Origin of the sequence: Klebsiella sp. 10982 (assembly GCF_048589245.1) — a bacterium.
In the GTDB taxonomy this organism is placed as follows: Bacteria; Pseudomonadota; Gammaproteobacteria; order Enterobacterales; family Enterobacteriaceae; genus Klebsiella; species Klebsiella quasivariicola.
Window position 1 is genome coordinate 1 of sequence record NZ_JBMAXV010000017.1, and the last position, 57123, is coordinate 57123.

Below are 57123 nucleotides of genomic sequence, written 5' to 3' on the forward strand. Positions count from 1 at the left end.
TAGCATAAGCAGGGTAAATCCCCGGCTGGCCGCTGGCACCTTGCTCGTGCTGCCAGGTGGCACAGAATCCCAGGCCCGGCAAGCAAAGGCGCCGCCGGGCATGTCAGGCATTACACGGCAGGGATATTGCGGCCGTAGTAAATCTCGCGCATCTCTTTCCACAGCAGGTCGGTAATGACCTTGCGCTCTTCGACGGTTAACTCTTCCGGTCGGGTATGGAACATATAGTGCTTAAGGTCGAATTCCTTGAGCAACATTTTGGTATGGAAGATATTTTCCTGATAAACGTTGACGTCGACCATGTCATACAGCGACTTCATGTCGTCAGACATAAAGTTCTGAATCGAATTAATTTCATGATCGATAAAATGCTTCATCCCGTTGATATCGCGGGTAAAGCCGCGCACGCGGTAGTCAATAGTGACAATGTCTGATTCCAGCTGGTGGATCAGATAGTTCAGCGCTTTGAGCGGTGAAATGACGCCGCAGGTTGACACTTCGATATCGGCGCGGAAAGTACACAGCCCGCCTTCCGGATGGCTCTCCGGGTAGGTATGCACGCAGATATGGCTCTTATCGAGATGGGCAACCACGGTTTCCGGTAGCGGGCCGGGGTGTTCGGTCTGGTCAATCAGCTTAGGATCGACAGGTTCTTCGCTGACCAGAATGGTCACGCTGGCGCCCTGGGGCTCATAATCCTGGCGGGCGATATTCAGGATATTGGCGCCAATAATAGAACAGGTTTCTGTCAGGATCTCCGTCAGGCGATTGGCATTATAGAGTTCGTCGATATAGGCGATGTAGCCGTCGCGCTCTTCGGCCGTTTTGGCGTAACAGATATCGTAGATACAAAAACTCAGGCTTTTGGTCAGGTTGTTAAAGCCGTGCAGCTTCAATTTTTTCAATTTAGTTCACCCCCTTACTTCGCGTCACGGTGCGGACAGAGCATCATGCAGATATTGTGGTAAGGCGAAGGCCGCCGTATGTATTGCCGGATTGTAATAACGGCAGGTCAGGTTGGCTTTGTGAAAACGCGCCTGAATGATTTCACTGGAGAGATGACGTAGCGCTTCGTTGTCGCTTGCCCAGGCAAAGGTCATGATCCCGCCGTAATAGGTTGGAATTGCCGCCTGGTAGAAGCTGACGTCGCGAAAATAGTGGCTCAGCTTGCGATGGCTACCTACCGCTTCATCCTGTTGCAGGAAGCAGACACCGTTCTGCGCAACGAAGATGCCTCCCGGGTTCAGGCAGCGTTTGCAGCCTTCATAAAAAGCTGAAGTGAAGAGACTTTCGCCCGGACCGATAGGGTCGGTGCAGTCAGAAATGATCACGTCAAACGTTTGCGTTGTCTGGTTAACAAAATTGACGCCATCATCAATCACCAGCGTAAAACGCGGATCATCATAGGCGCCGGCGCTATGGTTGGGCAGGTACTGGCGGCAGAATGAGACTACCCCAGCGTCAATTTCCACCATGGTGATGGTTTCGATGCTATGGTGACGAGAGACTTCGCGCAGCATCGCGCCGTCACCGCCGCCAATGATCAGCACATGCTTCGCGTTGCCGTGAGCCAGCAGCGGCACGTGGGTCATCATTTCGTGGTAGATGAACTCATCGCGTTCGGTGGTTTGTACGACGCCATCCAGCGCCATCACCCGGCCAAAAGCGCGGTTGTCAAAGATGATTAGATCCTGATGATCGGTTTTTTCGTGGTACAGCACGTTATCAACGCTAAAGTACTGACCAAAATGGTCATGCAGCGTTTCATGCCACTGTGGGTAATCGGCCACGATGAGGCTCCTCCTTCGTTAACATCTGTTACACCCGTAAAACGAGTGCAACATCATAGACAACTATAGATGAGGATGCACGGCGGTTATTGCAGCAATGCGGCAGGGATAACGCCACCGCCCGGAGAGGGCGGTGGGCGCGGAACTATTTCGCCGGTGCAGGTTGCGTATCCACTATTCGTACGGAATAGACCATCGTGGCGCCAGGCGGGATTTTCGGCGGTAGTCCTTTACTGCCATAGGCTTTGTCGGGCGGTACGACCAGCGTAATGGAACCGTGGTTCTGCAGACGTTGCAGCGGTCCGCGAAACACCGGCGGATAGGCATCCAGCTTCTGGGTGAGCGCCTGATCTTTCGCTTCCATATCGTTGATCACTGTCCCATCCGTCAGCATCTCTTTGATCACCACGGTGACTATGTCGTTGCCGCTTATTTTACCTTTACCCAGGTAATCGACACGACTGTAGACGCCCTCTTTGAAGACCACATCTTTTTTGCGCGCAAACGCCTGTTGATATTTTTTGCCCGCGCTGATGTTTTTCTGTTCGATTTTATTCAGGTTCTGGAACACCTGCTGCGAAATGTCAAACAGCGCTTTGTTCCGCTCCTGTTCTCCGAGGCGAAGCTGCCCGCTAAAGGCATCTTCGATACCCTGCAGCACCAGTCCGGCATCGACGATAATTCCCTGTGTGCGGCGGGTGGTGAGGACGTTAAGGGCCTCGGTGCCCATTGAGGCGCCGATGGCATAAGCCTGCTGCTCGCCCGAGGCGTTGAGTTTGGCGCTGGCAGTCTTGCTACCCGCGATTTTAGGCTGCACCGACAGCTGGGTTTTCAGCAACTGGATTTCGTCTTCTTTCATCCTTAGCTGGGCGTTGTCTTTGTCCGCCTGCAGGCGGTAGGCCGCAACAACCGCCGCCATCTCCGGAGGTTCGCTCTTTGTGGCCGCGGCGGTGGTATCGTGGCCAGGTGGCGTTTTTTCCGCAGCGGCGAGCCGGGTGGAGAGGGACTGCTTATCGGCCTTAAGTGCGGTGACCTGATCGAGGGCGTCCTGTTTGGCTTTTTCCGCAGCGGCCAGTTGGGCGGTGAGAGACTGCTTATCGGCATCAAGCGCTTTGACTTTATCGAGAGCCGCCTGCTGTGCTTTTTCCACTGAGGCCAGCTGGGTGGCCTGCGGCTGTTTGTCGGCCTGAAGCGCTTTGGCCTGCTCGAGAGCAGTCTGTTTGGCTTTTTCCGCGGCTGCCAACCGGCTGGCGAGCGACTGCTTGTCGGCATCAAGGGCTTTGGCATGCTCGAGCGCGGTCTGCTGCGCTTTTTCCGCGGCGGCCAGTTGAGTCATGAGCGACTGCTTGTCAGTATCGAGAGCTTTAGCCTGGTTAAGGGCTATCTGCTGGACTTTTTCCGCGGTGGCCAGCCGGGTGATAAGCGACTGCTTGTCAGTATCGAGGGCTTTGGCCTGGTTAAGGGCGGTCTGCTGTGCTTTTTCCGCGGCGGCCAGTCGGGTGGTCAGCGTTTGCTTATCCGTATTCAGCGTAGTGAGGCTCGCGCTGAGCCGCTGATTTTCAGTTTCGGCGTTTTGAAGCTGCGAGGTGAGTTGCTGAATCTGTTTAAGCGCGGCAGTCTGGCTTTGCTGCAGATTATTATTCTGGGCAACGCTCCCTTTTTTTATCAACGCCTCATTTTCCGCGGTCGCGGCGGCTAACGCTTTCTGCAATTGTTTTATTTTATTATTCAATTCCGCGTGGTCATTCGCGGTGGATGTTTCTGCTGACGGCGTGGCGGTAAGCTCTTTTTTTAATTGCTGAATAGTTTTATCTTTTTGCGCAATCGTTGCCTGCTGACTGATGATTTTTTTTTGCAACTGTGCGGTGTTGGTCGCATTTTTTTTATTATCCGCGTTAGGACGATCCCCTGCCGTTTGCTTTACGGTGTCAGTATCGTTTTTTTCTTGCGTCTGAGTTTGCTGCTGCGCGTAGTCGAGGAAGGCCGGCGCGGCGCCGGCGTAAAATGAGGGTAAAAGCGCCAGCGCCGCGGCGAGCATCAGCAGAGGTGCTTTTGGGGTCAGCGTGGCGGTTCTGTTCATGGTTGTTTGCTTTCACCACGCTGTACCAGGCTATCGATCAGCGTTTTTTGGATATCGGAGCACAGCTTGATAGATTTGAACTGATACATGGAGTCAATGCCCATCCGGGTTGGATCGGCCACTTTCTCGCGCACCTTGTTATATTGTGACGCCGCGCGCACCAGAGCATTGAACTCGTTGCTGAGTTTAGTTGCCTGCTGTGGGTTCACCTCTTTAAGCGAATCCAGCGCCTGACGGCAGGACTCAATACGCTCCTGTTCGCTGGCAGCGCGCTCCTGCTCAGCCTGTTGTTGCGACGTTAGCGGCGTGGTAATCGGCTTTACCTGCTGGCGAGATGAGGTATTGCTACAGCCCACTAATAAAAGTGCGGTAAGCGGGATAATACGAAGAGTCGGCGAGATATTCACAATTTCAGTCCATGAAGTAGGTATATTTTCACCGGATTCTAGAAGGGTGTTTTTTATTTTGCAATATATGAATAATGATATTTTATTAGTTTTTTAGTAATTCATTATTAGTAGGGGTTTAATTTATTTGGTGGATTGATATGTTTGAAGGGGAATAAGATTTATTTATATACAATAATAAATATAACTATTCGAGTGAGATAAAGGAAATGGTAAAGGCGCGGAGCGTCGCCGCCCGCGCAAGGCATTATTTAACGTAAGCCAACAGGCTGAGTGAATCGCGGGCCAGCGCTTTGCATTTTTTCGCCGTCGGAATGTTAATGCCGCTGAGATCGCGATAGCTGTCTTCGCCAAGCGCTTTCATGTTGTAGCTGTCATAGTTGCTGAGGTCCCACTGGTTCTGTTGAGCAAAGAACACCAGTGCGCGACGGATCTGCGTGTTGGGCAGGTTCTGGTAGCCACAGTCGTTTTTCAGAAACACAAAAACCGCGGTTAAATCAGCCATATCTTCCGCTTCTGATTCGCTGAGCGCGTAGCTGTTGGCGGAGAGAGCAAGCAGGCTGCCGAGTACCATTGTTCTGAAAAGCGTCTTCATTTTTTCTACCATTAGATCACCGACGCTTCAAATTAGCATACTTCTTTACACAGCGCCGATCTTTATTCTTACTCTTCTGCTTGACCTTCCCGTTACGGTAGGGTTTAAGCTCAAATATTCGCCCGCAGAATAAAAGGATGTGAATATGCAACGTCGAGACTTCCTCAAACTGACCGCCGCGGTCGGCATGGCCAGCGCATTGCCGTTATGGAGCCGGGCGGTCTTTGCCGCCAGTAGCCCGGCTCTGCCGATACCGTCGCTGTTAGCCGCCGATGCGCGCAACCGCATCGCGCTCAGGATCCAGGCGGGCAAAACGCGGTTTGGCGCCCTGAATGCCACTACCTGGGGCTACAACGGGTCGCTGCTGGGCCCTGCGCTGCAGTTGACGCAGGGGAAGACCGTCACGGTGGATATTACTAACCAGCTGGCGGAAGAGACCACGCTGCACTGGCATGGTCTGGAGGTACCGGGCGAGGTCGACGGGGGGCCACAGGGGGTTATCGCGCCGGGCGCCACCCGCACGGTAAGCTTCACGCCAACGCAGCGGGCGGCGACCTGCTGGTTTCATCCGCATCAGCATGGGAGCACCGGCCGGCAGGTGGCGATGGGGCTGGCCGGCCTGGTGCTGATCGAGGATGAAGAGAGCGGGCGCCTGCTGCTGCCTAAGCAGTGGGGGATCGATGATGTGCCGGTGATCGTCCAGGATAAGAAGTTCACCGCCGCCGGCGAGATCGACTATCAGCTGGATGTGATGAGCGCCGCCGTCGGCTGGTTTGGCGATACGCTACTGACCAATGGGGCCCTCTATCCCGAACATGCCGCGCCGCGCGGCTGGCTACGCCTGCGTTTGTTAAACGGCTGCAATGCCCGTTCCCTTAATTTTGCGACCAGCGATAAGCGGCCGCTGTACGTGGTGGCCAGCGACGGCGGTCTGTTGGCCGAGCCGGTGAAGGTCGATGAATTGCCGGTATTAATGGGGGAACGCTTTGAGGTGCTGGTGGACACCAGCGACGGAAAACCTTTTGATCTGGTGACCCTGCCGGTGAGCCAGATGGGCATGGCCATTGCGCCTTTTGATAAACCGCAGCCGGTGCTGCGCATCCAGCCGCTGGTCATTCCTGCCTCCGGCAAGCTGCTGGATACCCTGGCCGCTCTGCCGGCGTTACCGTCCCTGACGGGGCTGTCGCAGCGTCAACTCCAGCTGTCGATGGATCCGATGCTCGACAGAATGGGCATGCAGGCGCTGATGGAGAAGTATGGCGACCAGGCGATGGCGGGAATGGACCACGGCATGATGGGCCATGGCGGGACGGGCGGCATGGGGAATATGCACCACGGCGACATGAGTAACATGAACCACGGGGCCGGCATGGGGCATGGCATGTCATCAGGAAAGGGCTTTGATTTCCATAACGCCAACCGCATCAACGGCAAAGCCTTCGACATGAATGTGCCGATGTTTGCCGCCGCCAGAGGGCAGTATGAGCGCTGGGTGATTTCGGGTAAGGGCGACATGATGCTGCATCCGTTTCATATCCACGGCACCCAGTTCCGTATCCTCAGCGAGAACGGTAAGCCGCCTGCGGCGCATCGTAGCGGCTGGAAAGACACCGTCCGCGTGGAAGGTGAAATTAGTGAAGTGTTAGTGAAGTTTGATCATCCGGCACCGAAGGAGTTTGCCTATATGGCCCACTGCCATCTGCTGGAGCATGAAGACACTGGCATGATGTTGGGATTCACGGTTTAGGGCGGTACGGCGCGAAAGCGTGGGGAGCTGGGATAACCCAAAAAAACGGCAACTTTCGTTGCCGTTTTGCGTTTTATTTCGCGTCATCCGGTAGCGCATAGGCGACGATGTAATCGCCCATTTTAGTACCGAACGAACCGTGACCGCCGGCAGAGATGACAACATACTGTTTGCCATTCACTTCGTAAGTCATCGGCGTCGCCTGACCGCCAGCTGGCAGACGGGCTTCCCATAGTTTCTCACCATTGCTCATATTGTACGCGCGCAGGTAATTATCCGCGGTCGCGCCAATGAACAGAACGTTACCGGCCGTGGAGATCGGCCCGCCCAGCATTGGCATACCCATAGTGAACGGCAGCTTAACCGGCATCGGGAACGGCAGACTATCCTGCGGCGTACCGATACGTTTTTTCCATACCACTTCATTGGTTTTCAGATCCAGCGCGGAGATATAGCCCCATGCCGGCTGTTTGCACGGCAGGCCAAACGGCGACAGGAACGGGTTCAGGGTCACGCCGTACGGGACACCGTACTGCGGCTGCACGCCGGACTCGGTGCCAGAGCCTTTCGCATCTTTCGGTGGCTCCATCGGGTTACCCGGGCCGCGCGGGATCAGTTTAGAGACGAACGGCAGCGCCATCGGGTTGGCAATAGCCACCTGACGGTTCGGATCGACGGAAATACCGCCCCATTCAAACATCCCCAGGTTACCCGGGAAGACGAGGGTGCCCTGCTCGGACGGCGGGGTGAAGATACCTTCATAACGCAATTGATGGAAAATCACCCGGCACACCAGCTGGTCGAACATGGTGGCGCCCCACATGTCCGCCCCGGTGAGATCTTTCTTCGGACGGAAGCTCAGATCGGAGAAGGGCTGGGTTTTGGTGACGTAATCCCCTTTGGCAGCACCCTGCGGAACCGGTTTTTCCGGCGCCGGCACTACCAGCTCGCCGTTACGGCGATCCAGTACGAAGATGTTACCGGTTTTCGCCGGAGCATAAATGACCGGCACGGTTTTGCCGTTGACCTCAATGTCAGCCAGCGTCGGCTGGGAAGGCATGTCCATATCCCACAGATCGTGGTGGACGGTCTGGTAGCTCCAGGCCAGTTTACCGGTGGTGGCGTTCAGCGCCACAATCGAGCTGGCGTAGCGCTCTTGCTCCGGCGTGCGGTTGCCGCCCCAGATATCCGGGGTGGTCACGCCCATCGGCAGATAGACCAGATCCAGCTTCGCGTCGTAGGCGGCAGGCGCCCAGGAGTTCGGTGAGTTGAGCGTGAAGTGGTGCTCATCGCTCGGGATGGCGTTCGGGTCTTTCGCACCCGGATCGAAGGCCCACAAGAGTTTACCGGTATTCACATCAAAGCCGCGGATCACGCCTGACGGCTCACGGGTTGAGAAGTTATCGGTGACCGCGCCGGCAATCACGATGGTCTTATCGGTGATAATCGGTGGGGAAGTGGGTTCATACATGCCCGGCGTGGTGACCGGCATGTTGGTCTGCAGGTTGAGAATACCTTTGTTGGCAAAGGTTTCGCACAGCTTACCGTTGTCAGCATTCACCGCGAACAGGCGGCCATCGTTCACCGGCAGAATAATGCGGCGCGGACAGTCGGCCACGACGTCGGCAGGCGCGTTGTCCGCTTTCGCTTCGTGATAAGAGACCCCGCGGCAGGTAACGTGCTGGAACGACGGATCGGCGTTCAGCTGCGGGTCAAAATGCCACTTCTCTTTACCGGTCGCCGCGTCGAGGGCGAACAGACGCTGGTGGGCGGTACACAGGAAGAGCGTGTCGCCGACTTTAATCGGCGTCACTTCGTTAGTGATTTCACCCGGATCGTTTGGCAGCTTCAGGTCGCCGGTGCGGAACACCCAGGCTTCCTTCAGATTCTTCACGTTCTCAGCGTTAATCTGCTTCAGCGGGGAGAAGCGCTGGCCTTCCTGGTTACGTCCATAGGCCGGCCAGTCGCCGTCGGCGACGGTGGAGATGGGTGCAGCCGGGGTGGCGTCGGCGCTCAGGGTGCCGTTGACTTCCTGCGGGTCGTTAAAGCCGGCCCAGGTCAGCATGCCGCCGCTAATCAGCAGGGCGACGACCAGGGCACCTACGGCGCCAGCGGAAGGGATAGGCAGGCGGCGCCAGACAAAGGGCAGGATCAACCAGATACCAAAGAAGACGAGGATGTCGCTACGCGGCGTCAGCGCCCAGAAGTCGAAGCCGACTTCCCAGACGCCCCAGATCATCGTCGCCAGCAGCAGCGCGGCGTATAGCCACAGCGCAGCGCGTTTGCCGCGGAACAGCATTACGGTCACGCCCAGCATCACCAGACCAGCGATAGGGTAGTACCAGGAGCCGCCAAGCACGACCAGCCATGCTCCGCCGATTAAAAGATAGAGGCCGCAGAACGCTGCAAATAGCGCAGTCAGCGTCACCAGGAGCCTTGATTGTTGAGACTTTGTTTCAGCCATAGAAAGTTACTCATGTGTTTGTTAATTTTTTAACTGCAATTAATTATAGGTTTTAACAAGTGTGATCGGAATCACAAAATGGGCTTTATTAATCCCTGCACCGAAGATTTCTTTTTGCTGGTATACTGGATGGCTTGCCGGTCATCGTCGGGGCGAAAGCAGCGGCTTTGATGATTTATATTTAGAATCAAATGGTTAGTCTTATGAAACATACTGTAGAAGTGATGATCCCGGAATCCGAGATCAAAGCGCGTATCGCGGAACTGGGTCGTCAAATCAACGAACACTATCAGGACAGCGGCAGCGAAATGGTGCTGGTGGGGCTGCTGCGCGGCTCATTTATGTTCATGGCCGACCTGTGCCGTGAAGTGCAGGTGCCGCATGAAGTCGATTTTATGACCGCCTCCAGCTACGGCAGCGGCATGTCCACCACTCGTGATGTGAAAATCCTTAAAGATCTGGATGAAGACATCCGTGGTAAAGACGTTCTGATCGTGGAAGACATCATCGACTCCGGCAATACCCTGTCTAAAGTTCGCGAAATCCTCAGCCTGCGCGAGCCGAAATCGCTGGCTATTTGTACGCTGCTGGATAAACCGAGCCGCCGTGAAGTGAATGTCCCGGTTGAATTTGTCGGTTTCGCCATTCCGGATGAGTTCGTCGTGGGCTACGGTATCGACTACGCTCAGCGTTACCGCCATCTGCCGTATATCGGCAAAGTCACCCTGCTGGACGAGTAAGGGGAAATCCACCCTGGACAGCGCGCGCCGCGCTCTCCAGGGTGGATAAGCCTGAAGGCTATTTGTGGTTGATGTGCTTGATCTTGAGGTTGGAGATGCCGTGGCGATAGCGCTGTTCGAGGGTTTCCCGACTCACGGCGGTGACATCCAGATCGCGCAGCAGTCCGTCATGAATGCCGTAAGCCCAGCCGTGAATGGTGACCTTCTGTCCGCGCTTCCACGCCGATTGCATAATCGTCGAATGTCCCAGGTTGTACACCTGCTCCATCACGTTCAGTTCACACAGGGTATCCAGACGGCGCTCCTCCGGCATTTCACCCAGCAGCGAGCTGTGCTTAAACCAGATATCGCGGATGTGCAGGAGCCAGTTGTCGATGAGTCCCAGCTCCGGGTTCTCCACTGCCGCCTGCACGCCGCCGCAGCCGTAGTGGCCGCAGATAATAATGTGCTCGACTTCGAGGACATCGACGGCATACTGCACCACCGACAGACAGTTCAGGTCGGTGTGGATCACCAGATTCGCCACGTTACGATGGACAAACAGTTCGCCAGGCTCCAGGCCGGTGAGTCGCTCAGCCGGAACACGGCTGTCAGAACAGCCAATCCACAGAAAGCGTGGTTTCTGCGCCTGCGACAGTTTTTCGAAAAAGCCGGGGTCCTCTTCCACCAGCATTTTTGACCATAGTGCATTGTTGCTGATGAGTGTATCTATATCATTCATGGACGTTTACGGCCTGTAACCAAGTAAGTGCGTTGCGCTAATATAGGGTAAGCTCACCTTTTTTAAAACCATCTTAACCCGTGATACTTCAGGCTAGTGGTACGCTGGCCGCGCCAGCGCCCGTATAGCGCGAAACGTGCGTTAGACGGGTAAATACGTGTCACGACTCGAGAAGAGATATTTAATGACCATTGCTCTGGAATTAAAACAGCTCAAAAAAACCTACCCCGGCGGAGTTCAGGCGCTGCGGGGAATCGACCTGCAGGTCGAAGCGGGGGATTTTTATGCCCTGCTGGGCCCGAACGGGGCCGGAAAATCCACGACGATCGGCATCATCAGCTCGCTGGTGAACAAAACCTCTGGTCAGGTCAATGTCTTTGGCTACGATCTGGAGAAAGACGTCGTCAACGCCAAGCGTCAGCTTGGCCTGGTACCGCAGGAGTTTAACTTTAACCCCTTCGAGACTGTGCAGCAGATCGTTGTTAACCAGGCGGGCTACTACGGCGTTGAGCGTAAAGAAGCCATCGCTCGCAGCGAAAAATACTTAAAACAGCTCGATCTGTGGGAAAAACGCAACGAACGCGCGCGGATGCTCTCGGGCGGGATGAAGCGCCGGCTGATGATCGCCCGCGCGTTAATGCATGAGCCGAAGCTACTGATCCTCGATGAGCCTACCGCTGGCGTGGATATTGAACTGCGTCGCTCCATGTGGGGCTTTCTCAAGGATCTCAACGATCGCGGCACCACCATTATCCTGACCACCCACTATCTCGAAGAGGCGGAAATGCTGTGTCGCAACATCGGCATCATCCAGCATGGGACGCTGGTGGAAAACACGTCGATGAAAGCGCTGCTGTCAAAGCTGAAGTCTGAGACCTTTATTCTCGATCTCGCGCCAAAAAGCCCGGTACCGAAGCTCGAAGGCTACCAGTACCAGCTGGTCGATACGTCGACGCTGGAAGTGGAGGTCCTGCGCGAGCAGGGGATTAACAGCGTCTTTGCCCAACTGAGCGCTCAGGGGGTACAGGTATTGAGTATGCGTAACAAAGCCAACCGTCTGGAAGAGCTGTTTGTCACGCTGGTGCATGAGCGAAAAGGAGAGTCAGCATGATGCAGCTTTATTGGGTCGCGCTGAAAAGCATCTGGACCAAAGAGATCCACCGTTTTATGCGCATCTGGGTGCAGACGCTGGTGCCGCCGGTGATCACCATGACCCTGTACTTCGTCATTTTTGGCAACCTGATCGGCTCGCGTATCGGCGAAATGTATGGTTTTACCTATATGCAGTTTATCGTCCCGGGCCTGATCATGATGGCGGTGATCACTAACGCTTACGCCAACGTCGCCTCGTCGTTCTTCAGCGCCAAGTTTCAGCGCAATATTGAAGAGCTGCTGGTGGCGCCAGTGCCGACGCATGTGATTATCGCCGGCTACGTGGGCGGCGGGGTGGCGCGTGGGCTGTGCGTGGGTATCCTGGTGACCGCCGTCTCGCTGTTCTTCGTGCCGTTCCAGGTTCACTCATGGCTGTTTGTCGCCCTGACGCTGATCCTTACCGCGGTGCTGTTCTCGCTGGCCGGCCTGCTGAACGCCGTGTTTGCCAAGACCTTCGATGACATCAGCCTGATCCCGACCTTTGTGCTGACGCCGCTGACCTACCTCGGCGGGGTGTTCTACTCGCTGACGCTGCTGCCGCCCTTCTGGCAGGGGCTGTCGCATCTGAACCCCATCGTCTACATGATCAGCGGTTTCCGCTTCGGCTTCCTCGGGATTAACGATGTCCCGCTGGTGACGACCTTTGCGGTGCTGGTGGTCTTCATTGTCGCCTTCTATCTGCTCTGCTGGTCGTTAATTCAGCGCGGCCGCGGCCTGCGTAGCTGATACGGCTCACGGTTAGCGCTTCCCGAGGCAAACAGGTGGGGCGCTAACCGCTTATCTTTGACCGTCATCACCGATACGTCACCTTCCCCTTGCTACATTATTAGCTGGCTAAGGAGGGAAACATGCTCGGTTGGGTCATTACCTGTCACGATGAACTGGCGCAGGAGATGCTGGATCGTCTTGAACAAAAGTTTGGACCGCTGGCCCAGTGCCGGGCGGTCAATTACTGGCGCAATCTCAGCAGCAATATGTTGAGCCGGATGATGTGCGATGCGCTACATGCCACCGACTCCGGGGATGGGGTCATTTTCCTCACCGACAAAACCGGTGCGGCGCCTTATCGGGCCGCCGCGCTGATGAGTCACAAGCATACCCACTGTGAAGTCATCTCCGGCATCAGCTATTCATTACTTGAACGAATGTATCTGCTGCGAGGCACGTTAAGCAGCGACGCGTTTCGCCAGACTATCGTCAGCGCGGGTGGGCCGCTGGTGAGCAGCCTGTGGCATCAACAGCAGAAAAATCCCCCGTTCCGGCTGCGCCACGATACCTTCGGAAATTAAGCATCGGCATTGATGCCGCTTTTGTTACAATAGCGGCCGTTGATGGTTGACCGGTTCGATGCGCATGCTTGCCCGAATTTTTACTCTGCTTCTTTTACTGACCTCGCTCAGCGCCTCTGCCAGCCTGCTTAGCCAGCAGGGCAAGCCTGTACGCTATATGCAAACCACCGAAGATGCGGTTATCTGGGCGCAGGTGGGGAACCATGTCATAAGCGTCGGCAATGTGCGTGCCGGGCAGATCCTCGCGGTCGTCCCGACGGCGGCTGACTATTATGAATTTCGTTTCGGTTTCGGCACCGGATTTATTGATAAAGGCCATCTCGAGCCGGTACAGGGTAAGCAGCGGGTGGAGGACCGTTTAGGGGATCTCAATAAGCCGTTGAGTAACCAGAATTTACTCACCTGGAAAGACACTCCGCTCTATGACGCACCCTCGGTAAGCAGCGCGCCGTTCGGCACGCTGGCCACGAATCTGCGCTATCCGATCCTCAGCAAGCTGAAGGACCGGCTTAATCAGACCTGGTTTCAGATCCGCATTGGCGACCGGCTGGCGTGGGTCAGCAGTCTGGATGCGCAGGAAGATAATGGCATTCCCGTGCTGACCTATCACCATATTCTGCGCGACGAAGAGAACACCCGGTTTCGTCATACGTCGACCACCACCTCGGTACGCGCCTTCAATAACCAGATGACCTGGCTGCGCGATCAGGGCTACACCACGCTGACCCTGTACCAGCTCGAAGGCTATGTGCGCAATAAAATCAATCTCCCGGCGCGGGCGGTGGCGATCACTTTCGATGATGGTCTGAAATCGGTAAACCGCTACGCCTATCCGGTGCTGAAACAGTACGGCTTCCACGCCACCGCCTTTATTATCTCCTCGCGCATTAAGCGCTATCCGCAAAAATGGGATCCGAAATCGCTGCAGTTTATGAGCATTTCCGAGCTACGCCAGATTCAGGACGTCTTTGATATTCAGTCGCATACCCATTTTCTGCATCGGGTGGACGCCTACCGGCGACCGATCTTATTCAGCCGTAATTACCACAATATTCTGTTTGATTTTGCCCGCTCGCGTCGGGCGCTGGGCCAGTTTAATCCGCACGTTCTTTACCTTTCCTACCCCTTCGGCGGCTATAACGCCACCGCGGTACAGGCGGCGAATGACGCCGGGTTTCATATGGCGGTAACGACGGTGCGGGGGAAGGTGAAGCCGGGGGATAATCCGTTTCTGCTGAAGCGCTTATATATTTTACGCACGGATTCGCTGGAGACGATGTCGCGGCTGATCAGTAATCAGCCGCAGGGGTAATACCAGCGCTGTGCCTGAGCACAGCGCCGCGGCCATCAGGCGACCTGTACCGGAATGGCTTTCGCCTGGCGTTTCATTTCGTTATCGCCTTCGAAGTAGGCGATGTTAGGCTGCCAGTTACGCGCTTCTTCATCCGACATCGTAACGAAGCTGGCGATGATCAAAATATCGCCGACGCTGGCGCAGTGTGCGGCGGCACCGTTAACGGAGATGATCCGGGAGCCCCGCTCGGCGGCAATGGCGTAGGTGGAGAAACGGTTGCCGTTGGTGACGTTCCAGAGATGAATGGTTTCATTCTCCAGAATACCGGCCGCATCCAGGAAGTCCTGGTCAATGGCGCAAGAACCTTCATAGTGCAGGTCCGCCTGCGTGACTTTTACGCGGTGGAGCTTGCCCTGCAGCATATTACGCATCATAACTTCTACCCTTCAACCTTAATGTAGCAGTGCGGACACGGCGCCCGCCCTGAGAAAAGCCCGGGCAGTATTGCCCGATATTTACCCGCTGTCTACTGAGCGAGCGTGACGATCTGGTTGTCGATCAGGCGGGCCTGACCCAGCCAGGCGGCCATCAGGATCACCGCACGCTGGCTGGCATCGGTCAGCTCAAGCAGGGTGTCGGCATCGCGGATCTGAATGTCGTCGGCGCGGAAGCCTTTTTCATTCAGCTCTTGTTCAGCGATAGCGATAATCTCGTCGAGTTGGCGATCGCCGGCGGCCAGTTTTTCCGCCACCGCGCTTAGCACCTTATACAGACCCGGGGCGATTTTGCGCTGGTCAGCGGTCAGGTAGCCATTGCGCGAACTCAGCGCCAGGCCATCTTTCGCGCGGACGATCGGTACGCCGATGATCTCGATATCGTAGCCCATGTCGGCGACCATTTTGCGGATCAGCGCCAGCTGCTGGAAGTCTTTCTCGCCGAAGCAGGCAACGTCAGGCTGGACCAGGTTGAACAACTTACTGACGATGGTCGATACGCCGCGGAAATGGCCCGGGCGGCTGGCGCCTTCGAGCATGGTGGACAGTCCCGGAACGTCGACATAAGTCTGGCCCTCGGTGCCCTGAGGGTAAACTTCCGCCGGCGTCGGCGCGAAGACAAAATCGACATGACGCTTGTTCAGCTTTTCGCAATCATCCTGCAGGGTGCGCGGGTAGCGCGCCAGGTCATCGACGCGGTCAAACTGCATCGGATTGACGAAAATACTGACCACCACCACGTCCGCGCTGGCTTTGGCTTCATCAACCAGTTTCATATGACCATCATGCAGGTTGCCCATTGTCGGAACCAGCGCAATACGCTTACCTTCCTGACGCAAACGGCGGATATGCTGACGCAGCAGCAGCACGGATTCAATAATCAGCACAACAAGACTCCTTAATGGAAACTGTGTTCTTCGCCCGGATAGACCCCGGATTCGACTTCGGCAATATACTGCCGCACCGCGGCGCGGATGTCGCCCGCTTCGGCAAGGAAATTCTTGGCAAATTTCGGAATGTGGCCGCCGGTAATGCCGAAAGCATCATGCATTACGAGGATTTGCCCGTCGGTAACGTTGCCTGCGCCGATGCCGATCACCGGAATGGTCAGGGCTTCGGTGATGCGCTTCGCCAGTTCGACCGGCACGCACTCCAGCACCAGCAGCTGCGCCCCAGCCGCCTCCAGCGCTAACGCGTCTTCAAACAGAGTTTGCGCCGCATCGCCGCGGCCCTGCACTTTATACCCGCCGAATACGTTCACCGACTGCGGCGTCAGGCCAAGATGGCCGCAAACCGGTACCGCGCGTTCCGCCAGCATCTTCACGGTGTCGGCGAGCCAGGCGCCGCCCTCGAGTTTGACCATATTGGCGCCAGCGCGCATGACGATGGCGGCGTTTTCAAAGGTCTGCTCGGGGGTGGCGTAGGCCATGAACGGCAGGTCGGCAAGCAGCAGACTGTTCGGCGCGCCGCGGCGGACGGCGCGGGTGTGATAGGCGATATCTTCCACGGTAACCGGCAGGGTGGAGTCGTGACCCTGCACCGTCATTCCCAGCGAGTCGCCCACCAGCAGTACATTGATGCCTTCATCGGCGAACAGCTTCGCGAAGCTGTGGTCGTAGGCGGTAATGGTGGCAAAGCGCTTCTTTTCCTGTTTGCATTTCTGCAGCAGGGCAATGGTGGTCGGTTTCATAACATTTCCTGATGATGAAAGTCATATTAACCGGCATTCTAACAGCAGCATTCAGAGGGGCAATGATTTTGGGCAACCGATTACGACGATCGCCGCAAATGCTAAAAAAGGCGAGGGGATTACCAGCTGGCGGGCTTTTCCGCGCCGAGATTATCCAGCACGGCGCGCAGCGCCAGGCCGTCAGGAAAACGGAGGTCAGGAGCGATCTCAAACAGCGGCCAGAGCATAAAGCCGCGGTTTTTCATATCGTAGTGCGGAACGGTCAGGCGCTCGCTGTTGATGACCGCGTCGCCAAACAGCATGATGTCGAGGTCGAGCGTACGCGGCCCCCAGCGTTCGGCTTTACGCACTCGTCCCTGCTGCAGCTCGATGCGCTGAGTGTGATCGAGCAGCGCGTCAGGGGTCAGCGTAGTGTCCAGCGCAACGGCAGCGTTGAGATAGTCCGGCTGATCCTGCGGGCCCAGCGGCGGCGTGCGGTAGAACGAAGAGACGTTTACCACGCGGCTGTGCGGAATATCGCCAAGCGCGTGGATAGCCGCTTGTACCTGCTCCAGGGGAGAAGCAAGGTTACTGCCAAGGGCGATATAGACCAGGGTCATGCGTTACCCTGGCGCGGCGCGCGCTTGCGCGGACGACGGTGGCGACGGCGCGGCGCCGGATCGTCCCCGAGGTCGTTGAGCATATCTTTTTGCGCCGGCGGCGCGGCGACCTGGAATTCGCCCCACCATTTGGTCAGGCGCTGCAGTTCGTGGTTGTTCTCGGCGCCTGCGCGCAGCTCCAGCAGGTCATAGGCGGCGCGGAATTTCGGATGCTCCATCAGCTTCCAGGCGCGTTTGCCCTGGCGACGGGACATGCGCAGCTGCAGCTGCCAGATATCACGAATAAGGGTGGTGATGCGCTTAGGGATCGCCAGCGTGCGGCAGGCTTCATCCAGCACATCGTTCATCGCCAGGGCAAAGGCGTCGTAGTACGCCAGACCGCTCTCCTGGGCGATTTTCTGCGCCGTTTCCAGCAGCGGATACCAGAACATCACTGCGAAGAGGAAAGCCGGGTTGACGCGCATGTCGTTATGAATGCGGGTATCGGTATTCTTCAGCACCTGGCTGATGATCCGCTCCATCGGGCTGTCGCCGCGCTCGGTAAAGTAGCGGGTGATGGTTGGGAACAGCGGCTGGAACAGGTTGTATTCCCGCAGCAGCATGTAGGTCTGGTAGCCATACCCGGCCTGCAGCAGCTTGAGCACCTCCTCGAACAGACGTGCCGGTGGCACGTCGTGGAGCAGGGCGGCCAGGCGCGGCAGCGGTTCAGCCGTTTCCGGGCTGATGGTCATATTCAGCTTGGCGGCAAAGCGCACGGCGCGCAGCATCCGCACCGGATCCTCACGATAACGGGTTTCCGGATTGCCGATCAGGCGGATCACGCCATCCTGCAGGTCCTTCATACCGCCGACGTAGTCGCGGACGGTAAAGTCCGCCACGCTGTAATAGAGGCTGTTGATGGTGAAGTCGCGACGCTGGGCATCTTCCTCGATCGAGCCGAAGATGTTATCGCGCAGCAGCATGCCGTTCTGGCCCCGCTGGGAGGTGACGCGATCGGTGGTGTGCCCTTCGTGATGGCCACGGAAGGTGGCGACCTCAATAATTTCCGGCCCGAACATGACATGCGCCAGGCGGAAACGTCGCCCAACCAGACGGCAGTTGCGGAACAGCTTGCGTACCTGATCCGGCGTGGCGTTGGTGGTGACGTCAAAATCTTTTGGCTTTTTGCCAAGCAGCAGGTCGCGGACGCCGCCGCCGACCAGCCAGGATTCGTAGCCCGCCTTGTTGAGGCGGTACATGACCTTGAGGGCGTTTTCACTGATATCTTTGCGGGAAATAGCATGCTGCTCACGCGGGATCACCGTCATAGGCGTTGGTTCGACGGCGGCTTCTGCCTCGCGCTCCTCACGGCTTAGCACCTTACGGCAAAAATTAGCGACTCGGGTAAAAATGGTGCACCTCGTAGTGTCAGACGGACTTCAGATCAACTGTACAGTGTAAAAATAGCGGCTAATCATAGCTCAGCGGGAGCCATTTGAGAATGCTCGATTTTCGCCGGCTGCCAGTTGGCGACGGCCTGGGCGAGTAAATCGTCGATGCTCAGGGCCTGCCACTCCCCGGGGATTGCCTGATTCAGAAAGCGGAGCGCCCGGACGATTTCGGGGCGTGGATCGCCTTCCGGCAGCGCCGGCGCGTGGTTTTGTTTAGAGAGTTTATTCCCGTCAGCATTGAGAGCCAGCGGCAGATGGAGATAGTCCGGGGCCTGCCAGCCAAAATGCTGATACAGCGAAATCTGCCGCACCGTCGGCTCAATCAGATCGGCGCCGCGAACGATCTCGGTGATCCCCTGGAAGTGGTCATCGACCACCACCGCCAGATTATAGGCAAACAGCCCGTCGCGACGGTGGATAATAAAATCCTCCCGCGCCAGCGGCTCATTGGCGACGAGCGTGCCGCGCAGGCGGTCGCTAAACTGCAGCACCGGGCGAGTCTGGCGCAGGCGCAGCGCGGCGTTTTCCGCCCCCAGCCCAAGGTCGCGGCAGTGACCATCGTAAATCCCGCCGACGGCGTGGATCCGCGCACGGGTGCAGGTGCAGTAGTAGCTCAGCCCCTGCTCGCCCAGCCACGCCAGCGCCTCGCGGTAGGCCTCGTGCCGTTGCGACTGCCAGAGCACGTCGCCATCCCAGTGCAGGCCATAGTGGTCAAGTTGGCGCAGGATGGTATCGGCGGCCCCGGGGACTTCGCGCGGTGGATCGATATCTTCAATACGAACACGCCAGATACCCTGGTTCGCGCGGGCTTGCAGGTAGCTGCCGAGCGCGGCAATCAGAGAGCCGAAGTGGAGTTCACCGGAGGGGGAGGGAGCAAAGCGCCCTATATAGTGTGAGTCAGTCATGGTACGGACAACAGAACCAGGCGGGAGAGACTCCCGCCAGAGAGTGAGGCAGCAGGGGATTAGCCCGCCATCTGTTTTTCGCGAATTTCCGCCAGGGTTTTGCAGTCAATGCACAGATCCGCTGTCGGACGCGCTTCCAGACGGCGAATGCCGATCTCCACGCCGCAGGATTCGCAGTAGCCGAAGTCTTCGTCTTCAACTTTTTTCAGCGTTTTCTCGATCTTTTTGATCAGTTTACGTTCGCGGTCGCGGTTACGCAGTTCCAGGCTGAACTCTTCTTCCTGGGCGGCACGGTCTACCGGGTCCGGGAAGTTAGCTGCTTCATCCTGCATGTGCGATACGGTGCGATCCACTTCATCCCTGAGTTGATTACGCCATGCTTCAAGAATACGCTTGAAGTGCGCCAGCTGGGCTTCGTTCATATACTCTTCGCCCGGTTTCTCTTGGTACGGCTCCACCCCAGCGATGGCGAGAATACTCAGGGACGATGTTTTACGGTTTTGCCCTTCTTGCATGTTGCTTCTCCTTAACACGCACTATCGATCCCCATGTGGGGGAAAATCAGGCCGCTATAAATAGCAGATGCTTTTCCGGATAGCAATTATCTAAACGTTACACTTGACAACCCTGTGAAGAAAAGCGTATTCGCGCTTGCGACCCGAACACTATTTAGCCACTTATTTACCGGGGTTTAACACCACGGCGATCGGCTTATTCAGAGTCATCCTCGTCGTAGAAAGTTCCGCTTTCCAGGCGAGAATTTCCACCCCCTTGTCCTGGGCTTCTGTTAACAGCTGTGCGTATCTGGCATCAATATGATGCGCGGGAGAAAAACGGTCAATTGCCGAATGCAGGATGGCAAATAAAATCACCGCGCGGTCGCCATTCGCCGCGACGGCCATCAGCTCCCGCAGGTGCTTCTGGCCGCGCGTGGTCACTGCATCGGGGAAATAACCGTATTCTTTCTCCGCCAACGTAACCGATTTCACTTCAATATAGCAGTTTTGTCGGTCATCTGCCTGTAACATAATATCGATACGGCTATTTTCTTCGCCATATTTCACTTCGCTTTTCAGCTGGTTATAGCCTGAAAGTTCAGGAATTATCCCGGCAGAAATCGCCTCTTTCGCCAGCGAATTTGCGCGCAGCGTATTGACGCAAATAATCGCGCCTTGCTGCGTTTCAGTTAATTCCCAGGTGTGGGCATATTTGCGCTTCGCATTGGCCGAGGTGGAATACCAGACGGTGTCGCCCGGGGCGGCGCAACCGGTCATTGCCCCGGTATTCGGGCAGTGGAGCGTCAGCTCGCGACCATCGGGGGTGACCACGTCAGCAAGAAATCGTTTGTAACGTTTAAGCAAAATGGCGGGCTGCAACGGCGGATCAAACTGCATCAACTTTCCTTATCAAACGGATAACGTTCCAGCGCCGTGTAGCGCGTGCGCCCGCGGCTAAAGCTGGACTCAAACAGCACGAACTCGTTCACCGGAAACGTCCAGCGAAAGCCGGGAGCCGGGATCGGCACCGCCTGGCGGGCGTCGCGCCACAGGGTAATATGCGGGTGAAACGGCTGCGGGCTCTGGTAGCAGCCGCTGCGCGCCGCCTGAGCGCGCAGCATGCTGGCGAGCTGCAGCAGGCCGCGCGGCGGCTGACGGGTTCCGAGCCACACCACCCGCGAGCGCAGCCACTGTCCGGCATCGTCCAGCGTCAGGGTAAAGCCCGGCTGACGCAGGCGGCCGGCAAGGGCGGCCAGCGCCCGCTGTTTTTCCGCGCTCACCTCGCCGAGAAACGCCAGCGTCAGATGAAGATTATCCGCCGCGATGGGCCTGCCGGCATCTTCGGGGAAGTGCGTTGCCCGCCACTGGACAATCTGCTTCTGGACGACAGACGGCAGTTCAAGCGCAAAAAACAGCCTTTTCGGCTCAGACATGATAGAGACTCGGTAATGAATTAGGGGGATGCTACAATGCGAGCCCCTGAATGTTAACCCCCGGAGCCTTTTGTGTCCTCATTGCCGGTTGCCGCTGTCCTCCCAGAACTGTTATCCGCCCTGCAGCATGCGCCGCAGGTTTTGCTCAATGCGCCGACCGGCGCCGGGAAATCGACCTGGCTGCCGCTGCAGATCCTCGCCGAGGGCCACATCGCGGGACGCATTATCCTGCTGGAGCCGAGGCGCCTGGCGGCGCGTAATGTCGCGCAGCGGCTGGCTGAATTACTTGGCGAAAAGGCGGGGGAGACCGTGGGTTACCGCATGCGCGCCGAAACCTGCGTCGGGCCGCAGACCCGCCTGGAGGTGGTTACGGAGGGGATCCTGACGCGCATGATCCAGCGCGATCCAGAGCTGGCGGGCGTGGGGCTGGTGATCCTCGATGAGTTTCACGAGCGCAGCCTGCAGGCGGATCTGGCCCTGGCCCTGCTGCTCGACGTCCAGCAGGGGTTACGTGACGATCTCAAGCTGCTGATTATGTCGGCGACCCTCGATAACGATCGCCTGCAGCGTCTGCTGCCTGACGCGCCGGTGGTGGTCTCGGAGGGGCGCGCTTATCCGGTGGAGCGTCGCTTCAGCCCGCTCTCCGCGCACCAGCGTTTTGATGAGGCGGTGGCGGTCGCGGCGGCGGATCTCCTGCGGCAGGAACCGGGGTCGATGCTGCTGTTTCTGCCCGGCGTCGGCGAGATCCAGCGCGTTCAGGAACAGCTGACGGAGCGCGTGGCGGAGGATGTCATTCTCTGCCCGCTGTATGGCGCGTTGCCCTTAAGCGAGCAGCGCAAAGCGATCCTTCCGGCGCCAGCCGGAAAGCGCAAAGTGGTGCTGGCCACCAACATTGCCGAGACCAGTCTGACCATCGAGGGGATCCGCCTGGTGGTCGACAGCGCCCAGGAGCGGGTCGCCCGCTTCGACCCGCGCACCGGGCTGACCCGGCTGGTGACGCAGCGCATCAGCCAGGCATCAATGACGCAGCGCGCCGGGCGCGCCGGACGCCTCTCCCCGGGGATCTGCCTGCATTTGCTCGGCAAAGAACAGGCCGAACGGGCGGCGGCGCAGAGCGAACCGGAGATCCTGCACAGCGATCTGTCGGCGCTGCTGCTGGAGCTGCTGCAGTGGGGCTGCCACGATCCGGCCGCCCTGGCCTGGCTGGATCAACCGCCGGCGGTCAACCTGGCCGCTGCGCGCCGCCTGCTGGAGGCGCTGTCGGCGCTGGACGGCGAGCGGCTGTCGGCGTTTGGCCGCAAAATGGCGACCCTTGGCAACGAGCCGCGGCTGGCGGCGATCCTCGAGGAGCCGCCGCGCGGCGGGCTGGTGGATCTGGGCGCTGTCTTTTCCCGCCAGCAGGCCAACTGGCAGCAGCGGGCGCAGCAGCTGATGAAGCGTCTGGCCCGCCGCGGCGGCCAGCCCGATGCCGGAGAAATGGCGGCGCTGCTGGCGTCGGCCTTCGCCGATCGCATCGCTCGTCGCCGCGGCCAGGAGGGGCGCTACCAGCTGGCGAACGGCATGGGCGCGATGCTGGACGCCGACGACGCGCTCGGCCGCCACGAGTGGCTGATCGCTCCGCTGCTGCTGCAGGGCAGCGCCTCGCCGGATGCCCGCATGCTGCTGGCTCTGCCGGTGGATATCGGCGAGCTGATCGCCGCCCGTCCCGAGCTGGCGCAGCGTTCCGACACGGTGGAGTGGGATGAGGCCCAGGGTACCCTGAAAGCCTGGCGGCGGACGGTAATAGGCCAGCTGGTGATCAAGACCCAGCCGCTGGCGAAGCCCTCTGAGGCGGAGCTGCATCAGGCGATGCTCAACGGTATTCGTGAGAAAGGCCTCGGGGTGCTTAACTGGACGCCAGAGGCCGAGCAGCTGCGCCTGCGGCTGCACTGCGCGGCGCAGTGGCTGCCGGAAGAGGCATGGCCCGCGGTGGATGACGCTTCGCTACTGGCTTCGCTGGAGGCATGGCTGTTGCCGCAGATGAACGGCGTCCATTCCCTGCGGGCGCTGAAGGCGCTGGATCTGCGTCAGGCGCTCCAGGACTGGCTGCCGTGGCCGCTGCGCCAGAAGCTGGATCGCGAGCTGCCGACGCACTATACCGTGCCGACCGGCAGTCGTCTGGCGATCCGCTACCATGCGGAAAACCCGCCGGCGCTGGCGGTGCGTATGCAGGAGATGTTCGGCGAAGCCACGAACCCGGTGATCGCCGAGGGGCGAGTGCCGCTGGTGCTGGAGCTGCTGTCGCCCGCCCAGCGTCCACTGCAGATCACCCGCGACCTGAGCGCCTTCTGGCAGGGGAGCTACCGTGAGGTGCAGAAAGAGATGAAGGGACGCTACCCGAAACACGTCTGGCCGGACGATCCGGCCAACACCGCCCCGACCCGCCGTAGCAAAAAATATTCGTAGCCGCCGCTGCCGGGCGGTATCCTGCCCGGCCAGTCGGCTCGTAAACGCTAGACCATCTGCTGCCAGAGAAAAGTGCCCCCTCCCGCCAGCGCCAGCCAGGGGCCAAAGGCCAGCGGCTGCTGTAGCGACTGCCGGGTCCACAGGCGTTGCAGCAGGGTCCATACCAGCCCGCTGGCCGAAGCGAGCAACAGCACCTGCGGCAGAACCTGCCAGCCGCACCAGGCGCCCAGCGCCGCCAGCAGCTTAAAATCGCCATAGCCCAGCGCCTCTTTCCCGGTCAGCAGGCGGAACAGCCAGTACACCGACCACAGCGCCAGATAACCGGCCATCGCCCCGGCGACCGCCTCCGGCAGGGCAATGTACACCTCGTTAAGATTGAACAGCAGCCCGGCCCACAGCAGGGGCAGCGTCAGACGGTCGGGCAGCAGCTGGGTCCGGGCGTCAATCCGCGCCAGTATCAGCAGGAACGAGAGTAGCACCAGCCCGCCCGCCAGCGGCAGGCCCGGCGCGAGCAATGCCCCGGCGAGCATAAACAACAGGCCGGTGGCCAGCTCGGTCAGCGGATAGCTCCACGCGATGCTCGCCTGACAGCAGCGGGCGCGACGGCCCAGCCAGAAGAAGCTGAGCAGCGGGATATTGTCCCGCCAGGCGATCGGCTGGCGGCACTGCGGGCAGGATGATCCCGGGGTGCTGAGGGTTATCCGCTCATCGTCCGCGGTCTGGGTCAGCATGCGCGGCAGACGATAGATCACCACATTGTAAAAGCTGCCCAGCGCCAGACCGAACAGCAGCAGGAAGCCATACCAGACAAGGGGGAAGTGCAGCGATAATGCGGCTAATGTCGTCATTTTTGCTCCTGGTGTAACCATTTTCCCTGTAGCTGCCACGGCGTCGGGCCCGGGGCGTTATTCCCTGTCGGGCGCGTGACCAGCAGTGCCAGCAGCGGCGGCATCCCCTGCCGGGGCTGCAGCGTACCGCGAAACAGATAGCGGCCATCGGGCGACAGGGTTCCCTGGCCGCTGAGGCTCAGCTGATGAGAGTCCTGACGGAGGGTCAGCGCCACGGCGCCGTCTGCCGTGCAGCGGAAGGTGCCATTAACCTGAGCCAGCTCCAGGCTGCCGACCGGGGAGTGCAGTCGGGCCTGCCGCCACAGCGCGCCACCGGCGGTAATTTGCCGACAGCGCCCGTCACTGAACCGCCCTTCGGTGAGGGTGAAGGTGACTTCCCCATCCGCGCTGACCGGCATCGTTGGCATCAACCAGCGGCTGAGCAGGCTGGCGGGAGCGGTGAGCCGCCCCTCCTGCAGGCTCAGTTCGCGCAGGCCCCACAGCCGGGCCTGGCCTTCCACCCCGCGCGGATCGCTGAGCGCGATCTGCCAGCCAGCCAGGGTCAGCGACCACGCCAGTCGTTCAAGCCGTTCGCCATGCCAGTAGATCGGCTGCGCCTCGCCGCGCCAGACGCTGCCGCTGAGGTGGCCCACCTGAACGCCGGGCGGCAGCATGGGGGTCAGCAGGCGCGCCGGAGCCGTGGCGGCGAGCCACAACAGATAGAGCACCAGCAGCAGTCCACCGGCGATCGCTTTAGCTTTCATCGTCGCGCTCCAGCAGCAGATGGTTGACCGTGACCCAGCCGGGCCGCGACGGCTGCCCGGTCACGGACAGCGAAACCGCGTTGACGCCGCGCATCGCCGGGGCGTCCAGCCAGTCGATCAGCGCCTGGAAGGTACAGGGCTGGAGGGTGACCTGCAGACGTTTTCCCTGCGGCTGCAGGCGGACGACGGCCAGCCCGTGGCTCGCCGCCTCGCGCATCACCAGCGCGGTGAGGGCCTCTTTTGCCGCAGGCGTGGGCTGCTGGCTGAGCTGCTGCAGGCGCGGAGCCTGCTCCGTCATCCAGCGCAGGCTGGCCTGTTCTTTCACCAGGGTTTGCCGCCACTGCGCCTCGCGGGCTCGCCAGGGCTGCCACAGTCCATACCAGAGGGCGCAGACCACCAGCAGCCCCGCGAGGCACAGCAGCAGGCGCTGCTCGGACGGTGTGCGCTGCCGCCACCAGATAAGCAGATTAGCCATCGATTTCCTCCAGCGTCAGTTGTCCTTCAATGCCATCCGGTTTCGTGATCATGTCGCCCGGCCGGACGCGAAACCGCGGCTGCGCCCGCTGGGTAAACTGCTCCAGCGCCCGGGAAGAGACCGCGGCGATTTCCAGCTGCAGACGGTTGCCCGCGGCATCCCAGCTCAGCGCCCGCAGACGGATCCCTGGCGTGTCGCTGAGGATGTTTTGCAAGGCGCTGAGGCGATCGACAAGGGGGGCGTGATGCGCCTGACGGGCCAGAGCCTGCAGGTGCTGCTGCATCTGCAGTCGCGGATTAATTACCTTTTTCTCCGCCGGAAACCAGTGGCGATAGAAGGCCCGGCTGGCCTGCTGCGCCGCCTCGGCCTGGCGCGCCAGATCGAGATGGTCCAGCACGCTGTTTGTCCCCACCAGCAGCGCCAGAGCCAGCGCAGCATACCGCGCCGGACGCCAGCTCGCCTGCGCCAGCCGCCGCCGCCGGAGAGCGAACTCCCCCTGCAGCAGACTGAGCTTCAGCGCCGCCGGATGGCGTGCGGCAAGGGTCAGCAATGTCTGCGCAGGTTGCGCCCGCCAGACGCCCGGCGCTTCGGGCGGCGGTGAATAGCTGTCGATGACTGGTTCTTCCGCCTCGCTCTGCAGCAGCTCCGCCAGCCAGGGACTTTCCGCCGCCATGCCGCTCCATGGCTGGTGGCGGATCAGCCACTGCTCGTCCGCCTGCACCGCGCTCCACGCCGGCGGATGCCAGGGCAGGGCCAGCACGTCGGGCGTCAACGCCAGGAGCCTTAAGGAGAGCGACTCGCAGCGGGCCAGCCAGTCGTGCATTTTTTGCCGCTGTACGGCGACGATCTCACACTGGGCCTGCTGGCGGTGGAGCAGAGCAAAATGAGTGGCTTCGACATCGTCGGCCAGTTGCTCTTCCAGCAGAAACGGGGCGACCTGCAGCGGCGGTTTACGCAGGCCCGCTGGCAGGGTGAGCGAGTGAAACGCGCAGTCGCTGGCCGGGATCAGCACCCAGGCAGGGTAATGCGCCGCCAGCGCCGGGAAAGGGCTGGCGTCGTCAGCCGGCCACCGGCCGCTGGCCTCGTGGTGCGGCTCGCCGGGGGCAAAGAGTTGCCAGTGCAGCGGCGCCTGCGTAGCGGCGAGGCGCACGATCAGCATGGCCTGGGGAGAAGCGTTAATCTTATTCATCGACCACCATAGAGAGTCCATATCGCCGCTGGACGACGGTAAAGGTGCGCCCCGATTGTTGCAGGACGCTGTGCAGCTGAAAGCGGAGATTGCCGGTCACCACGGTAAAGGCGGCGATAAAGCGTGTGCTGTGCACCGTCAGCCAGGGACGGGCAAGCGTGGTATCGGTTTTCTGCAGCGTCGGCTGCGCGAGAAAGGCGGCGACGCTGCTCCACCCGGTTCGCGGGCGGTTGTGCAGCAGCTGTTGCGCCTCCTGCAGCGTCAGATCGCCGGGAAAGAGGGCCACCAGCAGGGCAGCCTGGGAGGGGCGCAGGGTGTTGATATTGACCTGCAGCGCGTCATCCGGCTGGACGCAGACGAAGGGGAGCAGGCGCTGGTAGAGCGCGGCGTCCATACCGGCCAGCAGGCGCAGCTCACTGACATCCTGCATCGGCTGGTTGGCGGCGAGATAGCCCGGGGTTTGCGCCATATAGACCTCGTCCTCCGCCCCGTTCAGCCGCGGCAGGCCGTCGCTGTCCGTCCAGTCACCGAGGGCGGCGGCGATCTGGCTGGCGCGCAGCGGCGGCTCGCCGAGCAGCGTCAGCAGCCGGACGAAGACGTCGGTCGGGTAGGGCGTTCCGTCGCCAGCCTCGTCCGCGCGATGGTCAATGGCATTGAGGTTGAAGCAGGCGTGCCCGTCGCGGATCGTCGCGCGGATTTCGCCATCGTCGAGGGTAAAACGGCGCCCCTCCTGCGCCCAGCTTTGCGCCAGGTTCGTTTGACTGGGTGAGTCCAGCGCATCGCGTTGCAGCAGCGCGGCGGCCATATTTTCCGCCGCCAGGGCGTACCATCTGGCCTGCAAATTATCGAGGGTCACGGCGGTATGCTGATACATGACCGCGGTGCGCTCGGTCATGGCGCTGGCGAGGATCATCATCAGGGCTAGGATGAACAGCACCATCAGGAGCGCGACGCCGCGTTGCCGATTTTTCACTGGCTGCCTCCCGGGGTGAGTAAAAACAGGCGGGTTATCTCCCCGCTTTTCGCCAGCGTCAGGGTGATCTCCAGCCCCTGGGGCAGCGTCTGCGAGCGGTCCCAGGTCTCCTGCCAGCGCCCGTCGGCGTAAAACCGCAGGCGAAACGCCGTCACCTCGCGCAGCAGCACCCGGACCGTCGGCTGGCTGCCGGTCAGCGGATCCTGTTGATCGAAGCTCAGCCGTTCAAGCTGCTGCTGGCGCAGACGGTAGCTGACGTTCTGGATCTCCGAGCGCGGCAGGATCCCCAGCGGGTTTGGCCAGCCGCTGCGGCTGAAGGCCAGCCCCCAGTCGTCGCTCTGCAACTGGAAACGTCCGGCGAAGAAAAGCGTGTCGCTGTTTCTGGCGCGACGGGGAATGATGTGCGTGACATCGTCGGCGATCTGGCGAAAGGCGCGCTGGAGGGCGGCGATCTGCTGGCTCTTCTCGCGGGTCAGGCCATCGGCGCGGATGACGTTCTGCAGCACCATCACGGCGGCGGCGCTAAGGACGGCGAGGATAGCCAGCGCCAGCAGCGTTTCAATCAGGGTGAAACCGCGCATTTTCGTTATCATGGCGGCGTCACCCAGGTGCGCAGGGTCGCCAGCGGCGCGGGATCGCTTTTTTGCCGTCGGACCTCCACGTCCAGCGCCCGCAATTGCGGCAGCGCGGTTTCCACCCCTTGCCAGCGAACGAACCAGCGCGTCCCGGCGGCCTCCACGGTGGTTTCGGACCAGCTAAGAGCAGGCCAGCGTTTCTCCAGCCGCAGCTGCACCAGCTGATTATCCGCCAGCCAGCTGGCGAGGATTTTTTCTTCCATACGCCCAAGCTGGCGCGTTTGCTGCAGGGTGGACTGCATCACTGCCAGGCCGGCGAGGGCGAAAATCACCAGCGCGACCATTACTTCGATAAGCGTCATCCCGGCCTCACGTTTCATGGCTGCTCCCGCGCCGCCAGCGGCTGGCTGTCGCCCTGGGCGTCGACGTTGATGCCCGTCGCGGCGTCAATCCGCAGCTGAAACGGCGTGACTTCGCCGCCGGGAAAGATGATCACGTCGGGCTGCTCGCCCGGATCCCACGCCTGGCCATCGGGAAAGCGCAGCGTCAGCCTGGCCCGCGGGAGGCTTTCCGCTGTGGCGACGCGCCCGGCCTGCAGCGGCAGCCACTGCGCGTTGCCCCAGCGGTCGTCGGCCGCCGCCGGAGCGCCTTCATCGGCAGGCTGCAGGCGCATAAACTGCCAGCGGTCAGGGTGGATGACGATCCCGAAAAGCTGGCCGGTTTGCTGCCCGCGCTCGCGGACAAAATCCAGCTGCGCCTGAAAGCGCGCCAGGATCTGCGTGGCCTCCTGGGTGCGGGCGGAGGGGAACGCCAGCAGCACCATGCTGGCGCTGACGCCGATCAGCAGCAGAACCAGCATCATCTCAAGGAGCGTGAAACCGCGCTGAGGCACTATTTCTTCCCGAGCGTCCAGTTGCCGATGTCGTCATTGGTGTCAGGCATCCCGTCAGGACCGACGCTGAAGACATCGATGGCGCCATGCTGACCGGGGCTTAACAGCTGATACTCATTTCCCCACGGGTCCTGCGGCAGACGTCGGATATAGCCGCCTTCCGGATAATTGCGCGCGTGCGGCTCGGCGGTCGGGGCGGTCACCAGCGCCTGCAGCCCCTGCTCGGTGTTCGGATAGCGGCTGTTGTCGAGTTTATACATGTCCAGCGCCCCCTCGAGCGCCACCAGATCGCTGACCACCTTCTGGCGATCTGCTTTCTCTTTGTTGCCCATCAGGTTAGGCACCACCAGGCTGGCGAGGATGCCGAGAATGACGATCCCCACCATAATTTCCAGTAACGTGAAACCGCGTTGCCGTTGCATAGTTTTCTCCATTAATACAATCACATACTCATAAGGGTGTTCAGTTGCAGGATCGGCTGCAGGATGGCCAGCACGATAAACAGCACCATGCCGGCCATGGTGACCACCAGCAGGGGTTCAAACAGACTGAGGGCCATCTGGATCTGCGCGCTCAGCTCCCGGTCCTGGTTCTCCGCTGCGCGCTCCAGCATCGCGGTCAGCTCACCGCTCTGCTCGCCGCTGGCGATCATGTAGCGCATCATCGGGGGAAACAGGGCGGTGGCCTCCAGCGCGCGATGCAGGCTGACGCCTTCGCGTACCGATTCGCTGGCCGTTTCCAGCTGGCTGCGCGCCCAGGCGTTGCTGAGGACGCCGGCGCTGATGCGCATTGACAGCAGCAGCGGCACCGCGCTGGCATTGAGAATGCTTAAGGTGCGGGCGTAGCGCGCACTGTTGACGCTGCGCGCCACGCGCCCGATGACCGGCAGGCGCAGCAGCGCCCGGTCCCAGGCGAGCCGCCGGGCGGGCTGGCGCAGCAGATAGCGTAACGTCAGCAGCGCCAGCAGCGACAGCAGCACCAGCCAGGGCCCCGCGCTGCGTACGATATCGCTCAGGCTCATCAGCAGCCGGGTGGAGAACGGCAGGGCCTGTTTCAGATGCACAAACTGCTCAACGACTTTCGGCACCACGGTGGAGAGCAGAATGGCGATCACGCTGATGGCAACCAGCGTCAGCACGATGGGGTAGATCATCGCCTGCAGCAGGCGGGCGCGAAGCTGCTGGCGCTGCTCGGTATAATCCGCCAGCCGGTTAAGCACGCCGTCGAGATGACCGGAGGTTTCGCCGGCCGCCACCATGGCGCAGAACAGGCCGTCGAAGCAGGTGGGATAGCCGCGCATCGCCTCCGCCAGCGAGTGGCCTTCGAGCACTTTGCCGCGCACCCCGGCCATTAACGTTCTCAACGCCGCCTTTTCACACTGTTGGGCGACGGCATCAAGCGCCTTTTCCAGCGGAATGCCAGCCGCCACCAGGGTGGCCAACTGGCGGGTGAGCAGGGCTAAATCACCGGCGCTGGTGCGCCGGGTGAGCAACTCGCCGCGCCACAGTCGCCGCGCCGGATCGGCGGCCGTCAGCTCCAGGGCCAGCCAGCCCTTGTCGCGCAGCAGCTGGCGGGCGTGGCGGGCGGAGTCGGCCTGTTGAACGCCGCGGCGGGTTTTGCCTTGCGCGTCCAGCGCCTGATAGCGAAACAGGGCCATCTCAGTCGTTTTCCGCCGTTTGCTGTTCGGTGACCCGCATCACCTCCTCCCAGCTGGTGATCCCCGCCAGCGCTTTGTCGCGCCCGGCATGGCGCAGGGTCTGCCAGGTTGGCCCCAGCTGCTGGATCAGGGTGATCTCGTTCTCGCCGCGGTGGATGGCGGCACGCACGCGATCGTCGATTAGCAGCAGCTCATGAATGCCGGTACGCCCGCGATAGCCGGTGAAATTACACTGGGCGCAGCCTGTTGGCTGCCACAGCGGCGTGCCGGTCGGGACCGCCATCTGCCGGGCGGTGTCGGCATCCGCCTGCCTGGGCTGACGACAGTGCGGGCACAGTTGGCGCACCAGCCGCTGCGACATTACCGCCAGCAGCGATGTGGAGAGTAAAAAAGGCTCCACGCCCATATCCTGCAGACGGGAAATAGCGCCCAGCGCGCTGTTGGTGTGCAGGGTCGACAGCACCAGGTGCCCGGTCAGCGAGGCCTGGACGGCGATCTGGGCGGTTTCGCCATCGCGGATTTCCCCTACCAGCACCACGTCGGGGTCCTGGCGCAGTATGGCGCGCAGACCGCGGGCGAAGGTCATCTCGACTTTGGCGTTGACCTGGGTCTGGCCGATGCCCTCCAGCTCATACTCCACCGGATCTTCAATGGTCATGATATTGCGTTCGTGGGCGTCGAGGCGGCTGAGGGCGGCATACAGGGTAGTGCTTTTCCCCGACCCGGTCGGCCCGGTGACCAGAATGATGCCGTGCGGACGGGCGATCAGCGTGTCGACCCGATCGAGCAGGGCGGGCGGCATACCCAGCGTCAGCAGATCCAGGTTGACGCTGTTTTTGTCCAGCAGGCGCAGCACCACGCGTTCGCCGTGGCTGGAGGGCAGGGTGGAGACGCGCACGTCGATCGCCCGGCCGCCGATGCGCAGCGCCATGCGACCATCCTGAGGGACCCGCTTTTCGGCGATATCCAGGCTGGCCATCACCTTGATGCGCGAAATTAACAGCGCGGCCAGCCGCCGCTGCGGGCGCAGAATTTCGCGCAGCACGCCGTCGACGCGAAAGCGGATCTGCAGATGGCGCTCGTAGGTTTCGATATGGATATCTGAGGCTTTCTCTTTGATGGCCTCGGTGAGCATGGCGTTGATCAGGCGGATGATCGGCGCATCGTCCTCGCTGTCGAGCAGATCGTCGGTGTCCGGCAGCTCTTCGGCGAGGGTATAGAGGTCGAGTTCATTGCCGATGTCAGCCATCATGCGGTGCGCTTCCGCCGAGTCGCGCTGATAGCTGAGCACCAGCACTTTCTCGAATGCCTCCGGCGCCAGACGGCTGACGTTCATTGGACCGTCCGCCAGGCGGCGCGCCTCCAGCAGCGCCCGGGCGGTGGTATCGGGGCGGCACAGCGCTTCGCAGCGTTCGCCGTCGCTGAGCAGCACAAGATGGTGCGCACGGGCCCAGGCAAAAGGCAGCAGCGGACGGCGTTCGGCGGCTGGCGTCATGGGCGGCCTCCGAGGTTAAAAGCGTCAATGGCGGCGCTGACCTGGCGGAAGGCCTGGGTCTCCTGTTGCGGATAGATATGCAGCAGGTCGTTGCTGAGCGACGCTTCGTTGCTGTCCTTACCCCGCTGTTTGGTTTGCGCATTGTTGAAGGCGGTGTACTGGCCGGAAGAGGCCTGGCGGTACTCATCGCGATCGCGAATGATCGTCGGGCGGATAAACAGCATCAGATTGCGTTTCGACACTTTCTTGCTCTCGGAGCGGAACAGGGCGCCGATCAGCGGGATGTCGCCGAGCAGCGGCACTTTGTCGGCGGTATCGGTGACGCTTTTATCCAGCAACCCGCCAACCACCACCGTTTCGCCGCTGCCGACCAGTACGGCGTTATTCACCGTCCGGGTATTGAAGGTCGCGCCAAGATCGCTGCTGGTGCTGGAGGCCGAGTCGGCGACGCTCGACACCTCCTGCTCAATCTCCAGCAGTACCGCATCGCCTTCGTTTATTTGCGGCTTCACTTTCAGCTTAATGCCGACGGTTTTACGTTCGACGGTATTGAAGATGTTGTCGCCGGAGGTGGTTTGCGAGCCGGTTAATACCGGAACTTCCTGGCCGACGTTAAACGTGGCTTGCATGTTGTCGAGGGTGACGATGCTGGGGGTGGCCAGAATATCGTTCTTGGTACTGCTGGAGAGGGCGGTCAGCAGCATCGCCCAGTTCCCCTGATAGAAGCCGGCGGCGATACCGTTAAACGAGCCGAGGGCGCTGGCCAGCGAGCTGCTGATGGTACCGTCTTTGTTGTACTGGTTGGCGCCGGCGATAGCCGTCGATATCGGCAAACCGCTGTTGGTGAACTGCGTCATGCCGGCGTTCTTATTGGCCCACTGAATACCGAGGTTAAGGCCGTCGGCATCCTGCACTTCGGCGATAATCGCCTCTACCAGTACCTGTGGGCGGCGGATATCCAGCTGGGCGATCACCCGCTCGAGATCGTTCATGACGTCCGGCGCCGCGGTGACGATCAGGGCGTTGGTCTGGCCGTGGGCTTTGATAATGATGTTTTTGTCGATTGCGGCTACCGGTTTGGCGCTTTGCTTATCGCTCTGCAGCGAGCTGCTGATCCCGGTCAGAACTTCCACCAGATCGGCGGCTTTGGCGTACTTCAGGTAGATCACTTTGGTGTTGCCCTGCACCGCCTGCTGGCGGTCGAGCTGTTTGATCATGGCGATGATGCGCTGGCGCGAGTTCGGTTCGCCGCTCACCAGTACCGCGTTGGTGCGCTCATCGGCCACCACGTTCGCCACCATCGAACCCGGCAGCGCCGACTTACTGGTGTCTTTATTGAGCTCGGTAACCAGTTTGACCACCTCCGCGGCGGAGGCCCAGGAGAGGGGAACGGTGACCACGCTGCGATCCCCGGCGTTGTCGACGCGCTCGACAATGGTCAGCAGGCGTTTGATCACCGCCGCGCGGCCGGTCATCAGCAGTACGTTGGAGGGCTCATAATGGACCACGCTGCCGGCGCCAGCGTTATCGTTCAGCTGGCGGAGCAGCGGCGCCAGATCGCGGGCGGCGACGTTAGTCAGAGGTACCACCCGGGTGACGACCTCATCGCCTTCGCCGGGTGCGGCCGCGCTGGCGACCGGAACGGCTGAGGTTTTAGCATCTTTGGCACGTACCACTTTTAGCACGCCGTTATTCATATTAATCACGGCGAAACCATATACATCCAGTACGCTGAGGAAGAATTGATAATATTGATCTTCATTAAGCATATCGTAACTGCGTACGGTGATGGTGCCGCGTACGCTGGGATCGATAATCACCGTTTTATTCAGGTTTTTGCTGACGGTATTGATAAATTCCTGAATATCGGTGCCTTTAAAACTGGCGGAAAATTCCTCTGCGACGACCGGGCTAAATATAAGTGGTGTTAATACCAGCAGCACAGGCAGCATTTTCCGCAGGCGTTTCATGGTTGGCAATTATTCATCCCCCAGCGCGAAAGCAATATCGTGTCGTTGGCCTTCTCGCTCAACGGTTAGCGTTATTTCGGTCAGTTCGGCCAGGTGTTGCATCGCCTGTTGCGCTTGTTCCTGGTCGCGTAAATCAATGCCATTTAAGGCAATGGCTAAATCATTTTCCTGCAGGCCGGCCTGGCGAAACAGTGAGGCATCTTTGCCTGGGTTTAGGCGATAGCCTTGCAGTTTGTCGCCACTGAGCACGGGCGAAATAGATAAATAAGTGAGGATATTTTGTGGCTGCTCGCGAAGTCGCTTCACGAGGGGAGGACTGGCCACCGCGGCGGCTGACGGCGGCGCCGCGCGGCTGTCGTTAAATAATAAAATGGCCTCCTGGCGCCCCTGATAGTTGACGATAATCCGGTCGGGCAGAATGGCGGCGATCCGCGCATCATATCCCGGGGTGGTATCGCCGACGCTAAGGCTAACTTGCTGTTTTCCTTTCTCAATAATGGCGATAGAACGTGCCGGATTGCTGCTGGCGAGCAGGCCGGTAAGGCGTAACTTCAGACTGGAAACCGGCACCTGATTGAGGTCGGTAGCCTCCGCTGGCGCCGGGATATTTTTTGCCGCCAGACCAAACAGGGTAAATACGGGGCGCACGCTTTTTAATTCCGCTTCTGCCCCTGGAGAAGCAGTTAGTGGCAGGGCGGAAATATCCTCAGGACTGACAGGGAATACCACGCGCCAGGTTAATTTGGCCAGCTGCGGAATGGTAGTTATTAATATGATGAGTGTCACAATTTGAGGTAATAATTTAATTATCCCCTTATTTATATTTGTTAACCTCATCACAGAAATTGGCATCTTTATTCCTTTGCAAATTTATTTTTCTGCACGCTGACGTCATACCCTACCGAAACAGGTAGGTGATTATTGGCTTTTGAATTATTTATTGCCGGAGAATGGCGATAAGCGTGGCGAATTATAATCAGTTTGCGGTTTCCGGTCGTCATTCCCTTTATTGATTTACTCCCCCGGCTTCCTACGCCCCCCTCTCATTTTCAGGGGATGATTGCACCTGCGAAAGCAAAAATATCTAATTAGCGCGCTGTAAAAATATTCATCCTTTCTTACCTTTTATAATTTAATAAGCATATTAGGGACTATCGAATGCTCAGATATACCTGTCATGCCCTATTTCTTGGATCGTTAGTATTATTGAGTGGCTGTGATAACAGCTCTTCCTCTTCCTCTTCCTCTGGCTCACCTGGCGATCCAGGTACTCCCGGCACGCCCGACCCGCAGGATGTCGTCGTCCGTTTACCGGATGTCGCTGTCCCTGGTGAAGCGGTACAAGCTTCCGCCAATCAGGCTGTCATTCATCTTGTCGATATCGCCGGTATTACCAGCAGTACGCCGGTCGACTATGCGACGAAAAACCTCTATTTATGGAACAACGAAACCTGTGATGCGCTGAGCGCACCGGTGGCGGACTGGAATGATGTCAGTACCACGCCAACCGGCAGCGACAAATATGGCCCTTACTGGGTGATCCCGCTGACCAAAGAGAGCGGATGTATCAACGTTATCGTTCGCGATGGCACCGATAAGCTTATCGACAGCGATCTGCGCGTCTCCTTCAGTGATTTTACCGATCGCACGGTATCGGTTATCGCCGGCAACAGCGCGGTCTATGACTCCCGCGCCGACGCCTTCCGCGCCGCCTTTGGCGTGGCGCTGGCCGAGGCGCACTGGGTTGATAAATCCACCCTGCTGTGGCCGGGCGGGGAAAATAAACCGATTGTGCGTCTCTATTACAGTCACAGCAGTAAAGTCGCTGCCGACAGTAACGGCGAATTTACCGATAAATATGTCAAGCTGACCCCCACCACCATCAGCCAGCAGGTAAGCATGCGCTTCCCGCATCTCGCCAGCTATCCAGCCTTTAAGCTGCCGGATGATGTCAACGTCGATGAATTGCTGCAGGGCGAGACGGTGGCGATAGCCGCGGAAAGCGATGGGATCCTGAGCTCCGCCACCCAGGTGCAGACCGCCGGCGTGCTGGACGATACCTATGCCGCCGCCGCCGAGGCGCTGAGCTACGGCGCCCAGCTAACCGATGGCGGCGTAACCTTCCGCGTCTGGGCACCCACAGCGCAGCAGGTTGAGCTGGTGCTCTACAGCGCCGACAAGAAAGTGGTAGCCAGCCATCCGATGACCCGCGACAGCGCCTCCGGCGCCTGGTCCTGGCAGGGGGGAAGCGACCTGAAAGGCGCCTTCTACCGCTACGCGATGACGGTCTACCACCCGCAGTCGCGCAAAGTTGAGCAGTACGAAGTAACCGATCCTTACGCCCACAGTCTGTCGACCAACTCAGAGTACAGCCAGGTGGTCGATCTGAACGACAGCGCGCTGAAGCCGGAAGGCTGGGATGGGCTGACGATGCCGCACGCGCAGAAAACCAAAGCCGATCTGGCGAAAATGACGATTCATGAATCGCATATTCGCGATCTGTCTGCCTGGGATCAAACCGTACCTGCCGAACTGCGCGGTAAGTATCTGGCGCTCACCGCCCAGGAGAGCAATATGGTCCAGCATCTGAAAAAGCTGTCGGATTCAGGGGTGACCCATATTGAACTGCTGCCGGTCTTCGATCTGGCGACGGTCAATGAGTTCAGCGACAAAGTCGCCGATATTCAGCAGCCGTTCAGCCGCCTCTGTGAGGTCAACAGCGCGGTGAAGAGCAGCGAGTTCGCGGGCTATTGCGACAGCGGTTCGACGGTCGAAGAGGTGCTGACTCAGCTGAAGCAGAACGACAGCAAGGATAACCCGCAGGTGCAGGCGTTGAATACGCTGGTGGCGCAGACCGACTCCTATAACTGGGGCTACGATCCGTTCCACTACACGGTGCCGGAAGGTTCGTATGCCACCGACCCGGAAGGCACGGCGCGCATTAAAGAGTTCCGCACCATGATTCAGGCGATCAAGCAGGATCTGGGGATGAACGTTATTATGGACGTGGTGTATAACCACACCAACGCCGCCGGCCCGACTGACCGCACCTCGGTGCTGGATAAGATCGTCCCCTGGTACTATCAGCGCCTGAATGAAACCACCGGCAGCGTGGAATCGGCCACCTGTTGCTCCGACTCGGCGCCAGAGCACCGGATGTTCGCCAAGCTGATCGCTGATTCACTGGCGGTATGGACCACCGATTATAAGATCGATGGCTTCCGCTTCGATCTGATGGGCTACCACCCGAAAGCGCAGATCCTCTCGGCCTGGGAGCGCATTAAAGCGCTGAACCCGGACATTTACTTCTTTGGTGAAGGCTGGGATTCCAACCAGAGCGATCGTTTTGAAATTGCCTCGCAAATCAATCTGAAAGGCACCGGGATCGGCACGTTCTCCGATCGTCTGCGCGACGCTGTGCGCGGCGGCGGGCCGTTCGATTCCGGCGATGCATTGCGCCAGAATCAGGGGGTGGGCAGCGGCGCCGGCGTCCTGCCGAATGAGCTGACCAGCATGACCGACGATCAGGCGCGCCACCTCGCCGATCTGACCCGTCTGGGCATGGCCGGTAACCTTGCGGACTTTGTGCTGATCGACAAAGACGGCGCGGTGAAGAAAGGCAGCGAGATTGACTATAACGGCGCGCCTGGCGGCTATGCGGCTGACCCGACGGAAGTCGTGAACTATGTGTCAAAACACGACAACCAAACGCTGTGGGACATGATCAGCTATAAAGCTGCTCAGGAGGCGGATCTCGATACCCGCGTCCGGATGCAGGCGGTGTCGCTGGCGACGGTGATGCTCGGCCAGGGGATCGCCTTTGACCAGCAGGGCTCAGAGCTGCTGCGCTCTAAATCTTTTACCCGCGATTCGTATGATTCCGGTGACTGGTTTAACCGCGTGGATTACTCCCTGCAGGACAACAACTACAACGTGGGTATGCCGCGCAGCAGCGATGATGGCAGCAACTATGACATTATCGCCCGGGTGAAAGACGCGGTGGCTACTCCGGGTGAAACGGAGCTCAAGCAGATGACCGCGTTTTATCAGGAGCTGACCGCGCTGCGTAAATCGTCCCCGCTGTTTACCCTTGGCGATGGCGCGACGGTGATGAAGCGCGTGGACTTCCGCAATACCGGCGCCGATCAGCAAACCGGTCTGCTGGTGATGACCATTGATGACGGGATGCAGGCTGGGGCCAGTCTGGACAGCCGCGTCGACGGCATTGTGGTGGCGATCAACGCCGCACCGGAAAGCCGGACGTTGCAGGACTTCGCCGGAACATCGCTGCAGCTGAGCGCCATCCAGCAGGCGGCAGGCGACCGTTCGCTGGCGAGCGGCGTGCAGGTTGCCGCTGACGGCTCGGTCACGCTGCCGGCCTGGTCGGTCGCTGTTCTCGAGCTGCCACAGGGGGAATCGCAGGGCGCTGGCCTGCCGGTGAGCAGTAAATAACATAACGTGGGGCGCCCGTAAGGGCGCCTCTGGCTGATGACAAACCTGTTTCGTTATTGTGCTCGCCTTTCTGCCGGGTGGCGGCTTACGCCTTACCCGGCCTACGAAAGACTGCAATATCAAACAGTTATGCAGTTAACTGGCGGCCCGCGCAAGCGTAGCGCCGCCGGGCAATCCCTGAAGATTGCACGTTGTCAGCAGTCTGGGGTGTCCGTAAGGGCGCCTTCTCGTTATCGTGAGGGAACAGGAGACCGTTGTGATTGTTCGTGATGACAGTGAAAGAGGGCTCCCGCCGCTGGTGGCGCATCAGCCGCCGTCGGCGCTGGCTGACGCGCCGGTGATCCGCGGCCGGATGGTGCAGATCCCTGGCTGGATCCTCCCGCTGTACGCCGGATTATTTATCGCCCTCGGCTGGTTTGGCGGCGAGCAGTGGCGCCATCCGTCACCGCCGCAAACGCTGCCCTTGCCGGTAGCCCATGCGGCGCTTCTGCCGTTAACCGCCGCCGAGGATAGCGCGGCAAAAACGCCGCCACCGGCGGTTAAACTCACCCCCAGCGCGCCCGCGACGCCGGTGGTGGACAGCGATACGCTGCCGCCTCTGCGCTACAGCGCCCATGTCTACGCCTCGGTGGCGGAAAAACGCAGCATTGTGTTAAACGGCAAAGCGTGGTCGGAGGGCGATTCCCCGCTGCCCAATCTGGTGGTGGAGCAGATCCAGCAGGATGTGACGATCTTCAGCTTCAACGGCGTGACCTTTACCCTGGCGGCGCTGGAGGACTGGCCCGGCGGAAAAATTGACGAGGAACCGAAAGGGGAATAAAAGCGCGCACAATAACAGGCGCGTTGAGGATATTTCGCTTAGTCGCCGCGCAGGCTGGCAATAAAGGGAGCCAGCTGGCGATTAAATTGACTGCACTGCGTGGCTTCCGGAGTGCTGTCCTGTAAAAGCTGTTGGTAAAGCCGGTCGCTATTTTGGCTTAACGTCGCCACGTCAATATTTCCCCATCCGCGCGCTTTACCGACATTCACCGCCGCCCGATATATCGTTTCATCGGCGGGGAGATCGCTACGATTACATTTATTCTTGAGATAGCGCGTTCCTGCCGCCACGGACGAGAGCTGCTCCAGCTGCGCCTGGCTGCTGATGGCCGGGCTGAGCGTTGAGGCGGGTTTTTGTTGGCAGCCAGAGAGAAGGGCTACCACGCAAAGCGGAAATATAAGCGGAATACGCATCATAGAGTAATCAAAATAATGAATCACTGGCCGCTAGTTTAACAAATATTTCCCCGGTGTCATCATAAAATATTATTCTGCATAAATGTTAACAGCCTCTCATTTTTATCAGCGGAAAGCCGCTTAATCGACTTTACTTCTTTCAATAATAAACGTTGGCCCCGGGAAAATATATTTTCATCCGCGGATGATGCCACTGCGTTGACCGGAAGGGATCACGCCGTTTTTTATGTTATTAAAAAACATACTCTTTCCCATCTTGTTACGTGCGCAGGCGGTAAAATGCTGGTTAAGAATGTCGCATTTTAGTGCTATCCTGTATGCCCTGAACATTACGTGCTATGTTCTGACTTATTCTGCTGATGATGCGTTTAACACAATGATTTTATGGTGAATTTTTATTGTTAGTATCATGTGACACGAAGCAAACCAACCCCCTGAAAGGCTGGCGGCGCGTTCTGCCAGCCAGCAGGTTGTCGTCCGAAGGATAAGCAGCCTGGACGTTAATTTGAGAGATTTCTTCTTCCTCTGAACAGAGGAAGTATTGAGAATCAGGCCTTTGCGCCTGAACGTTGCGGAGAAAAAGCATGGCGGGAGATGACCGCGAGCCTATCGGACGTAAGGGAAGACCCTCACGTCCGGCAAAACAAAAAGTCACCCGTCGCCGGGTTCGGGAAGAGGACTACGACGACGAATATGATGACGATGATTATGAGGATGAGAAACCGGTGCCGCGAAAATCTAAAGGCAAAGGGGGCAAGCCTCGTCGGAAGCGCAGCTGGCTGTGGCTGCTGGTTAAGCTGGGGATTGTCTTCGCGGTGCTGATTGCCGCCTATGGCGTCTACCTCGATCAGAAAATCCGCAGTCGCATTGACGGTAAAGTCTGGGAGCTGCCGGCCGCGGTCTATGGCCGGATGGTGAACCTTGAGCCGGACATGCAGATCAGCAAAAACGAAATGGTGCGTCTGCTGAACGCCACCCAGTATCGTCAGGTCAGCGCGATGACGCGTCCGGGCGAATACACCGTGCAGGCTAACAGCATCGAGATGATCCGTCGTCCGTTTGATTTCCCGGACAGTAAAGAAGGGCAGGTGCGCGCGCGTCTGACCTTCGACGGCGACCATCTGGAAACTATCGAGAATATGGATAATAACCGCCAGTTCGGTTTCTTCCGTCTCGATCCGCGGCTTATCACCATGCTGCAATCGCCGAACGGCGAGCAGCGCCTGTTCGTGAAGCGCAGCGGCTTCCCCGACCTGCTGGTGGATACCCTGCTGGCGACCGAAGACCGCCACTTCTACGAGCACGATGGCATCAGCCTCTATTCCATCGGCCGTGCGGTGCTGGCGAACCTGACGGCGGGCCGGACGGTGCAGGGGGCGAGTACCCTGACTCAGCAGCTGGTGAAAAACCTGTTCCTCTCCAGCGAACGCTCCTACTGGCGTAAAGCCAATGAAGCGTATATGGCGCTGATCGTCGATGCCCGCTACAGCAAGGATCGCATCCTTGAGCTGTATATGAACGAGGTGTACCTCGGTCAGAGCGGCGATAACGAAATTCGCGGCTTCCCGCTGGCCAGTCTGTACTACTTTGGCCGTCCGGTGGAAGAGCTGAGCCTCGATCAGCAGGCGCTGCTGGTGGGGATGGTGAAGGGGGCCTCGGTATATAACCCGTGGCGCAACCCGAAGCTGGCCCTGGAGCGACGCAATCTGGTGCTGCGTCTGCTGCAACAGCAGCAGGTTATCGACCAGGAGCTGTACGATATGCTGAGCGCCCGTCCGCTGGGCGTGCAGCCGCGCGGTGGGGTGATTTCACCGCAGCCGGCGTTTATGCAGATGGTGCGCCAGGAGCTGCAGGCGAAGCTGGGCGATAAAGTCAAAGATCTCTCCGGCGTGAAGATCTTCACTACCTTCGACTCGGTGGCCCAGGATGCGGCGGAAAAAGCGGCCTCCGAAGGGATCCCGGTACTGAAGAAACAGCGCAAACTGGCAGATCTGGAAACCGCCATGGTGGTGGTGGACCGCTTTACCGGCGAAGTGCGGGCGATGGTCGGCGGCGCGGAGCCACAGTTCGCGGGGTACAACCGCGCGATGCAGGCCCGCCGGTCGATTGGTTCTCTGGCTAAGCCAGCAACCTATCTGACCGCGCTGAGCCAGCCGAATCAATATCGCCTGAATACCTGGATCGCCGATGCGCCGGTGACCATTCGCCTGTCCAACGGCCAGACGTGGTCGCCGCAGAACGACGATCGTCGCTTCAGCGGCCAGGTCATGCTGGTGGATGCCCTGACCCGCTCGATGAACGTGCCGACGGTTAACCTCGGGATGGCGCTGGGCTTGCCGGCGGTGGTTGATACCTGGACGAAGCTGGGGGCGCCGAAGAATCAGCTTAACGCGGTGCCGTCGATGCTGCTGGGTGCGCTGAACCTGACACCGATTGAAGTGGCCCAGGCCTTCCAGACGATCGCCAGCGGTGGTAACCGTGCGCCGCTGTCCGCCCTGCGGTCAGTAATTGCTGAAGATGGTACCGTGCTCTATCAGAGCTATCCACAGGCAGAGCGCGCCGTGCCTGCCCAGGCGGCTTACATGACGCTGTGGACCATGCAGCAGGTGGTGCAGCGCGGGACGGGGCGTCAGCTGGGCGCGAAGTATCCTGGCCTGCATCTGGCGGGGAAAACCGGGACCACCAACAATAACGTCGATACCTGGTTCGCCGGCATCGACGGTAGCCAGGTGACTATCACCTGGGTGGGACGCGATAACAACCAGCCGACCAAACTGTACGGCGCCAGCGGTGCGATGTCGATTTACCAGCGCTATCTGGCGAACCAGACGCCGACGCCGCTGGTATTGACGGCGCCGGAAGATGTCGTCGACATGGGCGTGGACAGTAATGGCAACTTCGTCTGCAGCGGCGGTATGCGTTCGCTGCCGGTCTGGACCACGCAGCCGGATGCGCTGTGTCGTCAGGGCGAGATGATGCAGCAGCAGCAGTTGCAGCAGCAGGAAGCGAACAACCCGTTCAATCAGTCCGGGCAGCAGCAGCCGCAGCAACAACAACAGCAGCAACAGCCGCCGAAGCAGCAGGAAAAGAGCGACGGTGTGGCGGGCTGGATCAAGGATATGTTCGGCAGCAACTGATTCGCGTCGTCTGACCAGACCCCTTAATACGAAAGTATTAAGGGGTTTTTTTATCCCTGTAAAAAACTTAACCGCTCTTTAACCCCATAATAACTATCTGGTTATTAATTCGGCCTTCGGTCCGACCCGACAGGCATATCGCTTGCCTTGCCTTCAACGTTTCGCCTATTATATCGCCCGTCATAATAATAATTCTCGTTTACGTTATCATTCACTTTCATCAGAGATATACCCATGGCGCGTCCAAAAACTGCTCAGCCAAATCACTCGCTGCGTAAAGTCGCAGTTGTAGTAGCCACGGCGGTTAGCGGCATGTCTGTCTACGCACAGGCAGCAGAACAACCGAAGCAAGAAGAAACTATCACCGTCGTCGCGGCCCCGACCGCCCAGGAAAGCGCCTGGGGACCGGCGCCGACCATTGCGGCAAAACGCTCTGCCACGGCGACCAAAACCGATACCCCGATCGAAAAAACGCCGCAGTCTGTCTCGGTGGTAACGCGCCAGGAGATGGAGATGCGCCAGCCGACGACGGTAAAAGAGGCGCTCTCCTATACGCCAAGCGTCTTCTCCACCCGCGGCAGTTCAACTACCTATGATGTGGTCACCATCCGCGGCTTCACCACTTCGTCGACCGTCAATACCAACCAGTATCTGGATGGCATGAAGCTGCAGGGTAACAACTACTCTGAAGTCTCCATGGACCCGTATTTCCTGGAACGCGTGGAAGTGATGCGCGGGCCAACCTCGGTGCTGTACGGCAACAGCAACCCGGGCGGTATCGTCAGTATGGTCAGCAAGCGCCCGACTACCGAGCCGCTGAAAGAAGTGCAGTTCAAGATGGGCACCGACAATCTGTGGCAGACTGGGTTTGACTTCAGCGACGCCATTGACGATGCCGGCGTCTGGTCCTATCGCCTGACCGGCCTGGGACGCAGCCAGGATGCGCAGCAGCAAATGGCGAAATCGACCCGCTACGCGGTGGCGCCATCTTTTAGCTGGCGCCCCGATGATAAAACCGATTTCACCTTCCTGAGCAACTTCCAGAATGACCCGTACGCGGGCTACTACGGCTGGTTGCCGCGCGAAGGCACCGTGGTGCCGTATTACGATGCCAACGGTAAAGCGCACAAGCTGCCGACCGATTTCAACGAAGGCGAGTCCGATAACAAAATGGCGCGTCGCCAGCAGATGGTGGGCTATAGCTTCTCCCATCAGTTCGATGACACCTTTACCGTGCGTCAGAACCTGCGCTATGCCGATGTGCATACGCTGTATCGTTCGGTATACGGCAACGGCTATGTCGCGCCGGGCTACATGAATCGCGCCTACGTACGTTCTGATGAGCACCTGAACACCTTTACCGTTGATACGCAACTGCAGTCTGATTTCGCCACCGGCGCGGTCAGCCATACGCTGCTGACCGGGGTGGACTACTCGCGGATGCGTAACGACGTTGACGCAGACTACGGTACGGCCGATGCCATTAGCATGACCAATCCGCAGTACGGCAACCCGAATATTCAGGTCACTTTCCCGTACGCGGTCCTTAACCGTATGGAGCAGACGGGCCTGTACGCGCAGGATCAGATGGAGTGGGATAAGTGGGTCATGACCCTGGGCGGCCGTTACGATTACGCCACCACCTCAACATTAACTCGCTCCAGTAACAGCCTGGCGGAGAATCACGACCAGCAGTTCAGCTGGCGCGGCGGGATCAACTATCTCTTTGATAACGGCATCTCCCCGTACTTTAGCTACAGCGAATCGTTTGAACCGGTATCGGGTTCCAATAGCACCGGCAAACCGTTCGATCCGTCGCGCGGTAAGCAGTATGAAGCCGGCGTGAAATACGTGCCGAAAGATATGCCGGTGGTGGTGACCGCGGCGGTCTATCAGTTGACCAAAGATAAGAACCTGACGGCAGATCCTAACGATCCTACCGGACTGTTCAGCGTACAAACCGGCGAAATCCGCTCCCGCGGCTTTGAGCTGGAGGCGAAAGCGGCGGTTAATGCCAATATCAACCTGACCGCGGCTTACAGCTATACCGATGCCGAATACACTCACGACACCGTCTTCGAAGGCAAGCGTCCGGCGGAAGTGCCGCGTAACATGGCCTCCCTGTGGGGGGATTATACCTTCCACGAAACCGCGCTCAGCGGTCTGACGGTAGGTGCCGGGGCGCGTTATATCGGTTCAACGGTCAGTTACTACAAAAATGACACCAGCACCGGTAAGAAAAACGATTCCTTCAATGTGGCCGGTTATGCGCTGATGGATGCGACAGTGAAATACGATCTGGCGCGCTTCGGCCTGCCGGGGTCTTCGGTCGGCGTCAACGTCAACAACCTGTTTGACCGCGACTATGTCTCCAGCTGCTATAGCGAATACGCCTGCTACTGGGGCGCCGGACGCCAGGTCGTCGCTACCGCAACCTTCCGTTTCTAACCACCTACGGGCGCGGTTCGCCGCGCCCTCTACCAGGTTACCGCTATGCAGGAACAGACTCCGCACGCTGAAACCACCTTCGCACTGGATCGTGTCACTTTCCGTGTGCCTGGCCGCACATTGCTTCATCCGCTCTCGCTCACCTTCCCGGCTGGAAAAGTCACCGGCCTGATCGGCCATAATGGCTCCGGCAAATCCACATTACTGAAAATGCTCGGCCGCCATCAGCCGCCTTCCGCAGGCGAGGTGCTGCTGGATGGCCAGCCGCTGGAGAGCTGGAGCAGTAAAGCTTTTGCCCGTAAAGTAGCCTATCTGCCGCAGCAGCTGCCGCCGGCGGAAGGCATGACGGTGCGTGAGCTGGTGGCGATAGGCCGCTACCCGTGGCACGGCGCGCTGGGGCGCTTCGGCGCGGCAGACCGCGAAAAAGTGGAAGAGGCGATTGCGCTGGTGGGGCTGAAGCCGCTCGCCCATCGGCTGGTGGACAGTCTTTCCGGCGGTGAACGCCAGCGGGCGTGGATTGCCATGCTGGTAGCCCAGGACAGCCGCTGTCTGCTGCTCGATGAACCGACCTCGGCGCTGGATATCGCCCATCAGGTCGATGTCCTCGCGCTGGTGCATCGTCTCAGCCAGCAGCGTGGCCTGACGGTGATCGCGGTGCTGCATGACATTAATATGGCGGCGCGCTACTGCGACCATCTGGTGGCCCTGCGCGGCGGAGAAATGATCGCCCAGGGGACGCCAGCGGAACTGATGCGCAGCGACACCCTGGAGCAGATCTACGGCATCCCGATGGGGATCCTGCCGCACCCGGCCGGCGCGGCGCCGGTAAGCTTTGTCTATTAATGATGAACCCGACTTTGATAACCCGACGCCGCCTGTTGACCGCGATGGCGCTGTCGCCGCTGCTGTGGCAGATGCGCGGCGCGCAGGCGGCCGACGTCGATCCGCAGCGCGTCGTCGCGCTGGAGTGGCTGCCCGCGGAGCTGCTGCTGGCGCTCGGCGTGACGCCCTACGGCGTGGCCGATATTCCCAACTATCGCTTGTGGGTGAACGAACCCGCGCTGCCCGACTCGGTGATCGATGTTGGTCTGCGCACCGAACCCAACCTTGAACTGCTGACGCAGATGAAACCGTCGTTTATCGTCTGGTCGGCAGGCTATGGCCCATCGCCGGAAAAGCTGGCGCGTATTGCGCCCGGCCGCGGCTTCACCTTCAGCGACGGCAAACGGCCGCTGGCGATGGCCCAGCGTTCGCTGCTGGAGATGGCTGACCTGCTGGGTAAGCAACAGCAGGCGAAGCGCCACCTGGCGGCGTTCGACGCGCTAATGGAGAGCCTGCGCCCGCGTTTTGCCGGGCGCGGCGATCGCTCTCTGCTGATGATCTCCCTGCTCGATCCGCGCCACGTGCTGGTGTTTGGCGAAAACTGCCTGTTCCAGGAAGTGCTTGACCGCTTTGGCATTAAAAACGCCTGGCGCGGCGAAGCGGCATTCTGGGGCAGCGTCAGCGTCGGCATCGACCGGCTGGCGCAATTTAACGAGGCCGATGTCATCTGTTTCGATCATGGTAACGAGCGGGATATGGCTCAGCTGCTGGCGACGCCGCTATGGCAGGCGATGCCCTTCGTGCGCGCGGGCCGCTTCCAGCGCGTTCCGGCGGTCTGGTTCTACGGCGCGACGCTGTCGGCGATGCATTTTGCCCGTGTGCTGGCCGCTGCTCAGGGGAGGGCGGTATGAACGCACGTTTCTCGCCGTTAGCTATGATCCTGCTGGCCGTACTGCTGGTTGCCGCTTTCACGCTGAGCATCGTCAACCTTCACGTTGCTTTACCTTACGCACAGTGGCGGCAGGCGCTGTGGCAGCCGGATATCGATGATATCGCCCAGATGCTGTTTCATTACAGCCTGCTGCCGCGGGTGGCTGTCGCGCTGCTGGTCGGCGCCGGGCTGGGACTCGTCGGCGTGCTGTTCCAGCAGGTGCTGCGTAATCCGCTGGCGGAGCCGACCACCCTTGGCGTCGCCACCGGCGCGCAGCTGGGGATAACCGTCACCACCCTGTGGGCCATCCCCGGCGTGCTGGCGTCGCAGTTCGCCGCGCTGGCCGGGGCCTGTCTGGTGGGCGCGCTGGTATTTGGCGTCTCGTGGGGCAAGCGCTTGTCGCCGGTAACGCTGATCCTGGCCGGCCTGGTGGTCAGCCTTTACTGTGGGGCGCTTAACCAGCTGATGGTGATTTTCCATCACGACCAACTGCAGAGCATGTTCCTGTGGAGCACCGGGACGCTGACGCAAACCGACTGGAGCGTGGTGCAGCGCCTGTGGCCGCAGCTGCTTGGCGGGGCAATACTCATCTTGCTGCTGCTGCGTCCGCTGACCCTGATGGGGCTCGATGACGGGGTGGCGTGTAACCTCGGGCTGGCGCTTTCTCTGGCGCGCCTTGGCGCCCTGACGCTGGCGATCGTCATCAGCGCGCTGCTGGTGAACGCGGTCGGCATTATCGGCTTTATCGGCCTGTTCGCGCCGCTGCTGGCGAAAATGCTTGGCGCCCGTCGGCTGCTGGCGCGGCTGCTGCTGGCGGCGCTGATCGGCGCGCTGCTCCTGTGGCTTTCGGATCAGATTATCCTCTGGCTGAGCCGGGTGTGGCGGGAAGTCTCCACCGGCTCGGTCACCGCGTTGATTGGCGCGCCGCTCCTGCTGTGGCTGCTGCCGCGGCTGCGCAGCATCAGCGCCCCGGTGATGAACGGCGGCGATAAAGTGTTGCCGGAGCGTTATCACGTGCAATGGTTTGCTCTCGGTGGCGTCGTGTTGTTGCTGCTGGCGGTGAGCGTAGCGCTGGCTTTTGGCCGCGATGCTCACGGCTGGCTGTGGGCTCATGGCGATCTGCTGGAGCAACTGCTGCCCTGGCGCTGGCCGCGGGTGCTGTCGGCGCTGTTCGCCGGGGTTATGCTGGCGGTCGCTGGCTGTATTATCCAGCGCCTGACCGGCAACCCGATGGCCAGCCCGGAAGTGCTGGGCATTAGCTCCGGCGCCGCCTTTGGCGTGGTGCTGATGCTGTTCTTCGTGCCTGGCGACGCCTTTGGCTGGCTGCTGCCAGCCGGCAGCCTTGGCGCGGCGGCCACGTTGCTGATTATTCTGCTGGCCGCCGGGCGCGGCGGTTTCTCGCCGCACCGGATGTTGCTGGCGGGGATGGCGCTCAGTACCGCTTTCACCATGCTGTTGATGATGCTGCAGGCCAGCGGCGATCCGCGTATGGCGCAGATCCTGACGTGGATCGCGGGGTCGACCTATAGCGCGACGCCGGAGAGGGTCGTGCGCAGCGGCGCAGTAATGCTGGTGCTACTGGCGCTGGCGCCGCTCTGCCGCCGCTGGTTAACCATTCTGCCGCTGGGTGGGGAGGCGGCGCGAGCGGTAGGGATGGCGCTGACGTCATCGCGGATCATTCTGCTGCTGCTGGCGGCCTGTCTGACGGCGGCGGCGACGCTGACCATCGGCCCGCTGAGCTTTGTCGGCCTGATGGCGCCGCATATCGCGCGCATGATGGGCTTCCGGCGAACGCTGCCGCATATGGTGATCTCCGGCCTGACCGGCGGTGTGCTGCTGGTCTTTGCCGACTGGTGCGGACGGATGATGATGTTCCCGTACCAGATCCCGGCGGGGCTGCTGTCGACCTTTATCGGCGCGCCGTACTTTATTTATTTGCTGAGAAAGCAGAGTCGCTAACGATCCTGGATGGCTTCAACATCCCCGATGGCGCTGGCGCTTACCGGGGCTACAGCGTTGTGCGATTTGGTAGCCCGGACAAGGCGCAGCGCGCCGCCTCCGGGAAAATCCCCGGTGGCGCTAACGCTTACCGGGGCTACAGCGCTGTGCGATTTGGTAGCCCGGACAAGGTGCAGCGCGCCGCCTCCGGGAAAATCCTGGTGGCGCCAGCGCTTACCGGGACTACTGCGTTGTGCGATTTGGTAGCCCGGATAAGGCGCAGCGCGCCGCCTCCGGGAAAATCCCTGGTGGCGCCAGCGCTTACCGGGACTACTGCGTTGTGCGATTTGGTAGCCCGGATAAGGCGCAGCGCGCCGCCTCCGGGAAAATCCCTGCGCCACCAGGCATTCAGGCACCTTACAGTTTGGCAAATACCCGACGCGCGGCGTCGATGGTGTTGTCGATATCTTGTTCACTGTGGGCCACGGACATAAAGCCGGCCTCAAACGCTGACGGCGCCAGGTACACGCCTTCCTCCAGCATCAGGTGGAAGAAACGCTTGAAGCGTTCGACATCGCATTTCACCACGTCCTGATAGCAGGTGACGGTTTCGGCATCGGTAAAGAAGATGCCGAACATGCCGCCGACGTTATTAACCACCAGCGGGATCCCGGCGTCACGCGCCGCGTCCAGCAGGCCTTGCGCCAGCTGATTAGTCAGTTCGGTCAGGGTTTCATGAACCCCCGGCTGCGCCACTTCGTTCAGGCAGGCGAAGCCCGCCGCCATGGCGATCGGGTTGCCGGAGAGGGTGCCCGCCTGGTAGACCGGGCCAGTGGGCGCCAGGGCGTCCATGACCTCACGGCGGCCGCCGAAGGCGCCTACCGGCATCCCACCGCCGATGATTTTCCCGAGACAGGTCAGATCCGGCTCCACGCCGTAATAAGCCTGGGCGCCCGCCAGCGCCACGCGGAAGCCGGTCATCACTTCGTCGATGATCAGCAGGGCGCCGAACTCATCGCACAGCGCGCGCAGGCCCGGCAGGAACTCCGGCTGCGGCGGAATGCAGTTCATATTTCCGGCCACCGGTTCGACGATGATGCAGGCGATATCTTGCGGATATTGCTCGAACGCCGCCCGCACTGAGGCGAGGTCGTTATAGGTGCAGGTCAGGGTATGTTTGGCGAAATCGGCCGGTACGCCCGGTGAGTTCGGCTGGCCGAGGGTCAGCGCGCCGGACCCGGCTTTCACCAGCAGGCAGTCGGCATGGCCGTGGTAGCAACCTTCGAACTTAATGATTTTGTCGCGGCCGGTGAAGCCGCGCGCCAGACGAATGGCGCTCATGGTCGCTTCGGTACCGGAGTTTACCATCCGCACCATATCCATGGTCGGCACCAGCTCGGTCACCAGGGCCGCCATTTTCACTTCCATTTCAGTCGGCGCGCCAAAGCTCAGGCCGCGGGAGGCCGCTTCGATCACCGCATTGCGGATCGCCGGGTGGTTGTGGCCCAGCACCATCGGACCCCAGGAGCCGACATAATCGATATAGGCTTTACCGTCGACGTCATAGAGGTAGGCGCCATCCGCGCGTTCGATAAACAGCGGTGTGCCGCCGACGCCGGTGAAGGCGCGGACCGGCGAGTTTACGCCGCCGGGGATCAGTTCGCGCGCAGCGTGGTACAGATTTTCAGATTTGCTCATGGCCAGGGTCCTGGTTCGTGAAAAATGTTTTATCGGCTATTCTAAGTTATTCCAGGATGGTTATGAAAGTTTTGCCCAATTGAAACAATGTGCCGCAAGGGCATTTTTTTGACGACGCAGTGCGCCGGGACGGCTAAAATGCCTCTCTCCTCATTTGTATTACCAATAATTGATAATGGCATGAAAGCAGAAACTCCCTCTTTTGAAGCACATCAGTTCGTGCGGGTGCGTCGCGGCGATGCGGTGCGCCGTTTGATTCAGCGCGATAAAACGCCGCTGGCAGTCCTGTTTATGGCGGCGGTGGTCGGCACACTGGCGGGGCTGGTGGGCGTCGCTTTTGAAAAGAGCGTGAACTGGGTGCAGAACCAGCGGATTGGTGCGCTGGCGCAGGTCGCGGATCACTGGTATCTGGTCTGGCCGCTGGCGTTTATCTTGTCGGCGCTGCTGGCGATGGTTGGCTATTTCCTCGTGCGCCGCTTCGCGCCAGAGGCTGGCGGGTCGGGTATCCCGGAGATCGAAGGGGCGCTGGAGGAGCTGCGTCCGGTGCGCTGGTGGCGCGTGCTGCCGGTGAAGTTCATCGGCGGCATGGGGACGCTCGGCGCCGGGATGGTGCTGGGTCGCGAAGGGCCAATGGTGCAGCTTGGCGGCAACATTGGGCGCATGGTGCTGGACGTTTTCCGCATGCGCAGCCCGGAGGCGCGGCACACGCTGCTGGCGACCGGTGCGGCGTCGGGGCTTTCGGCGGCCTTTAACGCGCCGCTGGCCGGGATTCTGTTTATCATCGAAGAGATGCGCCCGCAGTTCCGCTACAACCTGATCTCTATTAAAGCGGTGTTTACCGGCGTGATCATGTCGAGCATTGTGTTTCGTATTTTCAACGGCGAAGCGGCGATCATTGAGGTGGGCAAGCTGAGCAACGCCCCGGTGAATACCCTGTGGCTGTATCTGGTGCTGGGCATGCTGTTTGGCTGCTTTGGTCCACTGTTTAATTTTCTGGTGCTGCGCACCCAGGACCTGTTTCAGCGCATCCACGGTGGCAACATCAAAAAATGGGTGTTGATGGGCGGATTAATCGGCGGGCTTTGCGGTCTGCTGGGGCTGATGCAGCCCTCCGCGGTGGGCGGCGGCTTTAACCTGATCCCTATCGCCGCTGCCGGTAACTTCTCCGTCGGCCTGCTGCTGTTTATCTTTATTGCCCGCGTGGTGACCACGCTAATCTGCTTCTCTTCCGGTGCGCCGGGCGGCATTTTCGCGCCGATGCTGGCGCTCGGCACGCTGCTGGGCACGGCGTTCGGCATGGCGGCGATTCCGCTGTTCCCCGCCTATCATCTGGATGCCGGCACTTTCGCCATTGCCGGGATGGGGGCGCTGCTCGCCGCCTCGGTGCGCGCGCCGCTGACCGGGATCGTGCTTGTGCTGGAGATGACCGATAACTATCAGCTCATTTTGCCAATGATTATTACCTGCCTTGGCGCAACACTACTGGCGCAATTCCTCGGCGGTAAGCCTTTGTATTCGACCATTCTGCAACGGACTCTGGCGAAGCAGGAGGCCGAGCAGGCGGCAAAAGCGCAGCAAGCACCCCGGGAGAATACTTGAACGATTTACCAGGGTATTAGATAATGGCTCAAAAGGTCCGGTTATTCTTTAACCGGCCGGAAGTATCAATGGGAGCAAAAAATGAGTGATGACGTAGCGTTGCCGCTGGAGTTTACCGAAGCCGCAGCCAACAAAGTAAAACACCTGATTGCGGATGAAGATAATCCGAACCTGAAACTACGCGTGTACATCACCGGCGGTGGTTGCAGCGGTTTCCAGTATGGCTTCACCTTTGACGATCAGGTGAACGAAGGGGATATGACCATCGAGAAACAGGGCGTCGGCCTGGTGGTTGACCCGATGAGCCTGCAGTATCTGGTCGGCGGCTCTGTCGACTATACCGAAGGGCTGGAAGGTTCGCGCTTTATCGTGACCAACCCGAACGCGAAAAGCACCTGCGGCTGCGGCTCCTCGTTCAGCGTTTAAAGCGAACTCTTCCCCAGCGGGAGGGAGCAAACCCTAAAAACGGTAACCTTAAGGTTACCGTTTTGCTTTTATGAGCGTCCGTTATCGTCCAGCGCAAACGTCGGCAGCTTCAGATGCCAGCGGATAGCCGCCAGACGGATCGCCAGGGTGACCACCATCCCCATCATTGCCGAATTCTCCAGCGGCAGGTGAAAGGTGTCGTGCGCCGTAGCGTGGACAATACCGCCGACAATACAGGCGGTAGCGTAGATCTCGGTACGCAGGATCATGGGTATTTCGCGCGCCAGTACGTCGCGAATAATGCCGCCGCCCACGCCGGTTACCACGCCCATGCACACGGCCACCAGCGGGCCGCTGCCGGCGAGAAAGGCTTTATTCACGCCGATACCGACAAACACCGCCAGACCGACAGCGTCAAGAACTGGCAGTATCCATTTTGGCAACCGGCGCGGCTGGCGGACCAGCAGGATGGTCAGCATGCTGGTGACCATCGCCACCACCAGATCGGTGGGATCTTTGACCCAGAACACCGGGCCATTCGCCAGCGCCATGTCGCGAATGGTCCCGCCGCCCACCGCCGTCACCACACCTAATACCAGCACGCCGAACGGGTCCATGCGTAATTTTCCGGCCAGCAGAACGCCGGAGATCGCGAAAACGGCCGTACCAATTATATCCAGCCAATAGACAAGCATCGTTGATTCCCACTGAGCATCCGGGTTACCGGAGGTTATTTTACCTGGTCGAGCGCCGTACAAAGTTGTTTGGCGGCGAGGATAATACGTGGGCCTGCGCGTTCAAACCAGTCACTGTGTAACGCAATCAACGAAATGGTGAGCTGATGTTGCCAAAAGCGCTGGGCATCGGCAGCGCGGCTGGCGTCGCCGGTCACCACAATCGCCTGCGGCTGGCGAGCCAGTACCTGCTCGCGACTCACCTGCGGCCAGGGAACACGGCTGGTGGCGAAGATATTTTCGCCGCCGCACAGTCTCAGCACCTGATCCTGAATCGAGCCGGGGCCGCTGGTGAACAGCGGCGTAGAGCCGAACTGCAGGAAGACGCGTTTCTTCGGCGCGTTGGCATAGCGCGCTTTCAGCGCATCGTATTCCTGCTGCATTGTCTGCGCCGCCTGTTGCGCTTTTTCCGGCTGCGGGCTCCACTGCGCCAGCTGACGCAGGGTGGCAATAATCTCTTCGATCGTTGAGGTCTGCACCCACAGGACGTGAATACCCAGCGACTGCAGCTGGTTAACCTGGCGTTCGGCATTGCCCCCGCGCCAGGCCAGCACCACGTCTGGCTTGAGCGCCACGATGCGCTCCAGATTCATTCCCTGCCAGCTGGCAACCTGTTCGATGGTTTTGGCCTGCGGAGGATAATCGGAATAGCTGCTGACGCCGATCGGCGTGATCCCGGCAGCAAAGGCCAGTTCGGTATTGGCAGGGGAGAGGGTAATCACCCGCGGCGCGGCCAGCAGCCACGCCGGGGCGAGTAACAGCAGCGCGGCAAGCGCGAAGGATAACGACTTAGCCACGTGCCAGATTCTGTACCAGATTCTCCACCATCAGGGTGGACTGTCTGGCGGCGACCGCAAGGAACTCCTCAAAGCTGAGGTGGGACTGCTGGTCGGCCACGTCGGAGATGGCGCGAACCACCACGAAGGGAACCTTAAAGTTATGGCAGACGTGGGCGATGGCGGTCGCTTCCATTTCCACGGCGATCGCCTGCGGGAAATTATGGCGGATCTTCGCCAGACCAACGGAGCCGTTAATGAAGGCATCGCCGCTGACGATCAGGCCGCGAACGGCGTTGAGATCTAACGCGTTAATGCAGCTCTCTGCAGCGGCCACCAGTTTTTCGTCCGCTTTGAAGCCCGCCGGGCAGCCCGGCAACTGGCCGTACTCATAACCGAAGGCGGTGACGTCGGCGTCGTGGTAGCGCGCTTCGTCGGAGACGACGATATCGCCAACCTTCAGCGTCGGCGCGAGGCCGCCGGCAGAACCAGTATTAATGATCACGTCTGGCTGGCAACGCTCCAGCAGCAGGGTCGCGCCCATGGCCGCCGCCACTTTCCCGATACCAGACTTCAGCAGAGCGACGTCAACGCCGTGAAGTTGGCCGGTGTAGATTTCGCTCCCGCCAATGGTGATAGTCTGGCGGTTTTCGATTTTGTCGCGCAGAAGGGTAACTTCCTCTTCCATAGCGCCAATAATGCCAATTTTCATAGATTTACTCGCGATGTGTCAGGTTTAGTTGCATAGTCTATCATGCGCTTAAGGGGAAGCGTATTGCTCGCGCGGGAGAGGCTATGGCAAAGATTGATTTTCGCAACAAGATAAACTGGCGTCGACGCTTCCGTTCACCGCCACGGGTGGAGACGGAGCGTGACATCCTGCGGATCTTCGAAAGCGATCGGGGACGGATCGTCAACTCACCGGCAATTCGCCGCCTGCAGCAAAAAACCCAGGTCTTCCCGCTGGAACGAAACGCGGCGGTGCGCACCCGCCTGACCCACTCGCTGGAGGTGCAGCAGGTGGGCCGCTATATCGCCAAAGAGGTGCTGAGCCGGCTGAAAGAGCAGAAGCTGCTGGAAGAGTATGGTCTGGAAGAACTGACCGGGCCATTCGAGAGCGTGGTGGAGATGGCCTGCCTGATGCACGATATCGGCAATCCGCCGTTTGGCCATTTTGGCGAGGCGGCGATTAACGACTGGTTCCGCCAGCGGCTGGCCCCTGGCGATGCGCTTGGACAACCGCTGACCGACGATCGTTGCGAAGTGCAGGCATTACGGCTGCATGACGGAGAAACGGCGCTCAATACGCTGCGGCGCAAAGTGCGCCAGGACCTTTGCTGCTTTGAGGGGAACGCGCAGGGCATTCGCCTGGTGCATACGCTGATGAGGATGAATCTAACGTGGGCGCAGGTGGGCTGTATTCTGAAATATACTCGTCCGGCGTGGTGGTCCGAGGCGACGCCTGCCAGCCACAGTTATTTAATGAAGAAGCCGGGTTATTATTTGGCCGAAGAAGAGTATGTGGCGCGCCTGCGTAAAGAACTGGATCTGGCGCCTTACAATCGATTCCCATTAACCTGGATTATGGAAGCTGCGGATGACATCTCATATTGCGTCGCAGATCTTGAAGACGCGGTGGAAAAACGTATTTTTAGCGCAGAGCAGCTCTATCAGCATCTTTATGACGCCTGGGGTCGCCATGAAAAAGGATCGTTATTCTCACAGGTAGTAGAAAACGCCTGGGAGAAATCGCGAGCCAATTCCCTGAAGCAGAGCGCGGAAGATCAGTTTTTTATGTATTTGCGGGTGAATACGCTGAATAAGCTGGTGCCCTACGCGGCGCGCCGATTTATTGATAATCTGCCGGCCATTTTCACGGGAGACTTTAATCACGCGTTGCTCGAGGACGACAGCGATTGCAGCCAGCTGCTGGAACTCTATAAAAATGTGGCGATGAAACAGGTCTTTAGCCATCCGGATGTTGAACAGCTTGAATTGCAGGGCTACCGGGTGATTAGCGGACTGCTGGATATCTATCAGCCGCTGCTGAAATTATCGCTGGAGGATTTCAGCGAATTAGTGGCGCAGGAAAGGGTACGGCGTTTACCCATTGCCTCCCGGCTGTATCAGAAACTTTCGACCCGCCACCGGCTGGCGTATGTTGAAGCGGTAAATAAGCTGGCGCGCACGGCGCCCGAATTTACGGTGCTGGAATACTATTATCGCTGCCGTCTGATTCAGGATTATATTAGCGGGATGACGGATTTGTATGCGTGGGATGAATATCGGCGGCTGATGGCGGTGGAATAGGTCTGAGTTTTGTAAAGATGGACAATA

The 57123-nt window shown here is 59.7% G+C and carries 54 protein-coding genes; 18 read left to right on the forward strand and 36 right to left on the reverse strand.

What is annotated here, in order from left to right; all coding sequences use genetic code 11:
- Positions 1–110: 110 nt before the first annotated feature.
- The 5 genes from speD to ACKLKD_RS14325 all read right to left on the reverse strand — a co-directional run bounded on the left by speD (position 111) and on the right by ACKLKD_RS14325 (position 4872).
- Entirely contained in the window at positions 111–905 is a 795-nt protein-coding gene (gene speD, locus ACKLKD_RS14305) for an adenosylmethionine decarboxylase (RefSeq protein ID WP_080897868.1), read from the reverse strand.
- Between the two features lie 24 nt (positions 906–929).
- Positions 930–1790: a polyamine aminopropyltransferase gene (gene speE / locus ACKLKD_RS14310; protein ID WP_025714692.1), complete on the reverse strand. Its 861-nt coding sequence runs from the start codon at positions 1788–1790 to the stop codon at positions 930–932.
- Positions 1791–1935: 145 nt separating this feature from the next.
- Positions 1936–3126 (reverse strand): FKBP-type peptidyl-prolyl cis-trans isomerase, encoded by a 1191-nt coding sequence (locus ACKLKD_RS14315; RefSeq protein WP_165931889.1) that lies wholly within the window; start codon positions 3124–3126, stop codon positions 1936–1938.
- Between the two features lie 740 nt (positions 3127–3866).
- A complete protein-coding gene (locus ACKLKD_RS14320) occupies positions 3867–4277 on the reverse strand; it encodes a hypothetical protein (RefSeq protein WP_025714694.1) in 411 nt (136 codons plus the stop codon).
- Between the two features lie 247 nt (positions 4278–4524).
- Positions 4525–4872 carry a YacC family pilotin-like protein gene (locus ACKLKD_RS14325; protein ID WP_002888808.1) on the reverse strand — a complete coding sequence of 116 codons (348 nt, stop codon included), beginning with the start codon at positions 4870–4872 and terminating at the stop codon, positions 4525–4527.
- Between the two features lie 145 nt (positions 4873–5017).
- Here ACKLKD_RS14325 and cueO point away from each other — a divergent pair, with 145 nt between their 5' ends.
- Positions 5018–6619 (forward strand): multicopper oxidase CueO, encoded by a 1602-nt coding sequence (gene cueO, locus ACKLKD_RS14330; protein ID WP_087805074.1) that lies wholly within the window; start codon positions 5018–5020, stop codon positions 6617–6619.
- A 73-nt stretch (positions 6620–6692) separates the two neighbouring features.
- Here the strand turns inward: cueO and ACKLKD_RS14335 are convergent, their stop codons facing one another.
- Complete coding sequence (locus tag ACKLKD_RS14335; protein WP_025714112.1) at positions 6693–9083, reverse strand: glucose/quinate/shikimate family membrane-bound PQQ-dependent dehydrogenase; 2391 nt, start codon at positions 9081–9083, stop codon at positions 6693–6695.
- Between the two features lie 70 nt (positions 9084–9153).
- Here ACKLKD_RS14335 and ACKLKD_RS14340 point away from each other — a divergent pair, with 70 nt between their 5' ends.
- Together ACKLKD_RS14340 and hpt are read left to right on the forward strand one after the other, a co-directional pair.
- Positions 9154–9282, forward strand: coding sequence for a hypothetical protein (locus ACKLKD_RS14340; RefSeq protein WP_165931888.1), 129 nt, complete (start codon positions 9154–9156; stop codon positions 9280–9282).
- A 4-nt stretch (positions 9283–9286) separates the two neighbouring features.
- Positions 9287–9823 carry a hypoxanthine phosphoribosyltransferase gene (hpt, locus tag ACKLKD_RS14345; protein ID WP_004204384.1) on the forward strand — a complete coding sequence of 179 codons (537 nt, stop codon included), beginning with the start codon at positions 9287–9289 and terminating at the stop codon, positions 9821–9823.
- A gap of 58 nt (positions 9824–9881) precedes the next feature.
- On the opposite strand, the gene can is transcribed toward hpt, so the two are convergent.
- Complete coding sequence (can, locus tag ACKLKD_RS14350; protein ID WP_012542834.1) at positions 9882–10544, reverse strand: carbonate dehydratase; 663 nt, start codon at positions 10542–10544, stop codon at positions 9882–9884.
- Between the two features lie 184 nt (positions 10545–10728).
- On the opposite strand from can, the gene ACKLKD_RS14355 reads away from it, so the two are divergent.
- The 4 genes from ACKLKD_RS14355 (at position 10729) to ACKLKD_RS14370 (ending at position 14297) form a co-directional block, all read left to right on the forward strand.
- Entirely contained in the window at positions 10729–11655 is a 927-nt protein-coding gene (locus ACKLKD_RS14355; RefSeq protein ID WP_025714111.1) for an ABC transporter ATP-binding protein, read from the forward strand.
- Positions 11652–12422 (forward strand): ABC transporter permease, encoded by a 771-nt coding sequence (locus ACKLKD_RS14360; RefSeq protein WP_087805072.1) that lies wholly within the window; start codon positions 11652–11654, stop codon positions 12420–12422. Before ACKLKD_RS14355 ends, ACKLKD_RS14360 begins: the two co-directional genes overlap by 4 nt.
- A gap of 122 nt (positions 12423–12544) precedes the next feature.
- A complete protein-coding gene (locus ACKLKD_RS14365; protein WP_025714109.1) occupies positions 12545–12985 on the forward strand; it encodes a PTS sugar transporter subunit IIA in 441 nt (146 codons plus the stop codon).
- A gap of 58 nt (positions 12986–13043) precedes the next feature.
- The gene (locus ACKLKD_RS14370) at positions 13044–14297 is read left to right on the forward strand and encodes a polysaccharide deacetylase family protein (RefSeq protein ID WP_025714108.1); all 1254 of its coding nucleotides are present in this window, start codon (positions 13044–13046) and stop codon (positions 14295–14297) included.
- A 35-nt stretch (positions 14298–14332) separates the two neighbouring features.
- On the opposite strand, the gene panD is transcribed toward ACKLKD_RS14370, so the two are convergent.
- The 9 genes from panD to thpR all read right to left on the reverse strand — a co-directional run bounded on the left by panD (position 14333) and on the right by thpR (position 21327).
- The gene (gene panD, locus ACKLKD_RS14375; protein ID WP_025714107.1) at positions 14333–14713 is read right to left on the reverse strand and encodes an aspartate 1-decarboxylase; all 381 of its coding nucleotides are present in this window, start codon (positions 14711–14713) and stop codon (positions 14333–14335) included.
- A gap of 92 nt (positions 14714–14805) precedes the next feature.
- The gene (panC, locus tag ACKLKD_RS14380) at positions 14806–15660 is read right to left on the reverse strand and encodes a pantoate--beta-alanine ligase (protein WP_025714106.1); all 855 of its coding nucleotides are present in this window, start codon (positions 15658–15660) and stop codon (positions 14806–14808) included.
- Positions 15661–15671: 11 nt separating this feature from the next.
- On the reverse strand, positions 15672–16463 hold the full coding sequence (panB, locus tag ACKLKD_RS14385) for a 3-methyl-2-oxobutanoate hydroxymethyltransferase (RefSeq protein WP_025714105.1): 792 nt from the start codon (positions 16461–16463) through the stop codon (positions 15672–15674).
- A gap of 119 nt (positions 16464–16582) precedes the next feature.
- Entirely contained in the window at positions 16583–17062 is a 480-nt protein-coding gene (folK, locus tag ACKLKD_RS14390) for a 2-amino-4-hydroxy-6-hydroxymethyldihydropteridine diphosphokinase (RefSeq protein ID WP_025714104.1), read from the reverse strand.
- Complete coding sequence (pcnB, locus tag ACKLKD_RS14395) at positions 17059–18453, reverse strand: polynucleotide adenylyltransferase PcnB (RefSeq protein ID WP_071993306.1); 1395 nt, start codon at positions 18451–18453, stop codon at positions 17059–17061. The genes folK and pcnB overlap by 4 nt, the downstream gene beginning before the upstream one ends.
- A 62-nt stretch (positions 18454–18515) precedes the next feature.
- A complete protein-coding gene (gluQRS, locus tag ACKLKD_RS14400; RefSeq protein WP_087805070.1) occupies positions 18516–19397 on the reverse strand; it encodes a tRNA glutamyl-Q(34) synthetase GluQRS in 882 nt (293 codons plus the stop codon).
- Between the two features lie 59 nt (positions 19398–19456).
- The gene (gene dksA, locus ACKLKD_RS14405; RefSeq protein WP_002888845.1) at positions 19457–19912 is read right to left on the reverse strand and encodes an RNA polymerase-binding protein DksA; all 456 of its coding nucleotides are present in this window, start codon (positions 19910–19912) and stop codon (positions 19457–19459) included.
- Positions 19913–20074: 162 nt separating this feature from the next.
- Positions 20075–20791 (reverse strand): DNA/RNA nuclease SfsA, encoded by a 717-nt coding sequence (gene sfsA / locus ACKLKD_RS14410; protein WP_087805068.1) that lies wholly within the window; start codon positions 20789–20791, stop codon positions 20075–20077.
- Positions 20791–21327: an RNA 2',3'-cyclic phosphodiesterase gene (gene thpR / locus ACKLKD_RS14415; protein ID WP_087805066.1), complete on the reverse strand. Its 537-nt coding sequence runs from the start codon at positions 21325–21327 to the stop codon at positions 20791–20793. The genes sfsA and thpR overlap by 1 nt, the downstream gene beginning before the upstream one ends.
- 72 nt (positions 21328–21399) lie before the next feature.
- On the opposite strand from thpR, the gene hrpB reads away from it, so the two are divergent.
- On the forward strand, positions 21400–23772 hold the full coding sequence (hrpB, locus tag ACKLKD_RS14420; RefSeq protein WP_087805064.1) for an ATP-dependent helicase HrpB: 2373 nt from the start codon (positions 21400–21402) through the stop codon (positions 23770–23772).
- A 47-nt stretch (positions 23773–23819) separates the two neighbouring features.
- Here the strand turns inward: hrpB and ACKLKD_RS14425 are convergent, their stop codons facing one another.
- From ACKLKD_RS14425 to ACKLKD_RS14490, 14 genes are read right to left on the reverse strand one after another with little or no spacing between them, the layout of a single operon-like run.
- Positions 23820–24620, reverse strand: coding sequence for a prepilin peptidase (locus ACKLKD_RS14425; protein ID WP_087805062.1), 801 nt, complete (start codon positions 24618–24620; stop codon positions 23820–23822).
- Positions 24617–25363: a type II secretion system protein N gene (locus tag ACKLKD_RS14430; RefSeq protein WP_025714373.1), complete on the reverse strand. Its 747-nt coding sequence runs from the start codon at positions 25361–25363 to the stop codon at positions 24617–24619. The genes ACKLKD_RS14425 and ACKLKD_RS14430 overlap by 4 nt, the downstream gene beginning before the upstream one ends.
- Positions 25353–25838: a type II secretion system protein M gene (locus tag ACKLKD_RS14435; protein ID WP_025714374.1), complete on the reverse strand. Its 486-nt coding sequence runs from the start codon at positions 25836–25838 to the stop codon at positions 25353–25355. Before ACKLKD_RS14435 ends, ACKLKD_RS14430 begins: the two co-directional genes overlap by 11 nt.
- Entirely contained in the window at positions 25831–27027 is a 1197-nt protein-coding gene (gspL, locus tag ACKLKD_RS14440) for a type II secretion system protein GspL (protein WP_087805060.1), read from the reverse strand. Before gspL ends, ACKLKD_RS14435 begins: the two co-directional genes overlap by 8 nt.
- Positions 27020–28000 carry a type II secretion system minor pseudopilin GspK gene (gene gspK / locus ACKLKD_RS14445; RefSeq protein ID WP_025714376.1) on the reverse strand — a complete coding sequence of 327 codons (981 nt, stop codon included), beginning with the start codon at positions 27998–28000 and terminating at the stop codon, positions 27020–27022. The genes gspL and gspK overlap by 8 nt, the downstream gene beginning before the upstream one ends.
- The gene (gene gspJ, locus ACKLKD_RS14450; protein WP_087805058.1) at positions 27997–28593 is read right to left on the reverse strand and encodes a type II secretion system minor pseudopilin GspJ; all 597 of its coding nucleotides are present in this window, start codon (positions 28591–28593) and stop codon (positions 27997–27999) included. Before gspJ ends, gspK begins: the two co-directional genes overlap by 4 nt.
- Positions 28590–28955: a type II secretion system minor pseudopilin GspI gene (gene gspI, locus ACKLKD_RS14455; RefSeq protein WP_002889025.1), complete on the reverse strand. Its 366-nt coding sequence runs from the start codon at positions 28953–28955 to the stop codon at positions 28590–28592. The genes gspJ and gspI overlap by 4 nt, the downstream gene beginning before the upstream one ends.
- Complete coding sequence (gspH, locus tag ACKLKD_RS14460) at positions 28952–29467, reverse strand: type II secretion system minor pseudopilin GspH (protein ID WP_087805056.1); 516 nt, start codon at positions 29465–29467, stop codon at positions 28952–28954. Before gspH ends, gspI begins: the two co-directional genes overlap by 4 nt.
- Positions 29467–29889 carry a type II secretion system major pseudopilin GspG gene (gspG, locus tag ACKLKD_RS14465; protein WP_087805054.1) on the reverse strand — a complete coding sequence of 141 codons (423 nt, stop codon included), beginning with the start codon at positions 29887–29889 and terminating at the stop codon, positions 29467–29469. The genes gspH and gspG overlap by 1 nt, the downstream gene beginning before the upstream one ends.
- Positions 29890–29909: 20 nt before the next feature.
- A complete protein-coding gene (gspF, locus tag ACKLKD_RS14470; protein ID WP_025714380.1) occupies positions 29910–31124 on the reverse strand; it encodes a type II secretion system inner membrane protein GspF in 1215 nt (404 codons plus the stop codon).
- A 1-nt stretch (position 31125) separates the two neighbouring features.
- On the reverse strand, positions 31126–32619 hold the full coding sequence (gspE, locus tag ACKLKD_RS14475) for a type II secretion system ATPase GspE (protein WP_087805053.1): 1494 nt from the start codon (positions 32617–32619) through the stop codon (positions 31126–31128).
- A complete protein-coding gene (gene pulD / locus ACKLKD_RS14480; RefSeq protein ID WP_087805051.1) occupies positions 32616–34589 on the reverse strand; it encodes a GspD family T2SS secretin variant PulD in 1974 nt (657 codons plus the stop codon). Before pulD ends, gspE begins: the two co-directional genes overlap by 4 nt.
- A 9-nt stretch (positions 34590–34598) precedes the next feature.
- Positions 34599–35441, reverse strand: coding sequence for a type II secretion system protein GspC (gspC, locus tag ACKLKD_RS14485; RefSeq protein ID WP_087805050.1), 843 nt, complete (start codon positions 35439–35441; stop codon positions 34599–34601).
- A gap of 2 nt (positions 35442–35443) precedes the next feature.
- The gene (locus ACKLKD_RS14490; RefSeq protein ID WP_042929856.1) at positions 35444–35563 is read right to left on the reverse strand and encodes a hypothetical protein; all 120 of its coding nucleotides are present in this window, start codon (positions 35561–35563) and stop codon (positions 35444–35446) included.
- 184 nt (positions 35564–35747) lie between these two features.
- Between ACKLKD_RS14490 and pulA the strand changes: the two genes are divergently transcribed.
- Together pulA and gspB are read left to right on the forward strand one after the other, a co-directional pair.
- Positions 35748–39041, forward strand: coding sequence for a pullulanase-type alpha-1,6-glucosidase (gene pulA, locus ACKLKD_RS14495; RefSeq protein WP_087805048.1), 3294 nt, complete (start codon positions 35748–35750; stop codon positions 39039–39041).
- A 256-nt stretch (positions 39042–39297) separates the two neighbouring features.
- Positions 39298–39861 (forward strand): type II secretion system assembly factor GspB, encoded by a 564-nt coding sequence (gene gspB / locus ACKLKD_RS14500; protein WP_080897877.1) that lies wholly within the window; start codon positions 39298–39300, stop codon positions 39859–39861.
- 38 nt (positions 39862–39899) lie between these two features.
- Here gspB and gspS read toward each other — a convergent pair whose 3' ends face one another.
- Both gspS and ACKLKD_RS14510 read right to left on the reverse strand, forming a co-directional pair.
- Complete coding sequence (gspS, locus tag ACKLKD_RS14505; protein WP_042929858.1) at positions 39900–40274, reverse strand: type II secretion system pilot lipoprotein GspS; 375 nt, start codon at positions 40272–40274, stop codon at positions 39900–39902.
- A 62-nt stretch (positions 40275–40336) separates the two neighbouring features.
- Positions 40337–40471: a hypothetical protein gene (locus ACKLKD_RS14510; protein ID WP_042929853.1), complete on the reverse strand. Its 135-nt coding sequence runs from the start codon at positions 40469–40471 to the stop codon at positions 40337–40339.
- Between the two features lie 390 nt (positions 40472–40861).
- On the opposite strand from ACKLKD_RS14510, the gene mrcB reads away from it, so the two are divergent.
- The 5 genes from mrcB to fhuB all read left to right on the forward strand — a co-directional run bounded on the left by mrcB (position 40862) and on the right by fhuB (position 49574).
- Positions 40862–43414 (forward strand): bifunctional glycosyl transferase/transpeptidase, encoded by a 2553-nt coding sequence (mrcB, locus tag ACKLKD_RS14515; RefSeq protein ID WP_080897878.1) that lies wholly within the window; start codon positions 40862–40864, stop codon positions 43412–43414.
- A 234-nt stretch (positions 43415–43648) separates the two neighbouring features.
- Positions 43649–45862 carry a ferrichrome porin FhuA gene (gene fhuA / locus ACKLKD_RS14520; RefSeq protein ID WP_080897879.1) on the forward strand — a complete coding sequence of 738 codons (2214 nt, stop codon included), beginning with the start codon at positions 43649–43651 and terminating at the stop codon, positions 45860–45862.
- Positions 45863–45907: 45 nt separating this feature from the next.
- Positions 45908–46705 carry a Fe3+-hydroxamate ABC transporter ATP-binding protein FhuC gene (fhuC, locus tag ACKLKD_RS14525; protein ID WP_087805046.1) on the forward strand — a complete coding sequence of 266 codons (798 nt, stop codon included), beginning with the start codon at positions 45908–45910 and terminating at the stop codon, positions 46703–46705.
- The gene (gene fhuD, locus ACKLKD_RS14530) at positions 46705–47595 is read left to right on the forward strand and encodes a Fe(3+)-hydroxamate ABC transporter substrate-binding protein FhuD (protein ID WP_080897881.1); all 891 of its coding nucleotides are present in this window, start codon (positions 46705–46707) and stop codon (positions 47593–47595) included. The genes fhuC and fhuD overlap by 1 nt, the downstream gene beginning before the upstream one ends.
- Positions 47592–49574: a Fe(3+)-hydroxamate ABC transporter permease FhuB gene (gene fhuB, locus ACKLKD_RS14535; RefSeq protein ID WP_087805044.1), complete on the forward strand. Its 1983-nt coding sequence runs from the start codon at positions 47592–47594 to the stop codon at positions 49572–49574. The genes fhuD and fhuB overlap by 4 nt, the downstream gene beginning before the upstream one ends.
- Positions 49575–49970: 396 nt before the next feature.
- Here fhuB and hemL read toward each other — a convergent pair whose 3' ends face one another.
- A complete protein-coding gene (hemL, locus tag ACKLKD_RS14540; RefSeq protein ID WP_025712332.1) occupies positions 49971–51251 on the reverse strand; it encodes a glutamate-1-semialdehyde 2,1-aminomutase in 1281 nt (426 codons plus the stop codon).
- Positions 51252–51431: 180 nt separating this feature from the next.
- On the opposite strand from hemL, the gene clcA reads away from it, so the two are divergent.
- On the forward strand, positions 51432–52850 hold the full coding sequence (clcA, locus tag ACKLKD_RS14545; protein ID WP_080897883.1) for a H(+)/Cl(-) exchange transporter ClcA: 1419 nt from the start codon (positions 51432–51434) through the stop codon (positions 52848–52850).
- Positions 52851–52931: 81 nt separating this feature from the next.
- Positions 52932–53276, forward strand: a complete 345-nt coding sequence (gene erpA / locus ACKLKD_RS14550) for an iron-sulfur cluster insertion protein ErpA (protein ID WP_002889275.1) — start codon at positions 52932–52934, stop codon at positions 53274–53276.
- A gap of 68 nt (positions 53277–53344) precedes the next feature.
- On the opposite strand, the gene ACKLKD_RS14555 is transcribed toward erpA, so the two are convergent.
- From ACKLKD_RS14555 to mtnN, 3 genes are read right to left on the reverse strand one after another with little or no spacing between them, the layout of a single operon-like run.
- Positions 53345–53971 (reverse strand): TRIC cation channel family protein, encoded by a 627-nt coding sequence (locus ACKLKD_RS14555; RefSeq protein ID WP_023292038.1) that lies wholly within the window; start codon positions 53969–53971, stop codon positions 53345–53347.
- A gap of 35 nt (positions 53972–54006) precedes the next feature.
- Positions 54007–54807 (reverse strand): vitamin B12 ABC transporter substrate-binding protein BtuF, encoded by an 801-nt coding sequence (btuF, locus tag ACKLKD_RS14560; RefSeq protein ID WP_080897884.1) that lies wholly within the window; start codon positions 54805–54807, stop codon positions 54007–54009.
- Positions 54800–55498, reverse strand: coding sequence for a 5'-methylthioadenosine/S-adenosylhomocysteine nucleosidase (gene mtnN / locus ACKLKD_RS14565; protein WP_004204440.1), 699 nt, complete (start codon positions 55496–55498; stop codon positions 54800–54802). The genes btuF and mtnN overlap by 8 nt, the downstream gene beginning before the upstream one ends.
- 83 nt (positions 55499–55581) lie before the next feature.
- On the opposite strand from mtnN, the gene dgt reads away from it, so the two are divergent.
- Positions 55582–57096 (forward strand): dGTPase, encoded by a 1515-nt coding sequence (gene dgt / locus ACKLKD_RS14570; RefSeq protein WP_025712336.1) that lies wholly within the window; start codon positions 55582–55584, stop codon positions 57094–57096.
- The last annotated feature ends 27 nt before the right edge of the window (positions 57097–57123 follow it).

Excerpts from the sequence above, each read along its gene's own strand:
- ACKLKD_RS14435 (WP_025714374.1), bottom strand. The coding sequence starts at position 25,838 with ATGGCTAATCTGCTTATCTGGTGGCGGCAGCGCACACCGTCCGAGCAG.
- ACKLKD_RS14425 (WP_087805062.1), bottom strand. The coding sequence starts at position 24,620 with ATGACGACATTAGCCGCATTATCGCTGCACTTCCCCCTTGTCTGGTAT.
- dgt (WP_025712336.1), top strand. The coding sequence starts at position 55,582 with ATGGCAAAGATTGATTTTCGCAACAAGATAAACTGGCGTCGACGCTTC.
- sfsA (WP_087805068.1), bottom strand. The coding sequence starts at position 20,791 with ATGCAGTTTGATCCGCCGTTGCAGCCCGCCATTTTGCTTAAACGTTAC.
- gspS (WP_042929858.1), bottom strand. The coding sequence starts at position 40,274 with ATGCGTATTCCGCTTATATTTCCGCTTTGCGTGGTAGCCCTTCTCTCT.
- gspG (WP_087805054.1), bottom strand. The coding sequence starts at position 29,889 with ATGCAACGGCAACGCGGTTTCACGTTACTGGAAATTATGGTGGGGATC.
- ACKLKD_RS14360 (WP_087805072.1), top strand. The coding sequence starts at position 11,652 with ATGATGCAGCTTTATTGGGTCGCGCTGAAAAGCATCTGGACCAAAGAG.
- cueO (WP_087805074.1), top strand. The coding sequence starts at position 5,018 with ATGCAACGTCGAGACTTCCTCAAACTGACCGCCGCGGTCGGCATGGCC.
- ACKLKD_RS14370 (WP_025714108.1), top strand. The coding sequence starts at position 13,044 with ATGCGCATGCTTGCCCGAATTTTTACTCTGCTTCTTTTACTGACCTCG.
- gspL (WP_087805060.1), bottom strand. The coding sequence starts at position 27,027 with ATGAATAAGATTAACGCTTCTCCCCAGGCCATGCTGATCGTGCGCCTC.
- pulA (WP_087805048.1), top strand. The coding sequence starts at position 35,748 with ATGCTCAGATATACCTGTCATGCCCTATTTCTTGGATCGTTAGTATTA.
- pulD (WP_087805051.1), bottom strand. The coding sequence starts at position 34,589 with ATGAAACGCCTGCGGAAAATGCTGCCTGTGCTGCTGGTATTAACACCA.
- panB (WP_025714105.1), bottom strand. The coding sequence starts at position 16,463 with ATGAAACCGACCACCATTGCCCTGCTGCAGAAATGCAAACAGGAAAAG.
- mrcB (WP_080897878.1), top strand. The coding sequence starts at position 40,862 with ATGGCGGGAGATGACCGCGAGCCTATCGGACGTAAGGGAAGACCCTCA.
- fhuC (WP_087805046.1), top strand. The coding sequence starts at position 45,908 with ATGCAGGAACAGACTCCGCACGCTGAAACCACCTTCGCACTGGATCGT.
- fhuA (WP_080897879.1), top strand. The coding sequence starts at position 43,649 with ATGGCGCGTCCAAAAACTGCTCAGCCAAATCACTCGCTGCGTAAAGTC.
- erpA (WP_002889275.1), top strand. The coding sequence starts at position 52,932 with ATGAGTGATGACGTAGCGTTGCCGCTGGAGTTTACCGAAGCCGCAGCC.
- gspI (WP_002889025.1), bottom strand. The coding sequence starts at position 28,955 with ATGAAACGTGAGGCCGGGATGACGCTTATCGAAGTAATGGTCGCGCTG.
- gluQRS (WP_087805070.1), bottom strand. The coding sequence starts at position 19,397 with ATGACTGACTCACACTATATAGGGCGCTTTGCTCCCTCCCCCTCCGGT.
- hpt (WP_004204384.1), top strand. The coding sequence starts at position 9,287 with ATGAAACATACTGTAGAAGTGATGATCCCGGAATCCGAGATCAAAGCG.
- thpR (WP_087805066.1), bottom strand. The coding sequence starts at position 21,327 with ATGTCTGAGCCGAAAAGGCTGTTTTTTGCGCTTGAACTGCCGTCTGTC.
- gspC (WP_087805050.1), bottom strand. The coding sequence starts at position 35,441 with ATGCCAATTTCTGTGATGAGGTTAACAAATATAAATAAGGGGATAATT.
- ACKLKD_RS14315 (WP_165931889.1), bottom strand. The coding sequence starts at position 3,126 with ATGACTCAACTGGCCGCCGCGGAAAAAGCGCAGCAGACCGCGCTCGAG.
- fhuD (WP_080897881.1), top strand. The coding sequence starts at position 46,705 with ATGATGAACCCGACTTTGATAACCCGACGCCGCCTGTTGACCGCGATG.
- clcA (WP_080897883.1), top strand. The coding sequence starts at position 51,432 with ATGAAAGCAGAAACTCCCTCTTTTGAAGCACATCAGTTCGTGCGGGTG.
- fhuB (WP_087805044.1), top strand. The coding sequence starts at position 47,592 with ATGAACGCACGTTTCTCGCCGTTAGCTATGATCCTGCTGGCCGTACTG.
- mtnN (WP_004204440.1), bottom strand. The coding sequence starts at position 55,498 with ATGAAAATTGGCATTATTGGCGCTATGGAAGAGGAAGTTACCCTTCTG.
- gspF (WP_025714380.1), bottom strand. The coding sequence starts at position 31,124 with ATGGCCCTGTTTCGCTATCAGGCGCTGGACGCGCAAGGCAAAACCCGC.
- ACKLKD_RS14365 (WP_025714109.1), top strand. The coding sequence starts at position 12,545 with ATGCTCGGTTGGGTCATTACCTGTCACGATGAACTGGCGCAGGAGATG.
- hemL (WP_025712332.1), bottom strand. The coding sequence starts at position 51,251 with ATGAGCAAATCTGAAAATCTGTACCACGCTGCGCGCGAACTGATCCCC.
- ACKLKD_RS14430 (WP_025714373.1), bottom strand. The coding sequence starts at position 25,363 with ATGAAAGCTAAAGCGATCGCCGGTGGACTGCTGCTGGTGCTCTATCTG.
- ACKLKD_RS14325 (WP_002888808.1), bottom strand. The coding sequence starts at position 4,872 with ATGAAGACGCTTTTCAGAACAATGGTACTCGGCAGCCTGCTTGCTCTC.
- folK (WP_025714104.1), bottom strand. The coding sequence starts at position 17,062 with ATGACCCTGGTCTATATCGCCCTTGGCAGTAACCTTGCTTCTCCCCTG.
- dksA (WP_002888845.1), bottom strand. The coding sequence starts at position 19,912 with ATGCAAGAAGGGCAAAACCGTAAAACATCGTCCCTGAGTATTCTCGCC.
- can (WP_012542834.1), bottom strand. The coding sequence starts at position 10,544 with ATGAATGATATAGATACACTCATCAGCAACAATGCACTATGGTCAAAA.
- ACKLKD_RS14335 (WP_025714112.1), bottom strand. The coding sequence starts at position 9,083 with ATGGCTGAAACAAAGTCTCAACAATCAAGGCTCCTGGTGACGCTGACT.
- panD (WP_025714107.1), bottom strand. The coding sequence starts at position 14,713 with ATGATGCGTAATATGCTGCAGGGCAAGCTCCACCGCGTAAAAGTCACG.
- ACKLKD_RS14355 (WP_025714111.1), top strand. The coding sequence starts at position 10,729 with ATGACCATTGCTCTGGAATTAAAACAGCTCAAAAAAACCTACCCCGGC.
- gspE (WP_087805053.1), bottom strand. The coding sequence starts at position 32,619 with ATGACGCCAGCCGCCGAACGCCGTCCGCTGCTGCCTTTTGCCTGGGCC.
- ACKLKD_RS14555 (WP_023292038.1), bottom strand. The coding sequence starts at position 53,971 with ATGCTTGTCTATTGGCTGGATATAATTGGTACGGCCGTTTTCGCGATC.
- gspJ (WP_087805058.1), bottom strand. The coding sequence starts at position 28,593 with ATGATAACGAAAATGCGCGGTTTCACCCTGATTGAAACGCTGCTGGCG.